This is a genomic window from Streptomyces sp. NBC_00353 (genome assembly GCF_036108815.1).
Lineage (GTDB): Bacteria > Actinomycetota > Actinomycetes > Streptomycetales > Streptomycetaceae > Streptomyces.
On record NZ_CP107985.1, the window covers coordinates 6197501 to 6255171 of the forward strand.

36 protein-coding genes and 2 rRNA genes (2 of these 38 running past the window's edge) are annotated in these 57671 nt (G+C 69.5%); 21 read left to right on the top strand and 17 right to left on the bottom strand.

The annotated features are described in order from the left end of the window. Positions 1–3120, top strand: a 23S ribosomal RNA gene (locus OHA88_RS28050) (it extends 3 nt beyond the left edge of the window). Between the two features lie 79 nt (positions 3121–3199). Then, positions 3200–3316 (top strand): 5S ribosomal RNA (rrf, locus tag OHA88_RS28055). 118 nt (positions 3317–3434) lie between these two features. Here the strand turns inward: rrf and OHA88_RS28060 are convergent. From OHA88_RS28060 to OHA88_RS28080, 5 genes are read right to left on the bottom strand one after another with little or no spacing between them, the layout of a single operon-like run. After that, positions 3435–4745, bottom strand: coding sequence for a DUF58 domain-containing protein (locus OHA88_RS28060; protein WP_328629815.1), 1311 nt, complete (start codon positions 4743–4745; stop codon positions 3435–3437). Between the two features lie 10 nt (positions 4746–4755). After that, entirely contained in the window at positions 4756–5757 is a 1002-nt protein-coding gene (locus OHA88_RS28065; RefSeq protein ID WP_328627534.1) for an AAA family ATPase, read from the bottom strand. Further along, complete coding sequence (locus OHA88_RS28070; RefSeq protein ID WP_328627535.1) at positions 5754–6977, bottom strand: DUF4350 domain-containing protein; 1224 nt, start codon at positions 6975–6977, stop codon at positions 5754–5756. The genes OHA88_RS28065 and OHA88_RS28070 overlap by 4 nt, the downstream gene beginning before the upstream one ends. Then, positions 6974–7663 carry a DUF4129 domain-containing protein gene (locus OHA88_RS28075; protein ID WP_328627536.1) on the bottom strand — a complete coding sequence of 230 codons (690 nt, stop codon included), beginning with the start codon at positions 7661–7663 and terminating at the stop codon, positions 6974–6976. Before OHA88_RS28075 ends, OHA88_RS28070 begins: the two co-directional genes overlap by 4 nt. Before the next feature lie 4 nt (positions 7664–7667). Further along, positions 7668–8867, bottom strand: a complete 1200-nt coding sequence (locus OHA88_RS28080; RefSeq protein WP_328627537.1) for a glycerophosphoryl diester phosphodiesterase membrane domain-containing protein — start codon at positions 8865–8867, stop codon at positions 7668–7670. A 140-nt stretch (positions 8868–9007) separates the two neighbouring features. On the opposite strand from OHA88_RS28080, the gene mtnA reads away from it, so the two are divergent. The 7 genes from mtnA (at position 9008) to OHA88_RS28115 (ending at position 17491) form a co-directional block, all read left to right on the top strand. After that, positions 9008–10153: an S-methyl-5-thioribose-1-phosphate isomerase gene (gene mtnA, locus OHA88_RS28085; protein WP_328627538.1), complete on the top strand. Its 1146-nt coding sequence runs from the start codon at positions 9008–9010 to the stop codon at positions 10151–10153. A 4-nt stretch (positions 10154–10157) separates the two neighbouring features. After that, positions 10158–10847 carry a two-component system response regulator MtrA gene (gene mtrA / locus OHA88_RS28090; protein ID WP_007448372.1) on the top strand — a complete coding sequence of 230 codons (690 nt, stop codon included), beginning with the start codon at positions 10158–10160 and terminating at the stop codon, positions 10845–10847. A 1-nt stretch (position 10848) separates the two neighbouring features. Next, complete coding sequence (gene mtrB / locus OHA88_RS28095; protein ID WP_328627539.1) at positions 10849–12873, top strand: MtrAB system histidine kinase MtrB; 2025 nt, start codon at positions 10849–10851, stop codon at positions 12871–12873. Then, positions 12863–14728, top strand: coding sequence for an LpqB family beta-propeller domain-containing protein (locus tag OHA88_RS28100; protein ID WP_328627540.1), 1866 nt, complete (start codon positions 12863–12865; stop codon positions 14726–14728). The genes mtrB and OHA88_RS28100 overlap by 11 nt, the downstream gene beginning before the upstream one ends. 96 nt (positions 14729–14824) lie before the next feature. Next, positions 14825–15532 carry a ComF family protein gene (locus OHA88_RS28105; protein ID WP_328627541.1) on the top strand — a complete coding sequence of 236 codons (708 nt, stop codon included), beginning with the start codon at positions 14825–14827 and terminating at the stop codon, positions 15530–15532. A 327-nt stretch (positions 15533–15859) separates the two neighbouring features. Next, positions 15860–16549 (top strand): ribosome hibernation-promoting factor, HPF/YfiA family, encoded by a 690-nt coding sequence (gene hpf / locus OHA88_RS28110; protein WP_267004867.1) that lies wholly within the window; start codon positions 15860–15862, stop codon positions 16547–16549. Positions 16550–16732: 183 nt separating this feature from the next. Beyond that, positions 16733–17491, top strand: coding sequence for a response regulator (locus OHA88_RS28115; protein ID WP_030980228.1), 759 nt, complete (start codon positions 16733–16735; stop codon positions 17489–17491). A 13-nt stretch (positions 17492–17504) separates the two neighbouring features. On the opposite strand, the gene OHA88_RS28120 is transcribed toward OHA88_RS28115, so the two are convergent. After that, positions 17505–18680, bottom strand: a complete 1176-nt coding sequence (locus OHA88_RS28120) for a winged helix-turn-helix domain-containing protein (protein WP_326604032.1) — start codon at positions 18678–18680, stop codon at positions 17505–17507. A gap of 34 nt (positions 18681–18714) precedes the next feature. After that, entirely contained in the window at positions 18715–19365 is a 651-nt protein-coding gene (locus OHA88_RS28125; protein ID WP_328627542.1) for a GNAT family N-acetyltransferase, read from the bottom strand. 240 nt (positions 19366–19605) lie between these two features. Here OHA88_RS28125 and secA point away from each other — a divergent pair, with 240 nt between their 5' ends. After that, entirely contained in the window at positions 19606–22431 is a 2826-nt protein-coding gene (gene secA, locus OHA88_RS28130; protein ID WP_328627543.1) for a preprotein translocase subunit SecA, read from the top strand. Positions 22432–22610: 179 nt separating this feature from the next. On the opposite strand, the gene OHA88_RS28135 is transcribed toward secA, so the two are convergent. After that, positions 22611–23030, bottom strand: coding sequence for an Rv3235 family protein (locus tag OHA88_RS28135; RefSeq protein ID WP_328627544.1), 420 nt, complete (start codon positions 23028–23030; stop codon positions 22611–22613). A gap of 287 nt (positions 23031–23317) precedes the next feature. Between OHA88_RS28135 and OHA88_RS28140 the strand changes: the two genes are divergently transcribed. Both OHA88_RS28140 and OHA88_RS28145 read left to right on the top strand, forming a co-directional pair. Further along, positions 23318–23824, top strand: a complete 507-nt coding sequence (locus tag OHA88_RS28140; protein WP_030980233.1) for a DUF6912 family protein — start codon at positions 23318–23320, stop codon at positions 23822–23824. Between the two features lie 68 nt (positions 23825–23892). Then, the gene (locus OHA88_RS28145) at positions 23893–24564 is read left to right on the top strand and encodes an HAD family hydrolase (RefSeq protein WP_328627545.1); all 672 of its coding nucleotides are present in this window, start codon (positions 23893–23895) and stop codon (positions 24562–24564) included. A 61-nt stretch (positions 24565–24625) separates the two neighbouring features. Here the strand turns inward: OHA88_RS28145 and OHA88_RS28150 are convergent, their stop codons facing one another. Further along, positions 24626–25192 carry a DJ-1/PfpI family protein gene (locus OHA88_RS28150; RefSeq protein ID WP_328627546.1) on the bottom strand — a complete coding sequence of 189 codons (567 nt, stop codon included), beginning with the start codon at positions 25190–25192 and terminating at the stop codon, positions 24626–24628. 381 nt (positions 25193–25573) lie between these two features. Here OHA88_RS28150 and OHA88_RS28155 point away from each other — a divergent pair, with 381 nt between their 5' ends. Beyond that, positions 25574–30604: an NAD-glutamate dehydrogenase gene (locus OHA88_RS28155; RefSeq protein WP_328627547.1), complete on the top strand. Its 5031-nt coding sequence runs from the start codon at positions 25574–25576 to the stop codon at positions 30602–30604. Positions 30605–30781: 177 nt separating this feature from the next. Here OHA88_RS28155 and OHA88_RS28160 read toward each other — a convergent pair whose 3' ends face one another. Together OHA88_RS28160 and OHA88_RS28165 are read right to left on the bottom strand one after the other, a co-directional pair. Continuing rightward, positions 30782–31558 carry an ABC transporter ATP-binding protein gene (locus OHA88_RS28160; protein WP_328629816.1) on the bottom strand — a complete coding sequence of 259 codons (777 nt, stop codon included), beginning with the start codon at positions 31556–31558 and terminating at the stop codon, positions 30782–30784. Positions 31559–31562: 4 nt separating this feature from the next. Then, complete coding sequence (locus OHA88_RS28165; RefSeq protein WP_328627548.1) at positions 31563–32513, bottom strand: ABC transporter permease; 951 nt, start codon at positions 32511–32513, stop codon at positions 31563–31565. A 130-nt stretch (positions 32514–32643) separates the two neighbouring features. Here OHA88_RS28165 and OHA88_RS28170 point away from each other — a divergent pair, with 130 nt between their 5' ends. From OHA88_RS28170 to OHA88_RS28190, 5 genes are all read left to right on the top strand, one after another. Further along, positions 32644–33252: a TetR/AcrR family transcriptional regulator gene (locus tag OHA88_RS28170; RefSeq protein ID WP_030922875.1), complete on the top strand. Its 609-nt coding sequence runs from the start codon at positions 32644–32646 to the stop codon at positions 33250–33252. 361 nt (positions 33253–33613) lie between these two features. Beyond that, the gene (locus OHA88_RS28175) at positions 33614–37180 is read left to right on the top strand and encodes a bifunctional glycosyltransferase/CDP-glycerol:glycerophosphate glycerophosphotransferase (protein ID WP_328627549.1); all 3567 of its coding nucleotides are present in this window, start codon (positions 33614–33616) and stop codon (positions 37178–37180) included. A 234-nt stretch (positions 37181–37414) separates the two neighbouring features. Next, positions 37415–38656, top strand: coding sequence for a glycosyltransferase family 39 protein (locus OHA88_RS28180; RefSeq protein ID WP_328627550.1), 1242 nt, complete (start codon positions 37415–37417; stop codon positions 38654–38656). A 30-nt stretch (positions 38657–38686) separates the two neighbouring features. Further along, positions 38687–40204 (top strand): bifunctional glycosyltransferase/class I SAM-dependent methyltransferase, encoded by a 1518-nt coding sequence (locus tag OHA88_RS28185; RefSeq protein WP_328627551.1) that lies wholly within the window; start codon positions 38687–38689, stop codon positions 40202–40204. A 70-nt stretch (positions 40205–40274) separates the two neighbouring features. Then, positions 40275–40649 carry an EamA family transporter gene (locus OHA88_RS28190; protein WP_326604022.1) on the top strand — a complete coding sequence of 125 codons (375 nt, stop codon included), beginning with the start codon at positions 40275–40277 and terminating at the stop codon, positions 40647–40649. A gap of 70 nt (positions 40650–40719) precedes the next feature. Here OHA88_RS28190 and OHA88_RS28195 read toward each other — a convergent pair whose 3' ends face one another. The 6 genes from OHA88_RS28195 to OHA88_RS28220 form a co-directional block, all read right to left on the bottom strand. Beyond that, a complete protein-coding gene (locus OHA88_RS28195; RefSeq protein WP_328627552.1) occupies positions 40720–42897 on the bottom strand; it encodes a bifunctional glycosyltransferase/CDP-glycerol:glycerophosphate glycerophosphotransferase in 2178 nt (725 codons plus the stop codon). A gap of 83 nt (positions 42898–42980) precedes the next feature. Beyond that, positions 42981–45278 carry a bifunctional glycosyltransferase/CDP-glycerol:glycerophosphate glycerophosphotransferase gene (locus OHA88_RS28200; RefSeq protein WP_328627553.1) on the bottom strand — a complete coding sequence of 766 codons (2298 nt, stop codon included), beginning with the start codon at positions 45276–45278 and terminating at the stop codon, positions 42981–42983. Between the two features lie 191 nt (positions 45279–45469). Continuing rightward, a complete protein-coding gene (locus OHA88_RS28205; RefSeq protein ID WP_328627554.1) occupies positions 45470–46393 on the bottom strand; it encodes a carbohydrate ABC transporter permease in 924 nt (307 codons plus the stop codon). A gap of 97 nt (positions 46394–46490) precedes the next feature. Continuing rightward, on the bottom strand, positions 46491–47876 hold the full coding sequence (locus OHA88_RS28210) for a carbohydrate ABC transporter permease (protein WP_328627555.1): 1386 nt from the start codon (positions 47874–47876) through the stop codon (positions 46491–46493). Between the two features lie 4 nt (positions 47877–47880). After that, the gene (locus OHA88_RS28215) at positions 47881–49239 is read right to left on the bottom strand and encodes an ABC transporter substrate-binding protein (protein ID WP_328627556.1); all 1359 of its coding nucleotides are present in this window, start codon (positions 49237–49239) and stop codon (positions 47881–47883) included. A gap of 268 nt (positions 49240–49507) precedes the next feature. Continuing rightward, a complete protein-coding gene (locus OHA88_RS28220; protein WP_328627557.1) occupies positions 49508–53545 on the bottom strand; it encodes an FHA domain-containing protein in 4038 nt (1345 codons plus the stop codon). A gap of 512 nt (positions 53546–54057) precedes the next feature. Here OHA88_RS28220 and OHA88_RS28225 point away from each other — a divergent pair. From OHA88_RS28225 to prfB, 3 genes are all read left to right on the top strand, one after another. Next, on the top strand, positions 54058–55719 hold the full coding sequence (locus tag OHA88_RS28225) for a serine/threonine-protein kinase (protein WP_328627558.1): 1662 nt from the start codon (positions 54058–54060) through the stop codon (positions 55717–55719). A gap of 168 nt (positions 55720–55887) precedes the next feature. Then, on the top strand, positions 55888–57126 hold the full coding sequence (locus OHA88_RS28230) for a serine/threonine-protein kinase (RefSeq protein ID WP_326604014.1): 1239 nt from the start codon (positions 55888–55890) through the stop codon (positions 57124–57126). A 151-nt stretch (positions 57127–57277) separates the two neighbouring features. Continuing rightward, positions 57278–57671 carry the 5' end (the start) of a peptide chain release factor 2 gene (gene prfB, locus OHA88_RS28235; RefSeq protein ID WP_328627559.1) on the top strand. 713 nt of this gene lie beyond the right edge of the window, so the window shows 394 of its 1107 coding nt (coding positions 1–394); the start codon lies at positions 57278–57280; its stop codon lies off the right edge, out of view.

A 57671-nucleotide genomic window follows, 5' to 3' on the forward strand; every position in this document is an offset into this window, starting at 1 on the left:
CAAGTTTTTAAGGGCGCACGGTGGATGCCTTGGCACCAGGAACCGATGAAGGACGTGGGAGGCCACGATAGGCCCCGGGGAGCTGTCAACCGAGCTTTGATCCGGGGGTGTCCGAATGGGGAAACCCGGCAGTCGTCATGGGCTGTCACCCGCTGCTGAACACATAGGCAGTGTGGAGGGAACGAGGGGAAGTGAAACATCTCAGTACCCTCAGGAAGAGAAAACAACCGTGATTCCGGGAGTAGTGGCGAGCGAAACTGGATGAGGCCAAACCGTATGCGTGTGATACCCGGCAGGGGTTGCGCATGCGGGGTTGTGGGATCTCTTTTTCACAGTCTGCCGGCTGTGAGGCGAGTCAGAAACCGTTGATGTAGGCGAAGGACATGCGAAAGGTCCGGCGTAGAGGGTAAGACCCCCGTAGCTGAAACATCAACGGCTCGTTTAAGAGACACCCAAGTAGCACGGGGCCCGAGAAATCCCGTGTGAATCTGGCGGGACCACCCGCTAAGCCTAAATATTCCCTGGTGACCGATAGCGGATAGTACCGTGAGGGAATGGTGAAAAGTACCGCGGGAGCGGAGTGAAATAGTACCTGAAACCGTGTGCCTACAAGCCGTGGGAGCGTCGCATGCAAGCTTGCTTGCATGTCGTGACTGCGTGCCTTTTGAAGAATGAGCCTGCGAGTTTGCGGTGTGTTGCGAGGTTAACCCGTGTGGGGAAGCCGTAGCGAAAGCGAGTCCGAATAGGGCGTTTTAGTAGCACGCTCAAGACCCGAAGCGGAGTGATCTAGCCATGGGCAGGTTGAAGCGGAGGTAAGACTTCGTGGAGGACCGAACCCACCAGGGTTGAAAACCTGGGGGATGACCTGTGGTTAGGGGTGAAAGGCCAATCAAACTCCGTGATAGCTGGTTCTCCCCGAAATGCATTTAGGTGCAGCGTCGTGTGTTTCTTGCCGGAGGTAGAGCACTGGATAGGCGATGGGCCCTACCGGGTTACTGACCTTAGCCAAACTCCGAATGCCGGTAAGTGAGAGCACGGCAGTGAGACTGTGGGGGATAAGCTCCATGGTCGAGAGGGAAACAGCCCAGAGCATCGACTAAGGCCCCTAAGCGTACGCTAAGTGGGAAAGGATGTGGAGTCGCAGAGACAACCAGGAGGTTGGCTTAGAAGCAGCCACCCTTGAAAGAGTGCGTAATAGCTCACTGGTCAAGTGATTCCGCGCCGACAATGTAGCGGGGCTCAAGCGTACCGCCGAAGTCGTGTCATTCCAGCATTAAGGGCCAACGCCTGCTGGGATGGGTAGGGGAGCGTCGTGTGCCGGGTGAAGCAGCCGCGGAAGCGAGTTGTGGACGGTTCACGAGTGAGAATGCAGGCATGAGTAGCGATACACACGTGAGAAACGTGTGCGCCGATTGACTAAGGGTTCCTGGGTCAAGCTGATCTGCCCAGGGTAAGTCGGGACCTAAGGCGAGGCCGACAGGCGTAGTCGATGGACAACCGGTTGATATTCCGGTACCCGCTTTGAAACGCCCAGTACTGAATCAGGCGATGCTAAGTCCGTGAAGCCGGCCCGATCTCTTCGGAGTTGAGGGTAGTGGTGGAGCCGACGAACCAGACTTGTAGTAGGTAAGCGATGGGGTGACGCAGGAAGGTAGTCCAGCCCGGGCGGTGGTAGTCCCGGGGTAAGGGTGTAGGGCGTGTGATAGGCAAATCCGTCACACATTAAGCCTGAGACCTGATGCCGAGCCGATTGTGGTGAAGTGGATGATCCTATGCTGTCGAGAAAAGCCTCTAGCGAGTTTCATGGCGGCCCGTACCCTAAACCGACTCAGGTGGTCAGGTAGAGAATACCGAGGCGTTCGGGTGAACTATGGTTAAGGAACTCGGCAAAATGCCCCCGTAACTTCGGGAGAAGGGGGCCATCACTGGTGATTGGATTTACTCCATGAGCTGGGGGTGGCCGCAGAGACCAGCGAGAAGCGACTGTTTACTAAAAACACAGGTCCGTGCGAAGCCGTAAGGCGATGTATACGGACTGACGCCTGCCCGGTGCTGGAACGTTAAGGGGACCGGTTAGCTGACTTTCGGGTCGGCGAAGCTGAGAACTTAAGCGCCAGTAAACGGCGGTGGTAACTATAACCATCCTAAGGTAGCGAAATTCCTTGTCGGGTAAGTTCCGACCTGCACGAATGGCGTAACGACTTCTCGACTGTCTCAACCATAGGCCCGGTGAAATTGCACTACGAGTAAAGATGCTCGTTTCGCGCAGCAGGACGGAAAGACCCCGGGACCTTTACTACAGTTTGATATTGGTGTTCGGTTCGGCTTGTGTAGGATAGGTGGGAGACTTTGAAGCAGCCACGCCAGTGGTTGTGGAGTCGCCGTTGAAATACCACTCTGGTCGTGCTGGATGTCTAACCTGGGTCCGTGATCCGGATCAGGGACAGTGTCTGATGGGTAGTTTAACTGGGGCGGTTGCCTCCTAAAGAGTAACGGAGGCGCCCAAAGGTTCCCTCAGCCTGGTTGGCAATCAGGTGTTGAGTGTAAGTGCACAAGGGAGCTTGACTGTGAGACCGACGGGTCGAGCAGGGACGAAAGTCGGGACTAGTGATCCGGCAGTGGCTTGTGGAAGCGCTGTCGCTCAACGGATAAAAGGTACCCCGGGGATAACAGGCTGATCTTCCCCAAGAGTCCATATCGACGGGATGGTTTGGCACCTCGATGTCGGCTCGTCGCATCCTGGGGCTGGAGTCGGTCCCAAGGGTTGGGCTGTTCGCCCATTAAAGCGGTACGCGAGCTGGGTTTAGAACGTCGTGAGACAGTTCGGTCCCTATCCGCTGCGCGCGTAGGAATATTGAGAAGGGCTGTCCCTAGTACGAGAGGACCGGGACGGACGAACCTCTGGTGTGCCAGTTGTCCTGCCAAGGGCATGGCTGGTTGGCTACGTTCGGAAAGGATAACCGCTGAAAGCATCTAAGCGGGAAGCCTGCTTCGAGATGAGTATTCCCACCCCCTTTGAGGGGTTAAGGCTCCCAGTAGACGACTGGGTTGATAGGCCAGATGTGGAAGCCCGGCAACGGGTGGAGCTGACTGGTACTAATAGGCCGAGGGCTTGTCCTCAGTTGCTCGCGTCCACTGTGTTAGTTCTGAAATAACGAACGGCCGTGTTGTTGCCCGGTGTTGGTTAATTTCATAGTGTTTCGGTGGTCATTGCGTTAGGGAAACGCCCGGTTACATTCCGAACCCGGAAGCTAAGCCTTTCAGCGCCGATGGTACTGCAGGGGGGACCCTGTGGGAGAGTAGGACGCCGCCGAACAATTATTCCGGGAAAGCCCCGCACCTCTGGTGCGGGGCTTTTCTGCGTTTACGGGCCGGCTGTTTCCCGCCGCGGCGACCATGACTCCTCGGTGTGAGTCCATGGTTGCCGCGTGGGATCAGAGGCGGCCTGCTGCCTTGAGGGCGAGATAGGTGTCGGCGAGAGCCGGGGCGAGATTGTCCGGAGTGGCATCGACGACCACCACACCATGGCGCTGGAGCTGTTCCGCAGTGCGGCGTCGCTGTGCTTGAGCTTGTGTCGCCGCTGCCGCTTCGTAGACCGCGTCCACTGTGCCTCGGGCGCCTGCCATCTCCTCGATGTGCGGGTCGGCCACCGCGGCCACCAGCACCGTGTGGCGCTGGGTCAGCCGGGGGAGGACGGGGAGCAGGCCCTCTTCGACAGGGGCCGCGTCCAGACTGGTGAGAAGCACGATCAGAGAGCGACGAGGGGCGCTTGCCAGGGCAGTGGCGCTGAGTCCTCGGGCGTCTGTTTCCACGAGCTCCGGTTCGAGCGTAGCCATCGCCGTGACCATGGCCGACAGAACTTCTCCTCCGGCGCGGCCCTGAACCTGGGCGCGGGTGCGGCGGTCATGGGCCAGCAGGTCGACGCGGTCGCCGGCGCGTGTCGCGAGAGCAGTGAGGAGCAGTGCCGCGTCCATTGCCGCGTCGAGCCGGGGCACATCACCGACCCGGCCAGCCGAGGTACGGCCCGTATCGAGAACGATGAGGATGTGGCGGTCCCGCTCAGGGCGCCACGTCCGGACAGCGACAGCGGACTGGCGTGCTGTTGCCCGCCAGTCGATGGAGCGGGTGTCATCGCCGGGGACGTAGGCGCGCAGACTGTCGAACTCCGTGCCTTCGCCACGGGTGAGGACACTGGTGCGGCCGTCGAGCTCGCGGAGTCTGGCAAGGCGGGACGGCAGATGCTTGCGACTGGTGAAGGGCGGAAGGACGCGCACCGTCCACGGGACGTGATGATTTCCCTGCCGGGCTGCCAGTCCCAGCGGCCCGTAGGAGCGGACGGTGACTCGCTCCGCCCGGCGGTCGCCGCGACGGGTGGGGCGCAGGAGCGTGGTGACGCGACGGCGTTCGCCGGCCGGGATGTCCAAGGTGTGACGGGACGCGGCCTGCTCCGTGCCGGTGATCCAGCTGCTGGGGGGCCAGGCGTCGCGGAGGTGCGCACGCAGCCGACGACGCGAGCGATTGGTTACGGTCAGTTGTACTTCTGCGCCGTCACCGAGTCGAACGGTTGTGTCGCCGGATCGAGTGAACTGGAGCGTTCGCACTGGCGCTGCCAGGGCATAGTCGCACAGAATTGCTAGCGAGAGAGGGGCGTTGACCGCGAGCATGCCTGTCCAGCTCGGGGCCAGGATGCCTACGGGGAGTGACCCCAGAGCGGCGAGCAGCGCGGTTCGTCCGGTGAGGGCCACGGTCACCGCCTCATCGGGGTACGGGTACGTGGGCGAGGACTGCGGTGATGACGGAGTCGGGGGTGACTCCTTCCATCTCTGCCTCGGGCCGCAGCTGGATGCGATGGCGGAGCGTGGGGAGTGCCAGGGCTTTCACGTCATCCGGGATGACGTAGTCACGGCCGGTGAGCCAGGCCCATGCGCGGGCCGTGGAGAGCAGGGCGGTTGCGCCTCGGGGGGATACACCGAGGGAGAGCGAGGGGGATTCACGCGTGGCACGGCAGATATCGACGACATAGCCGGCGATCTCGGGGGAGACCGTGGTCTTGGCGACCGCGTTGCGTGCTGCCTCCAGGTCGGCGGGGCCTGCGACGGGGCGTACGCCTGCTGACGTCAGATCGCGGGGATTGAAGCCATCGGCATGGCGGGTCAGGACGTTGATCTCCTCGTCGCGTGACGGCAGCGGCACCGTCAGTTTGAGGAGGAAGCGGTCCAGTTGGGCCTCGGGGAGCGGATACGTGCCCTCGTACTCGACGGGGTTCTGGGTGGCGGCGACCAGGAAGGGGTCCGGCAGAGGGCGAGGGGTTCCGTCGACGGTGACCTGGCGCTCCTCCATTGCCTCCAGGAGGGAGGACTGCGTTTTGGGAGGTGTGCGGTTGATCTCGTCGGCCAGGAGGAGGTTGGTGAAGACCGGGCCGGGCTGGAAGGAGAACTCGGCGGTGCGGGCGTCGTAGACGAGGGATCCGGTGACGTCGCTCGGCATCAGATCGGGGGTGAACTGGACGCGCTTGGTGTCGAGTTCGAGTGAGGCGGCGAGGGCGCGGACCAGGAGGGTCTTGGCTACGCCGGGGACGCCTTCGAGGAGGACGTGGCCTCGGCAGAGCAGTGCGACGACCAGTCCGGTGACGGCCGGGTCCTGGCCGACCACGGCTTTGGCGATCTCGGAGCGCAGAGCTTCCAGGGATGCGCGGGCTGCGTCGTCGTTCCCGACGGTCTCGGTTGTCCCGGCGGGCACTGGGGGCGGGGCGCTCATGAAGTGCGTACCTCTCTTTCGAGGGTGTCGAGTTGGTCTGCCAGACGGACAAGGGTGGCGTCGTCGGCCGGCTCCGGGCCGAAGAGCAGGGTGTCCAGGCCGCCTTCAGCGGTGCTGAGGCGCGCGGAGACGGCGGGGAGGAGCACGGAGGGGGAGTGGGCATCGCGTGGGGAGACGCCGATGAGGGGTGCGATACGGGTGCGGGTGGCGGAGCGCAGTGAGGAGGCGGCCCGGTCGCGGGCGTTCGCCTTGCGGTAGAGGCGAGCTCGGCCCTCTGTGGATTCGGAGGCGCGAATGGCCACGGGCAGCCGTTCGGTGACCAGGGGGCCCAGTCGGCGGGCGCGCCAGATGGCTGCGAGCACGGCGGCGACTGCGAGCTGCAGAGTGCCCCAGAGCCAGCCCGACGGGATGAGATCGACGAAGCTGCGGTCGTCGCCCGTGCCGTCGTCGACACCGTCGCGGTTCTGAGCGGCGGAGGGATCAGCGAGCGAGGGGAGGTACCAGACCAGATGCGGGCGGGAGCCGAGGAGTTGCAGGGCCAGGGAGGCGTTGCCGTGGCTGGCGAGCCGGTTGTTGTAGAGCAGATCGGGGGAGCCGAGGAGGACGGTGTCGCCGGCGCCCTTCTCCTGGACGAGGAGCAGGGTGGGGAGGTTGCCACTTGGGTAGCAGCCGATGGTGTCGAGGCCGTCCGCCGTGTAGCGGAAGCCTCCTGTGTCGGCGTCGCCCGCCGTGCGGGCTGCAAGCAGGGAGCACTGCGGTGCGCGGGCGACCACCGGGCCGGAGGAGTTCGCGCGGACGCCGGGAGCCAGTGCGTTGACGGACAGGGGGTCTGCCGCGAGGAGGACGGTGCGGCCGGCCGAGTCGGTGGTCGCGGCGCGGAGTTCGTTCTGCTGATGCAGCGTCAGCAGGTTCGGGGCGGTGACGAGCAGAGTGGTGTCGGGGCCGGTCGCCGCAGTGGTGTCGTCGAGCGTGGTGGTCACGCGGACGGAGACGCCGCGGTCCTTGAGGAGTTCGGCGACGGCCCGGCTGCCGTGCTGGTCGGCGGAGCGGGGGTCGAGTCGGCCGTGCTGGTCGCCGGAGCGTGCGGTGGCCAGCACGATTCCGGCCGCTACGAGAAGAAGGAGGGCGAACAGCAGACCGCGGGTACGGACCCAGAGCTGGCGGGGAGAGGAGGAGGCCGAGGTGGGGGACGCGGTGGTGGCGGTGGTGACTGCGGTCATTCGGCGGCTCCCCGGACCGCGGTGGTCAGCAGGGGCTTGGCGTTCTCGAGGTCGCGGTCGAGGGCCTGCACCGTCAGATACGTCTGCTGGTCGGCGGTCCGGCCGCCGTATGTGACGTCATCGAAGTTACGGGCGGCGGCGCGAAGCGGTATCTCGTGTCCGGGCAGTGAGCGGCCGGCCTCGGCGGCGGCCTCGTCGGCCGTGCGGCCGGGGCGTGGGTCGAGGAGGGCGCGTTCTTCGAGGGAGCGCACGATGGCGCGCATGCGTTCCTGGACGGCCTCGTTCCAGCGCTGGGCGGCAGCGTGGGCCTCGGCGGCCGTGCGGTGTTCGGCCGCGCTGCGGGGGCTGTCGTCGAAGAGTGCGTCCGTGGTGCGGGGGGTGCGCTGCGGGGTGCCCAGCCGCCACCAGAGAGCGACGGCCAGGCCAATGACCACCAGTACGAGGACGATCAGCCCGAGCGGTCCGCCCGGTGCGGCGTTCGAGGCCGTGGCGAAGAGATCGCCGAGCCACCCCCACAGGCGGTCGAGGCCGCGCTGGAGGAGGTTCGGGTCGTTCTCGTGGTACATCGGATGGGACAGCTCGTGCTTCGCCGCCTCACGGGCGGGGACACGCGGAGTCTCCACCGGTACGTCGTTGCTCGCGTGGATCAGTAGCCGTGCTGTTGTAGTGCCCCCCGCCCCCGACACGGCATCAGCTCCTGGTGTCGTAGCCGGACAGGCCCGCGGCCCTGGCGAGCTCGAGGTCGAGTGCTTCGCGGCGGATGCGCTGGTCCACGTAGAGCAGAGCCATCACACCGGCGGAGAGCGGGTAGGTGATCGTGGAGATGATGACCTCGCCGATGCCGGAGATGATCAGGAACGGCCAGCCGAATCCGGTGGACTCGCCGGTGAGGAAGGTGCTCAGTCCGTCGCCGTCCACGATCATCCCAATGATGCCGAACGGGATGGCGATGACCAGGGTCACGATGAGCGTCAGTAGCCAGGTGAGGAGCAGGATGCCGAACATCCGCCACCAGGCGCCCCGGACCAGCTTCGCGGACCGGCGCATCGAGACGGTGATCGACTGCCGCTCCAGCATCAGCGCCGGCGTGGCGAGGCAGAAGCGGACCATCAGCCAGATGACGACGACACAGGCGGCCATGAAGCCGATGAGGATGAGGCCCACGCCCGCGGTGGAGCCCATCAGCGCACCGGGCAGCACGCCCACTGCCATGATTCCGGCGGCCATCAAGGCCAGCAGGAGGGTCAGGCCCAGCAGCTGGAGCAGGCGGGGCCGGGCCTCGGCCCACGCTTCGGAGAGCGTCACGGAGCGGCCCAGTACCGAGCGGCTGATCACCACGGTGAGCATGGATGTGGTGAAGAGCGTCGCGATCAGGGTGATGAGCGTGGACGGGGCGCTGTAGACCAGGGTGGACTGGGCGGAGTCGGCGGCCTGGCGGAGCGCCTCCGCGCCGGTCGCGTTCGGGTCGACCGACGCGGGCTCCGGCAGCAGGTAGCGCTGCACGAGGATGATGGCGATCTGGGCGATCACGGAGACGGTGAGCGTGATTCCGAGGACCGTGCGCCAGTGCGCACGCATCGCGGACACCGCACCGTCGAGGATCTCGCCGACGCCGAGTGGGCGGAGCGGGATGACACCGGGCTTTGCCGCGGGTGGCTGACCCCAGCCGGATCCCTGCGGCCTGCTGCCCCAGCCGGGGACGGGCGGCGGTGCGCCGTGACCGCTGCCGGGGATGCTCGGTGGGGACCACTGCCCTGCGGGCGGCTGCGTGGGAGACCAGTTCCCGGCGTGGCCGTTGCCGTCCGTGGGCGCGGAAGGCTGGGGGACGCCCGCCTCCTGGCTGTCGGAGGGGGCAGATCCGGGCGAGGCCCAGCCCGGAGTGTCGTTCATTCTCGCTCCTTCACGGTCCTGTCCGCTCATCGGGGCGGCAGGTTGGCAGCCATCGTGCCACGCGTGGGTCCGGTACGGGCCGGGTGCTCGATCTCCTTCGCACCTTCATTTGTGGGCGGCTCACCGGGCAGACTGGGCGGATGGCTGATCAGGACGCGCAATCGCCGGTGGGCATCGAGCCTCCCGCGCTTCCCTCCATCCGCTGGGACGAGCCTCCGGAAGGCCCTGTGCTGGTGCTCCTCGACCAGACGCGGCTGCCCGCCGAGGAGGTCGGGCTGGTGTGTGCGGATGTGCCCGCGCTGGTGCGGGCGATCCAGACACTGGCTGTGCGCGGGGCGCCGTTGCTGGGCATCGCCGGGGCCTACGGGGTGGCACTGGCCGCTGTCCGGGGTTATGACGTCGCGGAGGCTGCGGGGCTGCTGGAGGGGGCGCGGCCCACCGCTGTGAACCTCGGATACGGGGTGCGGCGTGCGGCAGGGACGTACTGGGCGGCCCTGGACAAGGGTGCGGATCCGCAGCGGGCGGCCGCGGTGGCGCTGGAGGAGGCGAAGGCGCTGCACCGGGAGGACGCCGAGGCCAGTCGGCGCATGGCGCAGTACGGGCTCGCGCTGCTCGACGAGCTGCTGCCGGGCGGCGGGCATCAGCTGCTCACGCACTGCAATTCGGGGGCGCTCGTCTCGGGTGGTGAGGGCACGGCCTTCGCGGTGGCGCTCCGCGCGCACCGGGCGGGACGGCTGCGAAGGCTCTGGGTGGACGAGACGCGCCCGCTGTTGCAGGGGGCTCGGCTGACCGCGTACGAGGCGGCGCGCAACGGAATGGCGTACAGCCTGCTCACGGACAACGCGGCGGGATCGCTGTTCGCCGCGGGGGAGGTCGATGCCGTGCTCATCGGCGCCGACCGCATCGCGGCGGACGGGTCCGTGGCGAACAAAGTCGGGAGTTATCCGCTGGCGGTGCTTGCCAAATACCACCATGTGCCGTTCATTGTGGTGGCGCCGACCACGACCGTGGATCTGGAGACCGCGGACGGGGCGTCGATCATTGTGGAGCAGCGCCCCGGCCGAGAGGTGACGGAGCTCACATCTCCGCAGATCGGGCCGGACGGCGGGGAGGCGGGCGGACTGCTCGTGGCACCCCTGGGAACCCAGGCGTACAACCCCGCATTCGACATCACGCCGCCGGAACTGATCACGGCGATCGTCACGGAGGAGGGTGCAGTTTCCCCGGTCACGGGGGTCGGACTGGCAGAGCTGTGTGCCAGGTCATCGCAGATAACGATTAGCTAATGGGATGATGTCGATTATGAAGGGACGCGTCCTTGTCGTCGACGACGACACCGCACTGGCCGAGATGCTCGGGATTGTGCTGCGTGGTGAAGGGTTCGAGCCGTCGTTCGTAGCGGACGGCGACAAGGCACTTGCCGCATTTCGTGAGGCCAAGCCGGACCTGGTTCTGCTGGATCTCATGCTGCCCGGACGGGACGGCATCGAAGTCTGCAGGCTGATCAGGGCCGAGTCGGGTGTGCCGATCGTCATGCTCACGGCTAAGAGCGACACGGTCGATGTGGTGGTGGGCCTGGAGTCCGGGGCCGACGACTACATCGTCAAGCCGTTCAAACCTAAGGAGTTGGTTGCCCGGATCAGGGCACGTTTGCGTAGGTCCGAGGAGCCGGCACCGGAACAGCTGACCATCGGGGATCTGGTCATCGATGTGGCCGGTCACTCGGTGAAGCGGGAGGGGCAGTCCATCGCACTGACCCCGCTGGAGTTCGACCTGCTGGTCGCGCTCGCCCGCAAGCCGTGGCAGGTCTTCACCCGTGAAGTACTGCTCGAGCAGGTGTGGGGGTATCGCCATGCCGCCGACACCCGTCTGGTGAATGTGCATGTCCAGCGGCTGCGTTCCAAGGTCGAGAAGGACCCGGAGCGGCCGGAGATCGTGGTGACCGTCCGAGGTGTCGGTTACAAGGCCGGACCGAGCTGACATGTCCCTGGGTAGCGCTGCTCCGAAACCCGGGGGGCCGGGAGTCCGTACGGGGCGGGCTGCCGGTTCGGGACGTGGGCCTTCGCCGTTGGGGAGGCTTCTGCAGGGCGGCCGGTTGTTCCACGACCGGGCGCCCGGCGGTCCCGTGCCGCGACTGCTGATGCGCTGGGTGCGGCGTCCGCTGCTGCCCGCCGTGCGGTTGTGGCGGCGCAACCTCCAGTTGCGGGTCGTCGCGGGCACGCTGCTCATGTCGCTCGGTGTGGTGCTGCTGCTCGGCCTGGTCGTGATCGGACAGGTGCGCAACGGTCTGCTCGACGCGAAGGGCAAGGCTGCTCAGACACAGGCCGCCGGTGGTTTCGCGGCGGCCCAGGACAAGGCGAACGCTCCGCTCACCCCCGGTGGGCGCGGAGGCGATGCCGGTGACGGGGCGACCGCCAACAACTCATGGCGGACCGAGCTCGTCGATCAGCTCGCCAGTGGCGGCAAGAACGCCTTCAACGTGGTGGCGCTCAGCGCCGACGACGGCACCCGTGCGCCGCGCGGCTCGGGCAGCGTGGAAGCGGCCAGCGTCCCGCAGAGCCTGCGGGAGGCCGTGGACAAGGGGCCGGGTGCGTTCCAGACGTACTCGCTGATCAGGTATGCGAACGGGCAGGAGTCGCAGCCGGGTCTCGTCGTGGGCAAGCGCCTGTACGACATCGACCACAACCCGTACCAGCTCTACTACCTCTTCCCGCTGACGCAGGAGGAGAAGTCACTGACCCTGGTCAAGGGCACCCTGGCCACTGCGGGACTGTTCGTGGTCGTGCTGCTCGGGGCCATCGCCTGGTTCGTGGTGCGGCAGGTCGTCACACCCGTACGGATGGCGGCGGGAATCGCCGAGCGACTCTCCGCGGGCCGGCTGCAGGAGCGGATGAAGGTCACCGGCGAGGACGACATCGCCCGGCTCGGTGAGGCCTTCAACAAGATGGCGCAGAACCTTCAGCTGAAGATCCAGCAGCTGGAGGAGCTCTCCCGGATGCAGCGGCGCTTCGTATCGGACGTCTCGCACGAGCTGCGGACACCGCTGACGACCGTGCGCATGGCCGCCGATGTGATCCACGAGGCGCGGGTGGACTTCGACCCCGTGACGGCTCGCTCCGCCGAGCTCCTCGGGGACCAGCTCGACCGGTTCGAGTCGCTGCTCTCCGATCTGCTGGAGATCAGCCGGTTCGACGCAGGCGCCGCGGCGCTGGAGGCCGAGCCGATAGACCTGCGGCAGGTCGTACGACGGGTGATCGGCGGTGCCGAGCCGCTCGCCGAGCGCAAGGGCACCCGGATCCGGGTGGTCGGTGACGAGCAGCCGGTGATCGCGGAGGCCGACGCGCGACGGGTCGAGCGCGTGCTGCGCAACCTGGTCGTCAACGCCGTCGAGCACGGCGAGGGCAAGGATGTCGTGGTGCGGATGGGTGTGGCCGGAGGAGCGGTCGCCATCGCCGTCCGGGACTACGGCGTGGGTCTCAAGCCGGGAGAGGCGACCCGGGTCTTCAACCGCTTCTGGCGCGCCGACCCCGCGCGGGCCCGGACGACGGGCGGTACCGGTCTCGGGCTGTCGATCGCCGTCGAGGACGCCCGGCTGCACGGCGGCTGGCTGCAGGCGTGGGGCGAGCCGGGCGGCGGTTCGCAGTTCCGCCTGACCCTGCCGCGTACGGCGGACGAGCCGCTGCGCGGATCGCCGATACCGCTGGAGCCCGAGGACTCGCGCCGCAACCGGGAGAACCGGGAGCGGGCCACGGACGGCGTCACGACCGGCAGTGAGCACCGGCTGACCTCGGTGCCCGCCCAACAGAGCGGCTCGGACCGGTCGCCGCTGCCCGTGCCGACGCGTGCCTCCGTGGCTCCCCGCACGGCGCCCGCTTCGGTGCATCCGGCGGCTCTGCCGGGCAGCGGCGCCCGGGTGGTCGCCCGCCCGGCCGACGACCGGCCGGGCGGCGACGTCGAATCTGCTGCGCACCACCCGGAGCGGGAGGACACGACTCGTGGGCACTGACCGTCGTCAGGACGGCCGTGGACGTGCGGTGGGAGTGACCGCGTTGCTGGGGTGCGGCATCGTGCTGCTGTCCGCGTGCGGCTCGATGCCCGTCACCGGGGACGTCAAGGCCGTCGACGCCTCACAGCCGGGTGACTCCCAGGTCCAGGTGTACGCGGTGGCGCCGCGCGACAACGCCACTCCCATCGAGGTGGTCGACGGCTTCCTGGAGTCCATGACCAGCGACGACCCCGGCTTCCGGACCACCCGCAAGTACCTGACGAAGAAGGCGGCCGGCACCTGGCGGCCGAGCGCGTTCACCACGGTGCTCTCGAAGGCGCCGAACCGCAGCGACCGCCCCGTCCACGACGGCGACCGCAGCAGCACGGAGCTCAGCTACACGCTGACCGGCGAGAAGGTGGCGACGGTCGACGCACAGAGCGCCTACCAGCCGGTCGCGCCCACGCAGTTCAACCGCACCCTGCATCTGGTGCGGCAGAACGGGCCGGACGGCAAGGAGTGGCGCATCGACCTCGTGCCGGACGGTCTGCTGCTCGGCCAGTCCGACTTCAAGCGCCTCTACCGCTCCGTCAACAAGTACTACTTCGCCACCGGGCGGACTGCAGGACAGTCCACGCTGGTTGCCGACCCGGTCTACGTACGCAACCGGACGGATCCCGTCACCGGGATGGACACCGTGACGCAGACGGTCCGCAGCCTCATCGAGGGGCCGACCAACTGGCTGCGTCCGGTGGTCGACACCCGCTTCCCGACCAGTACGGCGCTGCGCAAGGGCGTCACCGCGCTGGCGCCCGACGACCGCAGCGTCCTGAAGATCCCGCTGAACAAGAGGGCGGACAACGTCGGGCAGCGCTCCTGCCGCATGATGGCCTCTCAGGTGCTCTACACCGTGCGGGACCTGACGTCCGCCCGGGTCGAGCAGGTGGAGCTGCAGCGGTCCGACAGCTCGCCGCTGTGTGTGCTGGGCGCCGATCAGGCGGAGGAGTTCGCTCCGGACGGTTCGTCGGGCGGCCCCGACAGCCAGTACTTCGTCGATGCCAAGGGGCATGTCCAGTGCATCCCGGGATCCACCAGGGGCAGCGGCGATCCGGAGCCGGTGACCGGCCCGTTCGGTGACGGGCCGGTGCGGATGAGCGCGGTCGGCGTGGCCCGTGACGAGCAGCTGGCGGCAGCGGTCTCGCAGAACAACGAGTCCCTGTACGTGTCCTCCATCGTCTCGGAGGGCGAACTGCCCGCGCCCGCGGTGACCAGCAGCGGCAAGAATCTGAACGACCGTCTGTCGGCGCCCAGCTGGGACGGCCGGGGCGATCTCTGGGTGGCCGACCGGGACCCGGAGAACTCTCGGCTGCTGCGGCTGGCCGGTGGTGCCGGCAAGCCGTCGGAGGTCACGGTGCCGAGCCTGGACGGCGCGCGGCTGGAGGCGTTGCGGCTGTCGGCGGACGGGGTGCGGATCGCGCTGCTGCTGACCAAGGACGGGCACACCACGCTGAAAATCGGCCGGATCGAGCGTCATGGGCCGGCCTCGAAGCAGGAGGTCTCCGTCGTGGAGCTGCGGCAGGCCGCGCCGCAGCTGGCGGATGTCACCGCGATGTCCTGGTCGGGCCGGAGCCGTCTCGTGGTGGTCGGCAAGGAGCAGGGCGGCGTGCAGCAGGTGCGCTATGTGCAGGCGGACGGTTCGGCACCGGCCTCGGGCGTGCTGCCCGGGGTGAACCAGGTGTCGGCGGTCGCGGCGGCGGACGACGAGCAGTTGCCGCTGATGGCGGACACCGAGGGTGACGGGATAGTGAAGCTGTCGCCGGGTGACAACTGGCAGACGGTGCTCAAGGAAGGTTCGTCGCTGGTCTACCCGGGCTGAGGCCTGTGCAGGCGGGCGGACGACGGGCCTTGGGCGAGGGGGCCTGCGTTTTCCACAGGGGTGGCCGGGTTCGTGGGCCGGGGGCACAGTGGAGATATGCGGGGGTGGTGGCGGGAGATCGCCGGGCTGGTGCTGCCGGTGGCCTGTGGTGGCTGCGGTGGGCCGCGGAGCGAGCTGTGCGAGGACTGCCGGGCGGCGCTGTACGGCGTGGCGCCGCAACGGGTGAGACCCGCGCCGGAGCCCGCCGGGCTGCCGGTGGTGCATGCCGCTGCCGCGTACGAGAACGCGGTACGGGCGGTGCTCCTGGCACACAAGGAGCGTGGCGCACTTCCTCTGTCGCGGGCGCTCGGCAGGGCGCTGGCGGGCGCCGTGCGGGCCGGGACGGGGCAGGTGAGCGGTCCGGGGCCGCTGCTGCTCGTACCCGTGCCGTCGGCGCGGCGGGCCGTTGCGGCGCGCGGGCATGATCCGGCACGCCGGATCGCGCTGGCCGCAGCGAAGGAGCTGAGGCTTGGCGGGATTCCGGCCAGAGTGGTTCCGGTGCTGCGGCAACGGCGCCCGGTGGCCGATCAGTCGGGGCTCGGCGCCCGGCAGCGGCAGGCGAATCTCGCGGGTGCGCTGGAGGTGGTGGCCGGTGGTGAGCGGCTGCTTGCGGCCGAACGGGTAGTACTCGTGGACGACCTTCTGACGACCGGGGCCTCGCTGGCGGAGGCTGCACGGGCGGTCGAAGCCGCGGGCGGGCGAACGGGGCAGGCGGCCGTTGTCGCAGCATCGCCGTCTGCCTTCGCAATAAACCGGAACTGCTAGTCGACTTGCATCGTTGCAGGTAGTGAGTGGGTAAAGGGCCCTGAACGGAGGTACGTGCGAGTAGCGGGTGCCGACATCCGGCCGATCAGGCTATGTTCGGTTGTGAGGAATGGTGAATGCCAGACCTCGACGAGTGCACCGCCAGGTTTCGGGCAGGCGACTCACCGGTAGGCCAGACGTTCAAAAAGATCGGTGGGGTGGAGACCTCCCCGACGGGGGAGGAGGAGGTGGAAGTCACCGAGTCCGCGGCTCCGGCGACCACCGGGGCCTGGTGCAAAAGGGAGATGCTCCGCCGCTGAGCGGGGCGATCCGGGAACGGAGTTCTGCGTGGACATCGTCGTCAAGGGCCGCAAGACCGAGGTGCCCGAGCGGTTCCGCAAGCACGTGGCCGAGAAGCTGAAGCTGGACAAGATCCAGAAGTTCGACGGCAAGGTGATCAGCCTCGACGTCGAGGTGTCCAAGGAGCCAAACCCCCGTCAGGCGGACCGCTCCGACCGGGTGGAGATCACGCTCCGCTCGCGTGGGCCGGTAATCCGCGCTGAAGCGGCCGCAGGCGACCCGTACGCAGCGCTGGACCTGGCCACCGGGAAGCTGGAGGCGCGGCTGCGCAAGCAGCATGACAAGCGCTACAGCCGCCGTGGCAACGGCCGGATTCCCGCTGCCGAAGTCGCCGAGACGGTGCCGGGTACGGCGTCCTTCAACAGTGAGGGCGACCTGGCCGGCGACGGCGCCGGCCCGTCTGTACCCATCACCAGGATCGGCTCGCTCGAGGTACAGGGCGAAGGACCGCTGGTGATGCGCGAGAAGACGCACGTCGCGGCACCGATGACGCTCGACCAGGCGCTCTACGAGATGGAGCTGGTCGGGCACGACTTCTATCTGTTCGTCGACTCCGAGACGAAGGAGCCCAGTGTCGTCTATCGGCGGCATGCTTACGACTACGGTGTCATTCATCTGAGGACCGACCCGCTGGCCGCTGACGAGGCGGGCGGCGCGGGCGGTGCGCTCGGCGGCTGACGCCCCGCATCGGTGGTGCCCCTGGGGCGTAATTCGCGCCAGGGGCACCCGCGTGCGACGACAGAACCACCGCTCTGACGTCCAGGCATGAAATCATGGCGCCCCAAGCCAATCGGTGCTCTGTGAACTGCCGTTGGCGGAGAGTTTTTGAACTTCAGGCCATGGCCTTCAGGGGGAGGAACGATGGCGGACACCTTCGGGCCCGTGCGCGATGCAAATGACGGAGGAGACGACGCTGCCGGTGCCGATACCGGCGCGGACACGGACAGCGGTTCCCGCAAGGAACCGATCCGCGTTCTGGTGGTGGACGACCATGCGCTCTTCCGCAGAGGCCTGGAGATCGTCCTCGCCCAGGAGGAGGACATCCAGGTCGTCGGCGAGGCGGGTGACGGGGCGGAGGCGGTCGACAAGGCGGCCGATCTGCTGCCCGACATCGTGCTGATGGATGTCCGCATGCCCAAGCGGGGCGGCATCGAGGCCTGCACGTCCATCAAGGAGGTGGCCCCCAGCGCGAAGATCATCATGCTGACGATCAGCGACGAGGAGGCCGACCTCTACGACGCGATCAAGGCGGGAGCCACCGGCTATCTCCTCAAGGAGATCTCCACGGACGAGGTGGCCACGGCGATCCGCGCGGTCGCCGACGGGCAGTCCCAGATCAGCCCGTCCATGGCGTCCAAATTGCTCACCGAGTTCAAGTCGATGATCCAGCGGACCGACGAGCGCCGACTGGTGCCGGCGCCGCGGCTGACCGACCGGGAGCTCGAAGTCCTCAAACTGGTTGCCACGGGCATGAATAATCGCGATATCGCGAAGGAGCTGTTCATTTCCGAGAACACCGTGAAGAACCACGTCCGCAACATTCTGGAGAAGCTGCAGCTGCACTCCAGGATGGAAGCAGTGGTCTATGCCATGCGGGAGAAGATCCTCGAGATCAGGTAAAGCAACGGCATGGTCAATTGAGGGCGCGGGCGATTTCCTGGGCGAGCGGCTCGCGCAGCTCCGGTGCGTCGACCCGCTCCAGTCGTACGTCCGTACAGCCGACCCAGGACGCAGCTTCCACCAAGGCCTCGGCCATCGGCGCCACGGCCTTCCTGCCCGCCAGCGACACCTGCCGGGCGACCAGCGTGGTGCCCTCGCGCGCCGGATCGACCCGGCCCTGCAGCTTGCCGCCGGCCAGCAGCGGCATCGCGAAATAGCCGTGGATCCGCTTGGGCTTGGGGACGTACGCCTCCAGGCGGTGGGTGAAGCCGAATATCCGCTCCGTCCGGGCCCGCTCCCAGATCAGTGAATCGAACGGCGACAGCAGCGTCGTGCGGTGTCGTCCGCGGGGCTCCGAGGCCAGCGCCGCCGGGTCGGCCCAGGCGGGCTTCGCCCAGCCCTCCACCGTCACCGGTACCAGACCGGAGTCCGCCACCACCGCGTCGAACTGCTCGCCCTTGAGCCGGTGGTAGTCCGCGATGTCGGCGCGGGTGCCGACCCCCAGGGACTGGCCTGCGAGCGCGACCAGCCGCCGCAGGCACTCCCTGTCGTCCAGATCGTCGTGGAGTACGGCATCGGGCAGGGCGCGCTCCGCGAGGTCGTACACCCGCTTCCAGCTGCGCCGCTCGGTGCACACCACCTCGCCGTACATCAGGGCCCGCTCGACGGCGACCTTCGAGGCGGACCAGTCCCACCACTCCCCGCCGTTCTTCGCGCCGCCCAGCTCCGTCGCCGTCAGCGGGCCCTCGGCGCGCAGCTGCTTGATCACCGCGTCGTAGGCCCCGTCCGGCAGGTCGTGGTGCCAGTGCGGGCGCGAGCGGTAGGCGCGGCGACGGAACGCGAAGTGCGGCCACTCCTCGACCGGCAGGATGCACGCCGCATGCGACCAGTACTCGAAGCTGCGGCCGGCCGACCAGTACGCGTCCTCGACCGTGCGCCGGCCCACTGCGCCGAGGCGTGCGTACGGGATCAGTTCGTGCGAGCGGGCCAGCACCGAGATCGTGTCGAGCTGTACGGCACCGAGGTGCCGCAGCACGCCCGGCACCCCGGCCCGGCGGTCCGGCGCGCCGAGGAAGCCCTGGGCGCGCAGGGCGATTCTGCGGGCCTGGTCGGCGGAGAGTTCGGCGGCGGGAAGCGGCACTGGCGTCATGTCTCGCACCCTAGAGGGCGGCACTGACATCCGTTCACGGTGCGGTGGACAGGCCTGTGGGGAGCCCGGGGACCGGACCGGAGGAGAGGTCGGCCGAGGGGGCGGCGGCGGGGGCCGTGGCCGGGAGATACGGGTGGGCGCCCGGCAGGCCGAGGTCGGAAGGGAGCAGTGCGCCGACCCAGATGTCCCGCCGCACCCCCTTGTTCAGCAGGCCGGACCGCTGGTCGCCCTCCATGCGGAAGCCCGCTCGCCGCGCCACGGCCCGCGAGGGTTCGTTGCCCACCTCGGCCCGCCACTCCAGCCGGTCCCCGCCGAGCGAGGTGAAGGTCCAGTGGGCCGCGGCCGCTACCGCCTCGGTCATGTAGCCGAGACCGCGGTGCTCCTTCGCGGTCCAGAACCCCACCTCGTACGTGTCGTGCAGGTTGCGGCGGTTGATGCCGAGGGCACCTGTCATGGCCCCGCCGTCGCGCAGGACCACCGCGAAGTTGTACATCGAGTCGTCCTGCCAGCCGCCGGGGGACAGCTTCCGGGTGAAGAGTTCCGCGTCGGCGTGGGTGTACGGCGAAGGGACGACTGTCCAGCGCTGGATGGCCGGGTCCTGACAGGCGGCGTGCACCTGGTCCGCGTCGCCCCCGTGGAAGGGGCGCAGCAGCAGACGCTCGGTCGTGAGAGTGATCGGCTCCATGTACGGATTCTGGTGAGGCGCCGACGGTGATGCGAACACTTTTCGGGGTTCCCGGCACCTTCGGGGCCCTCTGTCCGTTGACTCGAAGGGGCCCAGTGGGGGCAACGCGGCGGCAGCCCTCCCGGCGCGGCGGGGTCCTCGCTTACGATGGCCGTTGCGGTGGGGCCCACCTGCCGTGCCCGCGCCAGCGTCCATAACACGACCCAGTGCCAGGCCCGACCGGCAAGGAGACCAGCCTCAGTGTCCGTCTTCAACAAGCTCATGCGTGCAGGCGAAGGCAAGATCCTGCGCAAACTGCACCGCATCGCGGACCAGGTCAGCTCCATCGAAGAGGACTTCGTCAACCTCTCCGACGCCGAGCTGCGGGCGCTCACCGACGAGTACAAGGAACGGTACGCGGACGGCGAGAGCCTGGACGACCTGCTTCCCGAGGCATTCGCAACGGTCCGAGAGGCCGCGAAGCGTGTCCTCGGACAGCGCCATTACGACGTCCAGATGATGGGCGGCGCGGCCCTGCACCTCGGCTACGTGGCCGAGATGAAGACCGGTGAGGGCAAGACCCTCGTCGGCACCCTGCCCGCGTATCTCAACGCGCTCTCCGGCAAGGGCGTGCACCTGATCACGGTCAATGACTATCTGGCCGAGCGAGACTCCGAAATGATGGGCCGGGTCCACAAGTTCCTGGGCCTGACCGTCGGCTGCATCCTGGCCAACATGACGCCGGCCCAGCGTCGCGAGCAGTACGCCTGCGACATCACGTACGGCACGAACAACGAGTTCGGCTTCGACTACCTCCGCGACAACATGGCGTGGTCCGCGGACGAGCTAGTCCAGCGCGGCCACAACTTCGCCGTGGTCGACGAGGTCGACTCGATCCTCGTCGACGAGGCCCGTACGCCGCTGATCATCTCCGGCCCGGCCGACCAGGCCACCAAGTGGTACGGCGACTTCGCCAAGCTGGTCACGCGTCTGACCAAGGGCGAGGCCGGCAACCCGCTCAAGGGCATCGAGGAGACCGGCGACTACGAGGTCGACGAGAAGAAGCGGACCGTCGCCATCCATGAGCCCGGTGTCGCGAAGGTCGAGGACTGGCTCGGCATCGAGAACCTCTACGAGTCGGTGAACACCCCCCTCGTCGGGTACCTCAACAACGCCATCAAGGCCAAGGAGCTCTTCAAGAAGGACAAGGACTACGTCGTCATCGACGGCGAAGTCATGATCGTCGACGAGCACACCGGCCGTATCCTCGCCGGCCGCCGCTACAACGAGGGCATGCACCAGGCGATCGAGGCGAAGGAAGGGGTGGACATCAAGGACGAGAACCAGACTCTCGCCACGATCACCCTGCAGAACTTCTTCCGCCTCTACGGCAAGCTCTCCGGCATGACCGGTACGGCGATGACCGAGGCCGCCGAGTTCCACCAGATCTACAAGCTGGGCGTCGTGCCGATCCCGACGAACCGCCCGATGGTCCGCCAGGACCAGTCCGACCTGATCTACCGCACCGAGGTCGCGAAGTTCGCCGCGGTCGTCGACGACATCGCCGAGAAGCACGAGAAGGGCCAGCCGATCCTGGTCGGCACCACCTCGGTCGAGAAGTCCGAGTACCTCTCGCAGCAGCTCTCCAAGCGCGGTGTGCAGCACGAGGTCCTCAACGCCAAGCAGCACGACCGTGAGGCGACGATCGTCGCCCAGGCCGGCCGCAAGGGCGCGGTCACGGTCGCGACGAACATGGCCGGCCGCGGCACGGACATCAAGCTCGGCGGCAACCCCGACGACCTCGCCGAGGCGGAGCTGCGCCAGCGCGGTCTCGACCCCGTCGAGCACGTCGAGGAGTGGGCGGCCGCGTTGCCCGCAGCCCTGGCGAGGGCCGAGCAGGCCGTGAAGGCGGAATTCGAAGAGGTCAAGGAGCTCGGCGGGCTGTACGTGCTCGGTACCGAGCGGCACGAGTCGCGGCGTATCGACAACCAGCTGCGCGGTCGTTCCGGCCGTCAGGGCGACCCGGGCGAGTCCCGCTTCTACCTGTCGCTGGGTGACGACCTGATGCGGCTGTTCAAGGCTCAGATGGTCGAGCGCGTCATGTCGATGGCGAATGTGCCGGACGACGTGCCGATCGAGAACAAGATGGTGACGCGGGCCATCGCGTCCGCGCAGTCGCAGGTCGAGCAGCAGAACTTCGAGACGCGTAAGAACGTCCTGAAGTACGACGAGGTGCTCAACCGGCAGCGTGAGGTCATCTACGGCGAGCGCCGTCGCGTCCTGGAGGGCGAGGACCTGCAGGAGCAGATCCGCCACTTCATGGACGACACCATCGACGACTACATCCGGCAGGAGACTGCCGAGGGCTTCGCCGAGGAGTGGGACCTCGACCGGCTGTGGGGTGCGTTCAAGCAGCTCTACCCGCTGAAGGTCACCGTCGACGAGCTGGAGGACGCGGCCGGGGACCGGGCCGGGATCACCGCCGAGTTCATCGGCGAGTCCATCAAGGACGACATCCACGAGCAGTACGACGAGCGTGAGAAGCAGCTCGGCTCGGACATCATGCGTGAGCTGGAGCGGCGTGTGGTGCTGTCCGTCCTGGACCGCAAGTGGCGTGAGCACCTCTACGAGATGGACTACCTCCAGGAGGGCATCGGCCTGCGGGCCATGGCGCAGAAGGACCCGCTGGTCGAGTACCAGCGCGAGGGCTTCGACATGTTCAACGCCATGATGGAGGGCATCAAGGAGGAGTCCGTCGGCTACCTGTTCAACCTGGAGGTCCAGGTCGAGCAGCAGGTCGAGGAGGTTCCGGTGCAGGATGCGGCCGAGCGGCCGTCGCTGTCCAAGGAGGACGCCGCGGTTCCGGCCGGGGCGCGTCCGGAGATCCGTGCCAAGGGGCTGGACGCTCCGCAGCGTCCCGACCGGCTGCACTTCTCCGCTCCCACGGTGGACGGGGAGGGAGGCATCGTCGAGGGCGACTTCTCCAACGGTGACGGTGGAGCGGTGTCGGAGTCGGACGGGCTGACCCGGGCGGAGCGGCGCAGGGCGCAGAAGAGCGGTGGTGGCGGGCGGCGCCGCAAGAAGTAGTTTGCGGTTGCTGTGGAGCCTGCGGCTCTTCGGCGTGCGCTTGTGTTGCAGGGCGGCTGGGGCCGGGCACCGAGGGGTGTCCGGCCCCAGCCGTGTGTGGGGCGGGACGGGGGGCGCCGGGACACCCGGTGGACGCTTCGTCCTCGATCGCCGGGTGGGCCCGGGGCGGCGGACGGGTTTCATCTGGTGGGTGGGGTGGGGGTGCCGAGTTCCACTGCGGCGCAGCGCCAGCGGAGGTCCGGGCCCTGTTCCAGGCGGAAGGCCATTGCTCGTACCTGTTCGCCCGCCGCGATGCTCGCGCAGGCCTCCACCACGCCCGGGGCGGGCTGCGCACCGTGGCACTGGCGCACCACCGGGCGGGCGCCGCGGGCCCTCAGCGGGGTGGTCGGGGCCAGTTCGGCGAGCTGGTCGTACGCCTCGCCGATCGTGTGACCCAGCATCCAGTGCACCGGGCGCTGGCCGCTGAGGACCGCCAGGAGACGCTCCGCGAACCAGTGGTGCGGGCGCAGCATCCGCTGAGGTGTCCGGCGCTGCGGCGGTACCGTCTCGGGCCTGCGCCGGTCGTGGCGTCCGGCGGGCCGGGTCCTGTTCACGCTCATCGTTGATCGCCCCCGTGATCCGAGCCCGGCTCATACCGGGCGGTAACTTCTGCTGTGGATCTTCTACGGGGGCGGCGGACACGACCGCAAGCGCCGAGGGGCTGCGTGGTGCGGTGCGTGAAGTTCACCTATCCGGGTGGCGGACCCGGTGCCGCAAGGCTCTGGGAGGGCGTGGAGAGGGTGACAGGCGGTTGCCGGGTGGACGGGTCGGGGCCCGTACTCGTAACCCCGAAGGGGGGGACGCGCACGTATCCTGAGGGCGTCTCCGACTACGAAAGCGGCCAGCCATGCGCGTGTACGTCCCCCTGACCCTCTCCGGTCTCGCAGCGGCGCACCGGGCGGGCGAAATCGGCCCCGGTCCGCTGACCGCGTACGCGGTGACTCCCGCGCTGCGTGAGTGGTACGTCTCCGACGACATCGAGGAGCTGGAGTACGCGGCACTGAACCGGGCCGCGGCCGCCTCGCTGCGCCTGATCGCCGGGGACCCCGGTGCGGTGCGCAGGAGGGTGGTCGTCGCCGTCGACGTGCCGGACGGGCAGGCCGTCGCCGACCCCGACCACAGCCTGGACCCCTCCTCGCTCGGCGAGGTGCGCATCGCTTCCGCGGTGGCGCTGGCGAAGGCGGCCGCGGTGCATGTCGACGCGGACGACGCGGAGAAGGACGTGGCGGCGGCCGCGTCGGTGCTCGGCGCCGCGGACCTCGGCGACGACGACGCGCAGTTCGTCGTGGACGGCGCGGAGGACCATGAGCTGCTCTGGTTCGGGGTGCAGGAGATTCCCAACCTGATCGGCTGACGGGCGCAGGCCGAGCGCGCGGACGAGGGCGCGGACTCGTTGTCGTACCCGGCGGGTATTTTCATTCCATGGGGACGAACGGGAAGCACCGCATGCATCTGGTCTGGGACTGGAACGGCACACTGCTCGACGACAACGCAGCGGTCATCGGTGCGACGAACGCCGCTTTCGCCGAGGTCGGCCTGGAGCCGATCACGCTTGAGCAGTACCGCGAGATGTACTGCATCCCCATCCCGCGCTTCTACGAGCGGCTGATGGGACGGCTGCCCACCGAGGCGGAGTGGGAGCGGATGGACGGGATCTTCCACCGGTACTACATGGAGCAGCGGGTCGTCTGCGGTCTCACCGCGGGTGCCGAGGAGCTGCTCGCCCAGTGGCAGCTGGCCGGCCGTAGTCAGTCGCTGCTGAGCATGTACGTCCACGAGCAGCTGGTTCCGGTGGTGCGGGGGTACGGAATCGAGCGGCACTTCACCCGGGTCGACGGCCGCACCGGGCCGTCCGGCGGCAGCAAGGCGCAGCACATGGAGCGGCACCTCGCCGCGTTGGGCGGGGTGTCTCCCGATTGCACGGTGGTGATCGGTGACGCGGTGGACGACGCGGTGGCCGCGGCGCATGTCGGCGCACGCGCGGTGCTCTACACCGGGGGGTCGCACAGCCGGAGCAGCCTGGAGGAGGCCGGGGTGCCGGTGGTGGACAGCCTGGGCGAGGCTGTGGCGCTCGCCGAGCAGATGGCCGGCTGAGGGGGCGGGACCGCCGGGCCGGAGATGACCCGAAAAGGCCCGGAATGATCCGAGAGAGGGCTTAGAACGCCGGGGCCGTGGTGCGCAGGACCTTCAGGAATTCGCGCATCCAGGCCGAGTGGTCCGGCCAGGCGCGGGACGAGATCAGGGTGCCGTCGACGACCGCTTCGTGGTCCTCGAAGCTGGCGCCCGCCGCCTGCATGTCGAGTTCCAGCGCGGGGTAGGCCGTGACGCGGCGGCCGCCCAGCTCGCCGATCGCCGCCGTCAGCAGGGGGCCGTGGCAGATCTGGGCCACCGGCTTGTCCGTGTCGAAGAAGGCCTTGAGGATCTTGCGGAGCTCGGCGTCGTTGCGCAGGTACTCGGGGGCGCGTCCGCCGGGGATGACCACGGCGACGTAGTCACCGGCGTCCACCTCGGAGAACGCCAGGTCGGCCGGCCAGGTGTAGCCGGGCTTCTCGGTGTACGTGTCGAAGCCGGGCTCGAAGTCGTGGATCACGAAGCGGAGCGTCTTGCGGGCGGGGGCCGCGATATGGACGTCGTACCCCTCCTCGCGCAGCCGCTGGTAGGGGTAGAGGACCTCCAGGGACTCGGCGGCGTCGCCGGTGACGATCAGGACCTTCGGTGCCATGGTGCGGCTCCCCTCGCGCGGACGTCTCCCATAAGCGTGCATCTGTCCGTCGCGCGCTGTCCAGAGTGTCAAAGTTCGGGACCATCTTTTGTACACATACGGCTCATGACGGTTCCGGGTACGGGCGAGATAGCCTGGACCCCGTGATCAGCGCGATACGCCTCGGGGGCAGCGAAGCCCCCGGCCTGCGCCCGGAGTGCCAACGTGCCCGGGCGATGACTGATCCCTTCAGCCCGGACCCACTGCCAAAAATGGCCAATAAGGTCCCGGGCATCTCTCATAGCGGCATAGCGTCGTCTCAGACCGGAAACCCCGTGTCGTGGCGGTACGTCGCCTTTTTCACCTACGTCACGCAACGGCGCGCGACAGGAGCCAGAGGACATGCAGACCAAGCTGGACGAAGCCAAGGCCGAGCTGCTCGCACGGGCCGCCAAGGTAGCTGACAACGGCCCGGGCGGTGGTGTCGGCGGCCCGGGCGGTACCACCCGGGTGCAGGTTGCAGGCACCGGGGCCGGGGGCACCGGGGCCGGGCAGGGCGAGCGTCCCGGCGAGGATGTGCTGCTCTCCTACCTCCAGCGCTACTACCTGCACACTGCTCCGGAGGACATCGCGGGCCGCGACCCGGTCGATGTCTTCGGTGCGGCTTCCTCCCACTACCGGCTGGCGGAGAACCGCCCGCAGGGCACCGCGAACGTCCGGGTGCACACCCCGACCGTCGAGGAGAACGGCTGGATGTCCAGCCACTCCGTCGTCGAGGTCGTCACGGACGACATGCCCTTCCTGGTCGACTCCGTCACCAACGAGCTGTCCCGGCAGGGCCGCGGCATCCATGTCGTGATCCACCCGCAGATCGTCGTCCGCCGTGATGTCGCCGGCAAGCTCATCGAGGTCCTCGCCGAGGGCAACGGCCTCTCGGCGGCCCCGCAGGTCCGCAAGAACGCCGACGGGACCAAGGACACCAGGACCGCGCTGCCGCACGACGCGGTCGTGGAGTCCTGGATCCACGTCGAGATCGACCGCGAGACCGACCGCTCCGACCTCAAGCAGATCTCCGAGAACCTGCTCCGGGTGCTGTCCGACGTACGGGAGACCGTCGAGGACTGGGACAAGATGCGTGACGCCGCGCTGCGCATCGCCGACGAACTGCCCGGCGAGCCGCTCGACGCCCTCGCCGACGAAGAGGTGAACGAGGCGCGGGAGCTCCTGCGCTGGCTCGCCGCCGACCACTTCACCTTCCTGGGCTACCGCGAGTACGAGCTGAGGGAGACCGACGCACTGGCTGCCGTTCCCGGCACCGGCCTCGGCATCCTGCGCTCCGACCCGCACCACAGCGAGGACGAGGCGCACCCGGTCAGCCCGTCCTTCGACCGGCTGCCCGCCGACGCCCGCGCCAAGGCCCGTGAGCGCAAGCTGCTCATCCTGACCAAGGCGAACAGCCGGTCGACCGTGCACCGCCCCAGCTACCTCGACTACGTCGGGGTGAAGAAGTTCGACGCCGACGGCAACGTCATCGGTGAGCGCCGCTTCCTCGGACTGTTCTCGTCCGCCGCCTACACCGAGTCCGTGCGCCGGGTGCCCGTCATCCGCCGCAAGGTCGCCGAGGTGCTGGAGGGCGCGGGCTTCTCGCCCAACAGCCACGACGGCCGCGACCTGCTGCAGATCCTGGAGACGTACCCGCGCGACGAGCTCTTCCAGACGCCCGTCGACCAGCTGCGCTCCATCGTCACCTCCGTGCTCTACCTCCAGGAGCGGCGCCGGCTGCGGCTGTACCTGCGCCAGGACGAGTACGGGCGCTACTACTCCGCGATCGTCTACCTGCCGCGCGACCGCTACACCACCGGTGTGCGGCTCCGGCTGATCGACATCCTGAAGGAGGAGCTCGGCGGCACCAGCGTCGACTTCACCGCCTGGAACACCGAGTCGATCCTGTCCCGGCTGCACTTCGTCGTCCGTGTCGCACCCGGCACCGAGCTGCCCGACCTCACCGACATCGAGGCCGACCGCATCGAGGCCCGTCTCGTCGAGGCCGCCCGCTCCTGGGCGGACGGCTTCCAGGAGGCGCTGAACGCCGAGTGCGGCGAGGAGCGTGCCGCCGAGCTGCTGCGGCAGTACGGTCACTCGTTCCCCGAGGGCTACAAGGCCGACCACTCGCCGCGCTCCGCCGTCGCCGACCTGGTCCACCTCGAAGCGCTCAAGCACGACGGGAAGGACTTCGCGCTGAGCCTGTACGAGCCGGTCGGCGCCGCCCCGGGCGAGCGCCGCTTCAAGATCTACCGGACCGGCGAGCAGGTCTCCCTCTCCGCCGTCCTCCCGGCGCTCCAGCGGCTCGGTGTCGAGGTCGTCGACGAGCGTCCGTACGAGCTGCGCTGCGCCGACCGCAAGAACGCCTGGATCTACGACTTCGGTCTGCGGATGCCGCAGGTCAACGGCAGTGGCAACTACCTCGCCGACGACGCCCGCGACCGCTTCCAGGACGCGTTCGCCGCGGTGTGGACCGGTGAGGCCGAGAACGACGGCTTCAACTCCCTGGTGCTCGGCGCCGGTCTGAACTGGCGGCAGGCGATGGTGCTGCGCGCCTACGCGAAGTACATGCGGCAGGCCGGATCGACCTTCAGCCAGGACTACATGGAGGACACCCTCCGTAACAACGTCCACACCACCCGTCTGCTGGTCTCCCTCTTCGAGGCCCGGATGTCGCCCGGCCGTCAGAGCGCCGGCACCGAGCTGACCGACGGTCTCCTCGAAGAGCTCGACGGGGCGCTCGACCAGGTCGCCTCGCTCGACGAGGACCGGATCCTGCGGTCCTTCCTCACCGTCATCAAGGCCACCCTGCGCACCAACTTCTTCCAGCAGGCGAAGAGCGGCAAGCCGCACTCCTACGTCTCGATGAAGTTCGACCCGCAGGCCATCCCGGACCTGCCGGCGCCCCGCCCGGCGTTCGAGATCTGGGTGTACTCGCCGCGCGTGGAGGGCGTCCACCTGCGCTTCGGCAAGGTCGCCCGGGGCGGGCTGCGCTGGTCGGACCGGCGGGAGGACTTCCGTACGGAGATCCTCGGCCTGGTCAAGGCACAGATGGTGAAGAACACGGTCATCGTGCCGGTCGGCGCCAAGGGCGGATTCGTCGCCAAGCAGCTGCCGGATCCGGCAGCCGACCGCGACGCCTGGCTGGCCGAGGGCATCGCCGCGTACCGGACGTTCATCTCGGCGCTGCTCGACATCACCGACAACCTGGTGGCCGGCGAGGTCGTGCCGCCCGTCGGTGTCGTCCGACACGACGAGGACGACACCTATCTCGTCGTCGCCGCGGACAAGGGCACCGCGAGCTTCTCCGACATCGCCAACGAGGTCGCCGTCTCCTACGGCTTCTGGCTCGGCGACGCGTTCGCCTCCGGTGGCTCCGCCGGATACGACCACAAGGGCATGGGCATCACCGCCCGCGGCGCCTGGGAGTCCGTCAAGCGGCACTTCCGCGAGCTCGGCCACGACACCCAGACCGAGGACTTCACGGTCGTCGGCGTCGGCGACATGTCCGGTGACGTGTTCGGCAACGGCATGCTGCTCTCCGAGCACATCCGGCTCGTCGCAGCCTTCGATCACCGGCACATCTTCCTCGACCCGACCCCGGACGCCGCCACCTCGTACGCCGAGCGGCGCCGTCTCTTCGACCTGCCGCGCAGCTCCTGGGCCGACTACAACAAGGAGCTGCTCTCCGCGGGCGGCGGCATCCACCCCCGTACCGCGAAGTCGATCCCGGTCAACGCGCACGTCCGCGAGGCGCTCGGCATCGAGTCGGGTGTCACCAAGATGACGCCTGCCGACCTGATGAAGACCATCCTCAAGGCCCGTGTCGACCTGGTGTGGAACGGCGGCATCGGCACGTACATCAAGTCGTCCACCGAGTCGAACGCGGACGTCGGCGACAAGGCCAACGACGCGATCCGCGTCAACGGCGAGGACCTGCGGGCCAAGGTCGTCGGCGAGGGCGGCAACCTCGGCGCCACCCAGCTCGGCCGGATCGAATTCGCCCGGGGCGGCGGCCGGATCAACACCGACGCGATCGACAACAGCGCCGGTGTGGACACCTCCGACCACGAGGTGAACATCAAGATCCTGCTCAACGGCCTGGTGCGGGACGGCGACATGACCGTCAAGCAGCGCAACAAGCTGCTTGCCGAGATGACCGACGAGATCGGGCGTCTGGTGCTGCGCAACAACTACGCCCAGAACACCGCGCTCGCCAATTCCGTCGCCCAGTCCGCCTCCCTGCTCCACGCCCAGCAGCGCTTCATGCGCCGTCTCGGCCGCGACGGACACCTCGACCGGGCGCTGGAGTTCCTGCCCACCGACCGGCAGATCCGCGAGCTGCTGAACGGCGGCAAGGGGCTCACCCAGCCCGAGCTCGCCGTGCTGATCGCCTACACGAAGATCACCACGTCCGACGAGCTGATCAAGACCAGCCTGCCGGACGACCCGTACCTGCAGAAGCTGCTGTACGCCTACTTCCCCGCGCAGCTGCGCGCGCAGTTCCCCGAGGCGGTCGACGGGCACGCGCTGCGCCGCGAGATCATCACCACGGTGCTGGTCAACGACACGGTGAACACCGGTGGTTCGACCTTCCTGCACCGGCTGCGGGAAGAGACCGGCGCGTCGATCGAGGAGATCGTGCGGGCCCAGACCGCGGCCCGCGAGATCTTCGGCCTCGGCCAGGTGTGGGACGCCGTCGAGGCGCTCGACAACAAGGTCGCCGCCGATGTGCAGACCCGGATCCGGCTGCACTCGCGCCGGCTCGTCGAGCGCGGATCGCGCTGGCTGCTCGGCAACCGGCCGCAGCCGCTGGAGATCGCCGAGACGATCGGCTTCTTCAAGGACGGTGTCGACCAGGTCTGGGCCGAACTGCCCAAGATGCTGAAGGGCGCCGACCAGGAGTGGTACCAGTCGATCCTGGACGAGCTGACCGAGGCGGGCGTCCCGGACGAGCTGGCGCAGCGTGTCGCAGGATTCTCGTCCGCCTTCCCGGCGCTCGACATCGTGGCGATCGCCGAGCGCATCGGCAAGGACCCCCTTGCCGTTGCCGAGGTCTACTACGACCTCGCCGACCGGCTGGGCGTCACCCAGCTGATGGACCGGATCATCGAACTGCCGCGGAACGACCGCTGGCAGTCCATGGCCCGCGCCTCCATCCGCGAGGACCTGTACGCCGCGCATGCCGCGCTCACCGGGGATGTGCTGAGTGTGGGCAACGGGACGTCGACGCCGGAGGAACGGTTCGCGGCCTGGGAGGACAAGAACGCGGCGATCCTGACGCGTTCGCGCACCACGCTGGAGGAGATCCGGGGGTCGGACTCGTTCGATCTGGCGAACCTGTCGGTGGCCATGCGGACCATGCGGACGTTGCTGCGTACGCACGGGTAGTGGTCTGAGAGGGGAGCGGCTGCCGGTGCGTCCGGCGGCCGCTCCGTCCTCGATCGCCGGACGGGGTTGATTACCGGGGCGGCGCGCGGCGAACCGGGGGAGCGGGCCGCTGCGGCTGTGGGGGAGTACGCCCGCGAGGTGACCGCGCAGCCCTCCCTTGGTTCGCGGCGGCGGACTTCACTTCTTGGTGGTGAACTTCTCGTACGCGGCGACGACTTCCTTCGCCGGACCGTCCATCCGCAGCGTCCCCGCCTCCAGCCACAGCGCCCGGTCGCAGGTTTCGGTGATCGACTTGTTGCTGTGGCTGACCAGGAACACCGTGCCCGCCTCCTTGCGCAGCTCGATGATCCGCTCCTTGCTGCGCCGCTGGAACTTGGCGTCGCCCGTGGACAGTGCCTCGTCGATCAGCAGAACGTCATGGCTCTTGGCGGCGGCGATGGAGAACCGGAGCCTGGCCCCCATGCCCGACGAGTACGTACGCATCGGCAGTGTGATGAAGTCGCCCTTCTCGTTGATGCCGGAGAAGTCGACGATCCCCTGGTAGCGCTCGCGGATCTCGTCGCGCGTCATGCCCATCGCCAGCCCGCCGAGGATGACGTTCCGCTCGCCGGTCAGATCGCTCATCAGCGCCGCGTTCACGCCGAGCAGCGACGGCTGTCCCTGGGTGTGCACCCGGCCCTTCGACGGCGGGAGCAGACCGGCGATCGCCTTCAGCAGCGTCGACTTCCCCGATCCGTTGGAACCGATCAGGCCGATCGCCTCGCCCTTGTACGCGGCGAAGCTGACGCCTTTCACGGCATGCACCTCGCGCACGCCGGGGGTCTGCCGCCGGGAAGCGATCCGGCTGAGGGCCGAGGTGGCGCTGCCCTTTCCGGTGCGCGCGCCGTTGACCTTGTAGGTGATGTGGACGTCGTCCACGACGACGGTCGGTACCCGCTCGTTGTCGCCAGTCATGTTCTCAGCCACGTCCGTACAGCTCCTCGGCCTTCCAGAAGTACACGAAGCCGCCCACCCCGCACACGAGCGCCCAGCCCGCGGCGACGGCCCACACATGCGGGGGCAGCTGCGCCCCGCTGAAGCTGTCGATGAGTGCGAACCGCATCAGGTCGATGAAGACGGCGGCCGGATTGCATTCCAGCGCCACCTTCACGAAGTGCGGAACTGTGTCCCCCTTCAGCTTTTCGTCGAGGCTGAACATGACGCCCGACGCGTACATCCAGGTGCGCAGGACGAACGGCGTCAGCTGCGCGATGTCCGGGGTCCGGGCGGCCAGCCGCGCCACGACCATCGAGACGCCGGTGTTGAAGACGGTCTGCAGGAGCAGCGCCGGGATCGCCAGCAGCCACGACGGCCGGGGGAACTGCCCGAACCCGATCAGGATCAGGACCAGTGCACCCAGGGAGAACAGCAGCTGCTGGAGCTGCTGCAGCGCCAGTGCGACGGGCAGTGAGGCGCGCGGGAAGTGCAGCGCCCGGACGAGGCCGAGGTTCCCGCTGATCGCGCGGGTGCCCGCGGTGATCGAGCTGGCGGTGAAGGTCCAGATGAACACGCCCGTGATGAGGAACGGAACGAAGTCCTCGACGTTCTTCTTCGTGTTCAACAGGATGCCGAAGATGAAGTAGTAGACCGTCGCGTTGAGCAGCGGGGTCATGATCTGCCAGATCTGGCCGAGCTTCGCCTGGCTGTACTGGGCGGTGAGTTTGGCGGTGGCGAACGCCGTGATGAAGTGCCGGCGGCCCCACAGCTGCCGGACGTACGCGCCGAGTGTCGGCCGGGCCCCGCTCACGGTCAGCTCGTGCCGGGCCGCGAGCGCGGCGAGCTCACCCGGCTCGTAGACCGGGAGGAGGGGTGTGGGGGCTGCGTCGGTCACCGCCGGGGTGGTCGGCGGGGCTGTTGTCTGGCTCACCACGATCGCTTTCGACGGGAGGACAGGAACCATCGCGAACGCCGGAACGGAACCGTATCGTCGCAACGCCGAGAGTAGGACGTGATCACGTCGCAACGCAACCGTTTCGTCGTTACGGACTATCATTCGGGTCATGACCACCGACCCGGGAACCCGCCGCCGCGTCCCCGCCGGAGCCGCTGTGCTGCGCGAGGACGTCACCGATGCCATCCGCAGCGCCGTCTTCGAGGAGCTGGCGGCGGTCGGCTTCGCCCGGATGTCGATCGAGGGCATCGCCCGGCGCGCGGGCGTCGGAAAGACCGCCGTCTACCGCCGCTGGAAGTCCAAGCTGGCCCTCGTTCTCGACCTGGTCTCCGCCGTCGCGGTCCAGGGCATGCCGGCGCCGGCGACCGGTTCGCTGTACGGGGACGTCCGCGCCGTGCTCCAGCTGGCCGCCTATGCGCTGCGCCACCCCGTCGCCTCGCAGGTCATCCCGGATCTGCTGGTCGAGGCGGCGCGCAACCCGGAGATCTCCGACACGATCAAGTCGGCCTTGCTGGACCCGCAGCAGGGCATCGCCGCCGTGGTGGTCCGGGACGCCGTCGCCCGCGGTGAGCTGCCCGAGGACAGTGACCCGGACCGCGCCCTGGACCTGATCGTCGGCCCGCTCTACTGGCGGCTCGCCGTGGTCCGCGGCGATCTGCCCAAGGGCTATCTGGACGATCTGGCCGAGTCGGCCGTCGCCGCCCTCAAGAAGAACTGACCGCCCGACCATCGGCTGCGCCCCGGCCCGGTCCGCCTGCCGGGTCTCGCGCGGCGCGCACGTCGGCCCGGTGCCCGGCCGCCCCGGCGACACCCCCGGAGCTGTCGCCGCCGCCGAGGGCGGGCTGCCGGGGGTCTTCGGACCGAGGAGTGGAGGTCACAGCGGGCGGCCGGGCTCCGGGGCATGTTCCGGGAGCGGCTCCGTCCGTACCATGGCGGCCACGCCGCCGACCGCGTGGTGCCATGGTGTTCCTGAACGGCTTGTGATGTCACTCGTTCGAGGCCGTAACCGGTGACCCCCGGCCGTTCACGCGGTTGAGCCATACGGACAACCAGGCCCCCGATGAACGGACGTGCTCAACATGCCGCCACGGCTCAGTGTCGTCGTCCCCGTCTACAACGTGGAGCTCTATCTGACGGACTGCCTGAAGTCCCTCGCGGAGCAGACCATGGACGACCTGGAGGTGGTGATGGTCGACGACGGGTCCACCGACGACAGCGCCGCCTTGGCCACTGCCTTCGCCGAACAGGACAGCCGGTTCCGGCTGGTGAGCCAGAAGAACGGCGGCCTCGGGCACGCCCGCAACACCGGTGTCCGCAACTGCGACCCGGGCAGCGGCTATGTCGCCTTCGTGGACAGCGACGACATCGTGCCGCCCCGGGCGTACGAACTCCTCGTCGGCGCACTCGACGAGACGGGATCGGACATCGCATCCGGCAATGTGCTCCGGCTGCGGGCCTCCGGCAAGCTCCAGCAGTCGCCCAACTTCCGCAAGCCCATGGCGACCACCCGGCTGCGCACCCACATCTCCCGCGACTGGGACCTCGCCGCCGACCGGATCGCCTGCAACAAGGTCTTCCGCCGGTCCTTCTGGGACGAACACGCCTTCGCCTTCCCGGTCGGCACCCTCTACGAGGACATCCCCGTCGTCCTCCCCGCCCACTTCCTGGCCCGCTCCGTCGACGTCGTCAAGGACGCCGTCTACCACTGGCGCGACCGGGCCGGCTCGATCACCACCCGCCGCGCCGTCGTCCGCGGTATCCGGGACCGGGCCTCGCACGTACTGGGCGTCTCCACCTTCCTCGAACAGCACCGCGGCGCCGCCGACAAACGCCACTACGAGGCGCATGTCCTCGCCAACGACCTCTGGTACTTCATGGAGGCGCTGCCCGACGGGGACGACGAGTACCGCCGCGCCTTCCTCACGTACGCCAACGAGTTCACCGACCAGGTCGACCCGGCCGTCCTCGACAGGCTGCCGCTGCGGCTGCGACTGATGTGGCATCTCGTACGCGAACGGCGCACGGACGAACTGCTGGAGCTGCTCGCCCACGACAAGGCCGAACCCGGTGCCTTCGCCGTACGGGGCGTGCGGCACCGCAGCGCCTCGTACCCGGCCCTCACCGGGCCGGTACCGCGCTCGGTGCTGCGGGTCGCCGACCGGGACCTGCCGCTCACCGCCCGGCTGCGCGAGGCGCACTGGCAGGGCGGCAAGCTGCACCTCAAGGGGTACGCGTACATCCGCAACCTGCCCGCCGACTCGTGGCACAGCGAATTCCGGGCCGGCTGGCTGCGGGCCGGGCGCCGGCATGTGGTGCCGCTACGGCTGCGTACGGTCGATGAGCCGGAGGCCACCGTCCGTTCCCGGCAGAGCCTGCACGACTACGGCCGGTCCGGCTTCGAGACGGTCATCGACCCGGCCCGGCTCCGGATCTCCGCCGACGGCGACACCGAACGGCTCACCTGGCGCCTCGAACTCGGCATCGCCGGACACGGGATGCTGCGCCGCTCCGACGTCTCCACCGACGTGGCCGCGGCGCCGCCGCCCGTGCACCGGCCGGACGGCGACCACCGCATCGTGCCCGCCTTGGAGGGCGGCAAGCTGGTGGTGCACGCGGAGCGGATCGACGCCCGGTTCGAGACGCACCGGGCGGGCGACGCGGGCGACGGGACCGCCACCGTGGTGATCAGTGGCATGATCCGGGACCGTCTCGGCAAGGGGCCGCTCCGGATCGGTCTCACCCATCGTCCCTCCAGCACCTCCCTCGACTTCCCGGCGACCGTCCACGAGGGCGCCGTGCCGTCGGCGTCGGGCTGGCGGCGCTTCACCGCTGCGATCCCGCTCGCAGCGGTCACCGACGCGCGGCCGACGACAGAGACGGCCACCGTCGCGTACAGCCTGCACCTGGTCGGACCGGACGGCCGCAGGACACCGATCGACGTGCCGGGGCCCGTTCCGCAGGGCCGCTACCCGATCGGTTCGCCCGCACCGGAAGGGGGCGGCGACGAGCCGCGTGAGCTCGCGCTCACCGCCAGTTCCCGGGGCAACCTGCTGATCAGCGACCGGCCCGTGCAGCCCGTCTGCGAGCTGGCGAGCTGGACGGAGGACGGGCTGCTGCTCCTGGAGGGCACCTTCCCCGGCGACCCCGGCCGCCCCGTCGAGCTGGTGGCCCGGCACAGCGGTCACCACGAGGAGGCCGTCTTCCCGGTGGTGTTCTCCGGGCCTGCGCAGGCCCGGCGGTTCCGGGCCGAGCTGCGGCCCGACGCCGTCGAAGCGCCCGGTGGGCCGCTGCCCCTGGGGGAGGGCCACTGGTACTTCTTCCTCCGCCCGAAGGGCGCCGCCGACGACACGGGCGACATGCCGCTGCGCATCCCGGCCGCCGCCCACCGCACCCTTCCCGCCGCCCGTACGCTCGCGGGCCGCACCTACGTCATCGAGCGGCGCTACCACGACCAGCTGCTCGTCAACGCCGCGTCCGTGCTCACCGCGGCGGAGCGCGGTGCCCGCGCCAAGCGGCTGCTGCGCGAGGCGTACGCCGGACAGCGCACCGCCCCTCTGCGCGACACCGTCCTGCACAGCAGCTTCGACGGGCGCCAGTACTCCGACTCGCCGCGCGCGATCTACGAGGAACTGGCCGCCCGCACCACCGCGTTCGAGCATCTGTGGGTCGTACGCGATCAGCAGGCCCGGATCCCCGCGGGCGCCACCGCCGTCGTCCACGGCTCCGCCGCCTGGCACGAGGCGCTGGCCCGCAGCCGCCACATCGTGACCAACACCCAGCTGCCCGAATGGTTCGAACGGCGCGACGGCCAGACTGTCGTCCAGACCTGGCACGGCACCCCGCTCAAGCGCATCGGCCTCGACCTCGCGGGCACCGCCCAGGCCAATGCCGCCTACATCGCCACCATCGAACAGCGCGCGAGCCAGTGGAGCGTCCTGGTCTCCCCGAACAGCTTCTCCACCCCCGTCCTGCGGCGATCCTTCGGGTACCGGGGGGAGATGCTGGAGTGCGGCTATCCCCGCAACGACCTCTTCCACGCCTCGGACCGCACCAAGGTCGCCGCCGCGGTACGGGAGCGGCTGGGGATCCCCGCGGGCAAGCGGGTCGTGCTGTACGCGCCGACATGGCGTGAGGACCGGCCGCAGGGCGGCGGCAGATACGCCCTCGACCTTCAGCTCGACCTGGCCGCCGCCGAACGCGAACTCGCCTCCGACACCGTGCTGCTGGTGCGCCGTCACTATCTGGTCGCCGACCGGCTCCCGGACACCGGCAGCGGCTTCGTGCGGGACGTCTCGCGCTACGGGGACGTCGGCGAGCTGATGCTGATCAGCGATGCGCTGGTCACCGACTACTCCTCGCTGATGTTCGACTTCGCCCAGACCGGCCGCCCGATGCTGTTCCACACGTACGACCTCGCTCACTACCGCGACACCCTGCGTGGCTTCTGTTTCGACTTCGAGAACCGCGCCCCCGGCCCCCTGATCCCCGACTCCGCCGATCTCGTCGAGGCGCTGCGGGACCCGGTCCGGGCCACCGCGGGACACGCGCAGGCGTACGAGGCATTTCGGCGGGACTTCTGCGACCTCGACGACGGGCATGCGGCGCAGCGGGTGGTCGACCGGATGCTGCAGCCCGAGCCCCGTTAGTCCATCCGGGAGTCCGGTTCCGGTCCCTGCGCCCGTGCGGGACCGGAACCGGACTCCCGGGTGGAGCGGCGGTGAACGCGTAAGAAGCGCCTGTGAAATAGGGGATACGTGAACCGTTCGAGTGATTCGCGCCGTCCGGTGTACGTGCAGATGGACGGGGAGCGATTCACTCGTTCGCTTAAGTATGTTGATCGGTACGCTGGATAGCGGCTGCGGGTTGCTACGTTCGTTTTCATGGGTATCCGAACGTGGTGCGACGCCTGGAACGTGCGACGGGCAAGAGCTGTCGTGCTCGTCGTCGCGACCATAGGGCTGCTCGTCAGAATGCTGATCGCGGCGAACACGCCGGGCCCTGCCGACGTGCGTATTTTCCGAGGTTTCGCCAAGGCCGTCTCCGTTTACGGCCCCGTTCGCATTTACGAGCAGCCGCTGCCGGGCCTGCCCGTCTACAATCATCCGCCGCTGGCCGGCTGGATGCTCCTCGGGCTGAATGAACTCGCCGAAATCGGAATTCCGTTCGGGACGCTGATCCGGTCACCTGCTTCGATCGCCGACTTCTTCTGCACACTCATCGTGTTCGAAATTGTCCGGCGGCGTCGCAGTCTGCGTACCGCGGTCGCCTGCGGGATCGGCGTGGCCCTCAGTCCCTTGCTGATCGCCACCTCGGGCTACCACGGCAACACCGACGCGGTTGCCGTCGCTTTCGCCCTCGCCGCCGCGTATCTGCTGGCCGACCGGAGGTCGCCGCTGGCGGCCGGGGTGGCCGCCGCGCTGTCGATCAGTGTCAAGTTCATCCCGGTCGTGGTTATCCCGGCGCTGTTCGTCGTCGCGCTGCGGGCCGGCCGGCCGGTGTTCGTCCGTTTCACCGCGGGGTTCACCGCGCTGGTCGCGCTCGTCTGGGGACCCGTGCTGGTGACCGTGCCGGAGAACCTCAACGAGAACGTCCTGGAGTACACGGGGGGCTCCTACCGCCTCTGGGGCCTCGTTCGGTTCGCCGATGTGCTCGGCCTGCCGGAGTCCTTCATCGCCTTCATCCGCGGCGAGGGCCACTTCCTCTTCGTGCTGATCTGTGTCGCCGTCGGTGTCTGGCTGGCCTGGGTGCGGCCCGCGCAGCTGCCCGGTGCCGTCGCCGTGACTATGGGCCTTCTGCTGCTGCTCTCCACCGCGTCCGGCCTGCAGTACCTGACCTGGGCAGCCGCCGCGATGTTCGTCATCGGGTTCTGGGAAGGGGTCGCGTACAACTGCCTGCTCGGCTGGACGGCCATCCTCGGCTACCAGGGACGCTCCGCCGTGCGCTGGAGCGAAACGGTGCTGCAACTGGGCACCGCCGGCTGGTTCGTGCTCGCGATCTGTCTGGTCAGCGGGGTCCGCCGGATCCTCGCCGCCCCGCCGGACGGCCCCCTGTCGTCCCCCGCCGAACCGGCATCGGTCACTGCGCCCCGCACCTCGCATCCGTTCGGTTCCGCCGTCAACTGACCACACCCGAGCACGACTGGAGAATCTCCCGTGAAGGAAAGCACGAGCCCCAGGATCGGCATCCTGGTGGTCGCGTACAACGCCGAGACCACGCTGGAGAAGACCCTCGACCGGATTCCGGAGGATTTCCGGTCCCGGGTCTCCGAGATCCTCATTCTCGACGACGCGAGCCATGATGCGACCTTCACCGCAGGATGCCGCTGGTCGCTGGCGGAGGGAATGCCGCGGACCGTCGTGATGCGGCACACCAAGAATCTCGGATACGGCGGAAACCAGAAGGCCGGATACGCACTGGCCGCCGAACACGGACTGGACATCATCGTGCTGCTGCACGGCGACGGACAGTACGCCCCCGAACTGCTGCCCGATATGGTCGCGCCGATCGAGCGCGGCGAATGCGAAGCCGTGTTCGGTTCGCGGATGATGAAGTCCGGCAGCGCCCTCAAGGGCGGCATGCCGATGTACAAGTGGCTCGGCAACCGCATTCTCACCCGCCTGGAGAACAGGCTCCTCGGCTCGAAGCTCACCGAATTCCACTCCGGTTACCGCGCCTACAGCGTCGCGGCGCTCAAGAAACTGCCCATCGCCCGGAACACCGACGCGTTCGACTTCGACACCCAGATCATCGTCCAGCTGCTCAACGAAGGGATGCGGATCAAGGAGATCCCCGTCCCGACGTACTACGGCGACGAGATCTGTTACGTCAACGGCCTGAAGTACGCGAAGGACGTCGTCAAGGACGTCCTCGAATACCGCCTCGCCGTCAAGGGGTTCGGCACCTGCGCCTGGATCCCCAAGCCCGTCGAGTACGCCTTCAAGGAGGGCGACGGCTCCTCGCACGCCGTCATCCTGGAGAAGATGCGAGAACTGCCGCCCGGCCGCGTCCTCGATCTCGGCTGCTCCGGCGGCCTGTTCGCGCAACGCCTGGAGGCGCTCGGCCACGAAGTGACCGGCGTCGACTACATCGAGGTCCCGGGCGTCCGCGAGAAGTGCACGCACTTCCACCTCGCCGACCTGGAGGAGGGGCTGCCCGACGAGATCGGCACCGACTTCGACTATGTGGTGGCCGGCGATGTCATCGAGCACCTCTCCCGCCCCGAACGCGTCCTCTCCGAGGCCGCGACCGTGCTCCGGCCGGGCGGCCATGTGCTGCTGTCCGTACCGAACTTCAGCCACTGGTACTCACGGCTGCGGGTGGCGCTCGGAGTCTTCGACTACGACCGGCGCGGCATCCTCGACGAGACACATCTGCGCTTCTTCACCCGGGCCAGCCTGCGCCGCACCGTCCGGAACGCCGGCTACGACGTCCTCGACATCGCCTCCACCGGGGCGCCGTTCTGGTCGCTGCTCGGCGGTCGCGGACCGCTCGCCACGATCCTCGGCGGCCTGTCGAAGCTGCTGACCAGGATCCGGCCGACGCTGTTCGGCTATCAGCACGTCGCACTGCTGACCCCGCATGCGGCCGAGACGATCATCGCTGGAGAGCACGTCGATGTACAGGACATCCTCAACCGACAGTACGTCCCTGCCGGCCAGGTCGGAGTCTGAGTCGGCCACCGCCGCCTCCGTGCCCCACGCCCCCGAGCCGGTGCCGGCCGCCCCCGTCAGGAGCAAGAACTTGACCCTGCCCAGTCTGACGCTGCTGCTGTTCGCCGTGTTCGCGTCGGCGGGCGGCCAGATCATGCTCAAGCACGGGATGAAGGGCGCCGCGGAGGCCGCCGGGCGTGACGGCGGATCCCTGGCGATGCGCGCGGCGACCAGCCCGTGGGTCGTCCTCGGGCTCCTCGTCTTCGCGGTGTCCGCGCTCGCCTGGATGGCGACGCTGGCCAAGGTGCCGCTGAGCATCGCGTACCCGTTCAACGCGCTCGGCTATCTGCTGATCGTGCTGGCCGGATCGACGGTGCTGCACGAGCGGACCTCGATGTGGACCTGGGGCGGCTCGCTGCTCGTGGTCGTCGGCCTCGTCACGGTCATGGCGGGCCAGCAACGCTGAGGCGCATCCCGGGAGCGGGTGCGCGATCAATCGCCGGGCGGCAGGAACCAGCCCGTCCGGCGATCGAGGACTAACGCCCGCCGGGTGCCCCCTCTTCCCCCAGCAGCACCGCCCGAACCACCCGCTCCGCCGCCCGCCCGTCGTCGTGCGGACAGAACCTCGCCCGGAACGCGGCCCGCAGGGCCTCGTTCTCCGGGCTGTTCCAGCTGCCGTCGAGGAAGATCCGGGCCAGCTCCTCCGTGCTCTTGGAGACGGCCCCCGGGGTGTCTCCCGGCTCCCCGGACAGCAGGTCGAAGCAGACCCCGCGCACCGTGCGGTACGTCTCCCAGTCCGGGGCGTGCACCACGATGGGCCGGTCCAGCGCCGCATAGTCGAACATCACCGACGAGTAGTCCGTCACCAGCGCGTCGGCCGCCAGGCACAGCTCCTCGATCCGCGGATGGTCGCAGACATCGAGGATCGACGGACGGTCCGGCAGCCCCGCCTCGTCGTAGAAGTAGTGCGCCCGGACCATGATCACGGTGTCGGGGCCGAGCGCTTCGGCGAGCCGCTCCAGATCGATCCTGCTGGTGAACGACGCCTCGTAGTCGCGGTGGGTCGGCGCGTACAGCACGCTCCGCTGACCGGGGCGGATGCCCAGCCCGGCCCGGATCTCGGCGATCTGCCCGGCCGTCGCCGTGGTGAAGACGTCATTGCGCGGGTAGCCCGTTTCGAGCGAGCGTGCGGCACTCGGGTAGGCGCGGGCCCACACCTCCGTGGAGTGCGGGTTGGCGGAGATGCTCCAGTCCCACCGGTCGACGCGCTGCAGCAGCCGGTCGAAGTTCAGCCCCTGCGCCGCCGCCGGATACTCCTGCTGGTCCAGGCCCATGATCTTCAGTGGGGTGCCGTGGTGGGTCATCACATGGACCTGACCGGGGCGTTTGACCAGGTGGTCGGGGAAGTTGACGTTGTTGATGAAGTACGTGGCACGGGCCAGCATCGCCCAGTAGCGGCGGGTCCCCGGTACCACGTGGTCGATGCCGGACGGCACCGTGTCCACCTGGTTCTTCGAGACCACCCACACCCCGCGCACCTGCGGGGCCAGCTCCTGGGCCTTGCGGAAGATCGCCTCCGGGTTGCAGCTGACTCCGCGGTTCCAGTACGCGGCGTAGACGGCGAGCCCGGGGTCCAGCGGACGCCTGCGCTGCCACCAGTAGTAGCGCGCGGACAGCGTGCGCTTCGCATGCGCCCGGAGTGCGGTGGGCACGGAGCGCATCCTCCGGCGCAGGGTGAGGAGGGTGTCGAGGGCGCCGAGTGCGGCGAACCGGCCGCCGCCGATCAGCCGTGGCCGCAGCCCCCGGGCGCCGCCCGGGAACCGGTGCCCCTTGGGCCGGTGCGTACGGTGGAACGCCGCCACGGACCGCACGTACCGCCTGCGCCGCCGCTCCACCGACGGGTATCCGGCCAGGAGTTCCTGGGCGGCCCGCTCGAAGAGCAGCGCCCGCAGCGGATGCAGGGCCGGCCGGTCCCGGAGGAACGTCATCAGCCCCGCGTACGCCTCGACGAGCTGGAGCGGTGTCGTGCCGTCGGTCGGCTCCGACTCGTCGGCGAGGTCCGGCAGATAGCGCTGCTGGCGGTGCTCGACGCAGGGGACCGGCAGGACGGTGACGGATTCGGCGGCGGCCAGCGTCTGGAGCGCGTACATCCGCTCGCCGTGCTGTCCGGGGCCGAAGGCCAGCTTCTCGGACTCGTGGAGGGTGCGGCGTACGGCCCGGTTCCAGGAGACCTGTGCGATGTCGAGGAGTTCGGGGTGGTCGGCGAGGGTGAGGGGACCCACGGGCAGTTCGTGCAGCAGCTCCAGCGACCGGGTCGGCCGCGGCCTGCCGCGGAACGATCGCTTGTGATGGCCGAACAGCAGCAGTTCCGGGTCGCCCGCACCGTCCAGCGCGTCGGCGACGGCCCGCAGCGCACCCGGCAGCAGGACGAAGTTCCCCTCCAGGAAGAGCAGATGGTTCCCGACGGCCCGCTCGGCCCCGGCGTTGCGCCGCCCTGCGGGACCCACGCCCTCGCCCGCCGGGAGGTGGATGGCCTGCACCCGATCGTCCCGGGCGGCGAACTCGTCCAGCAGCAGGCCCGAACCGTCCGGCGCCCCGTCGTCGACGCCGATCACTTCGATATCCGTGAACGACTGCGAGAGCACCGACTCCAGGCACTCGCGCAGATGTCCTCGGGCGCGACGGACGGGGATGATGACACTCAGCCGGGGCATACACGCTCTTTCTGGGTCACTGGCACCCGTGGGCGCAGACAGCGGGGGAGACGGGGGACAACAGGAAGTCGGAAGGCCGGTAGTCAGGCGGTCGGGCCGTCAGGTCCGGTTGACGGACTGCGTCCCGGCGAGGTCCCGCTCAGCAGAGCCGGTACGGGGACGGACGCCGGGACCGGCGCGGGCCCCGGCTGCCGCTCCGCCAGGGACACCGCGGACGCCGCGGGCACCTGCACGGTCGTGTCGCCCAGGAAGACCCGGCGCACCACCCGCTCCGCCGCGCGCCCGTCGTCGTACGGGCAGAACCGCGCCCGGAACGCCGCCCGCAGCTGCGCGGAGCGGGAGCCGCGCCAATGGCCCGTGGCGAAGATGTCCAGCAGCTCGTCCTCGCTGTGGGCGATCGCACCCGGTGGGCAGGAGCGCAGATCGAAGTAGGTGCCGCGGGCCGCCTCGTACGCCTCCCGGTCACTGTTGTGGATGACGATGGGCCGGTCCAGATTGGCGTAGTCGAACATCAGCGACGAGTAGTCGGTGACCAGTGCGTCGGAGGCGAGCGCGACCGCCTCGACCGAGGGATGGTCGCTGACGTCGATGATCCGCGGGTGCGTGCCGCGGACCAGCGGAGCCTCGTACGAGTAGTGCGCGCGGGTCAGGATCACGAAGTCGGGGCCGAGCGCCCGGACCACCCGCTCCAGGTCGAGGCCGAGGTGCTGGGTGTGCCGGTAGTCGCGGTGGGTGGGGGCGTACAGCAGGGCGGTGGCACCCTCGGGGATGCCGATCGACTCGCGAAACCGCGCCACATCAGCGGCGGTGGCCCGCCGCAGGAGGTCGTTGCGCGGACAGCCGTACTCCAGTGTCTCCGAGCCGGCGGACCCCGACGGGTAGGCCTTCTCCCACACGAGGGTGGAGTGCCGGTTCGCGGAGAGCGAGAAGTCCCACTTGTCGACGTTGGCGAGCAGCTGCTCGAAGTCCATCGTGCCGGCCGCCGCGGGACGGTCCTGAAGGTCCAGGCCCATCGTCTTCAACGGGGTGCCGTGATGGGTCTGGAGCAGCACCTGGCCGCGCCGCTTGACCAGCCGCCGGTCGAAGTTGACGTTGTTCACGAGGTATTTGGAGCGGGCCAGTGCCTGCCAGTAGCGGTACGTTCCCGGTGTGAGCCGGCGGATTCCGGTGGGGACGGTGTGCTCGTCCTCGGCGCGGCAGATCCATGACGTGTGCAGCCCGGGCACCAGTTCGCGGGCCTTCTCCTCGATCGCCGCCGGGCTGCAGGCGTAGCCGCGGTGCCAGTACGCAGCGAACACCGCCCGGTCCGCACGCACGGGCAGCCGGAGCTGCACGCGGTAGTACGCCTGGAGCGCGCCGGCCCGCACCACCCGTCGTGCGGCCCCGGCGATCCGGCGCAGCCGCCCCCGCAACAGCCGCGCGGTCCACAGGGCGCGGTACGTGCGGTGCGCGCCCAGCCGGATCAGTCCGTGGCGCAGCCGGGCGCGGCGTTGCGCGGGGGCGCCGGGGACGCGGTAGCGGCCGCAGTGGGCGCGGGCGCGGCGGAAGAACTCGCCACGGCTGCCGCGCGGCAGCCTGCCGGGGGTGGTGAAGATCGTCGAGAAGTGGTCGAGCATCCGGCGGTAGATCACCGGCCGCCAGTTCGCGAGCCGGGGGTGGGCGTCGATGAACGCGAAGACCCGGTCGTACTGGTCGAAGATGTCGAAGTGCTTGCGGCTGGTGGTGGACAGGATGTTGCCCTGGCGCCGCTGCCGGTAGTGGACGCACACCTCGTCGAGGACGGCGATCGAACCGGCGGCCATCAGTACCGGATAGGTCCACGGGGTGTCCTCGTAGTAGCCGGGCGGGAAGGTGAACCCCTCGGCCTCGACGAACTCGCGGCGGTACGCCTTGTTCCAGACGACCATGAGGACTTTCAGCAGACCGGGCCGGTCGGCGAGGGTGAAGGTGGCGGCACCCGTCTCGGCGAGATGCCCGGCGAAGGCGTTGCGCACGCTCTCGCCCGTCCAGTACGTACGGGCGTAGTCGTAGACCAGGACGTCCGGCTCCCCGGTCCGCGCGATCCGGTCGGCGATGGTCCGCAGGGCGCCGGGGGCGAGGGTGTCGTCACTGTCCAGGAAGATCAGGTAGTCGCCGGTGGCCTGTGCGATCCCGGCGTTACGGGCGAGGCCGAGGCCCACGTTCTCCGGCAGGTGCAGGGCCCGCACCCGGCTGTCGCGGGCGGCGAACCCGTCGATGATGGTGCCGCAGGAATCGGGGGAGCAGTCATCCACCGCGATGATCTCGAAGTCCGCGTAGGACTGGCTCAGCACCGAGTCCAGGCTCTCGTGCAGATACGCCTGAACCCGGTACGCGGGCACGATGACACTGAACCTGGGCACAACACATCCATGGGTCGTTCGCTGGTGCGGGCGGGTGGTCCGCAAACGGCCGATGGGGCGAGATGGTTACGCCGAAACGTGGCATTCGCGCGAAGTGCCAGGTGGGGCGTGCCCGTTCGGAGTAACGGGACACGCCCCATGTTGACGTACATCCGGTCGACGTACAGTTGATGGATTTCTGTGTGGCGCTGCTACTTGACCGCGCCCGCCATCACGCCGGAGACGAACTGGCGCTGGAAGGCGAAGAACACCGCAAGTGGAATCACCATCGACACGAAGGCACCGGGCGCCAGCACGTCGATGTTGTTGCCGAACTGCCGTACCTGCTGCTGCAGGGCCACGGTGATCGGGGGCGAGTCGGAGTCCGCGAAGATCAGCGCGACCAGCATGTCGTTCCACACCCAGAGGAACTGGAAGATCCCGAGCGAGGCGATCGCCGGACCGCCCAGCGGCATCACGACCCGGGTGAAGAGCCGGATCTCTCCCGCCCCGTCGAGCCGGGCCGCCTCCAGGAGTTCGCGTGGGATCTCCGCGAAGAAGTTCCTCAGCAGGAAGATCGCGAAGGGCAGGCCGAACGCCGTGTGGAAGAGGATCACACCGAAGGTGGTCTCGAAGATCCCGATCTCGCCGAAGAGCTTGGACACCGGGATGAGAGCGACCTGCACCGGGACCACCAGCAACCCGACGACCAGCAGGAACCACCAGTCGCGGCCGGGGAAGTCCATCCAGGCGAAGGCGTACCCGGCGAGCGAGCCGAACACCACGACCAGGACAGTCGCCGGGACGGTGATCATCACCGTACTCAGGAGGGAGTGGGTGATGGTCGAATTGTCCAGCAGCCGGGAGTAGTTGTCGAAGGTGAGCTGGGACGGGGCGGTGAAGACCTTCCACCAGCCGGTCGCCGCGATCTCCTCGCCGCTGCGCAGTGAGGAGAGCAGTAGTCCGATGGTCGGCATCAGCCAGAACAGGCCCACCAGGATGAGGAAGACCCGCATCACGCCGCCGCCGGCGCGGGCCGCGATCCGTGAACCGAGGGACTGCTTCGCCCGCGCCGCGTCGCTGCCGGAGGCCGGGGTCGTGCGGGTGGCCGCGGCCGTCGTCGACGGGGTTGTCATCGGCGCCCCTCCTTCCGTATCCGGCGGATATTGCCGTGCTCCTCCGGGGGACAACCCCCGGACCTCCGGCCGGAGGTGGCCGTGATCGACGGAGTGGTCATCGGCGCCTCTCCCTCCGCATCCGGCGGATATTGAAGATCATCACCGGGATCACCAGCAACAGCAGGAGTACGGCGATGGCGCTGCCGATCCCGAGGTCCGCATCCGTTCCGAACGAGGACCGGTACAGCTGGAGGGCCAGGACGTTCGCGTCGTCCTGGGAGGAGCCGGGGGCGATGATGAAGACCAGGTCGAAGATCTTCAGGACGTTGATCATCAGCGTGACCAGTACGACCGCGAGCACGGGCGCGAGCATCGGCACGGTGATCCGGCGGAACACCTGCCACTCGTTGGCGCCGTCCACCCGGGCCGCTTCGAGGAGTTCACGCGGCAGGCCCGCGAGTCCGGCCGCGATCAGCACCATCGCGAAGCCGGCCCACATCCAGACGTAACTGCCGATGATCCCGGGCGTCACCAGGGTGGGGCCGAGCCAGTCGACCCCGTTGTACGGCTCCTTGAAGTTCGATGCGGGGAGCCGGAGCAGGGCTCCGTCGGCCGCGGCGGGCAGGGTGAACGTACCGTCCGCGGCGGCCTTCGCCGAGGCGACCACCTTGCCGTTCTTGACCGCCTCGACCTCGAGCCCCTTGAGACCGAGCTCCTTGGTGTCGATGACATTGGGTTTGCCGCCACCGCCCTTGGTGAAGTCCAGCCATGCGGTACCGGCGACCTTCCCGGACGGCGCGGTGGCCGCCTTCGCCGGCTTCGCATCGGTCGGCATCTTCGCGGGCGCCACACCGACCAGTGGCAACTGGACCGGTTCGCCGGCCCGTACCGGCACCTTCGTGACGAACGATCCGCCGCCGCCCGCCTTGAGCGGATGGACGGGCAGCGGGTGCGCCTTCGGATAGCCGGCCGACTCGGCGAACGTGTCGTGCACACCCACCCATACGGCGTTGGCGACCCCACGCTCCGGGGCCTGGTCGTACACCAGCCGGAAGATGATGCCCGCGGCCAGCATCGAGATCGCCATCGGCATGAAGACGATCAGCTTGAACGCCGTACCCCAGCGGATCCGCTCGGTCAGCACCGCGAAGATCAGCCCGAGCGCGGTGGAGATCGTCGGCGCGAAGACGACCCAGATCGCGTTGTTCTTGACCGCTGTACGGATGGTGTCGTCCGTGAACAGCGCCTTGTAGTTGTCGACACCGGCGAAGCCCGTACCCGACTGGTCGAAGAACGACCGGTAGACGGAGTAGCCGATCGGATAGAGCACGAGCGCGCCGAGCAGCACCAGCGCGGGCAGCAGGAACGCCGTCGCGACGATCCTGCGGGTGCCGGTCACGCTCCTGCGGGGGCGCGGCTGTCCAGGGCGCCCGGAGCGCTCAGGGGGACGCTTGTCGGCGGGGGGCACCGCGTCGGCGCCCCCCGCTGTCGCTGTCGTCATCCCGTCAGCTCTTGTACGCCTTGGCCGCGTCGGACTCCAGTTTCGCCTGGGTCCCCGCGATGTCCTTCGGGTTCTTCAGGAAGTCCTGGAGGGTCTTCCACTCACCCTTCCCGGGCGTCCCGCCGAACGACTGCGGGGCCTGGTCGGACATGTCGAACCGGACGGCGTCACCGGCGGCGATCAGCGCCTTCGCCATGGTGCGCTGCACCTCGTTCGGATACGCGGCGGTGTCCAGGGCCTTGTTCGGCGAGATGAACCCGCCCTGCTCGGCCCAGATCTTCGCCGCGTCCGTCGAGGCCAGCCAGGTCAGCAGGGCCTGGGCGCCCTTGCTGTCCTTCAGGGCAACCGCCGCGTCGCCGCCCGTCACCACGGGGGACTCGGCGCCGACCGCCGGGAACGGGAACACCTTGGCGTCCGTACCGATCTTCGCCTTGGTCTGCGCGATGTTGATACCCACGAAGTCGCCCTCGAAGACCATGGCGGCCTTGGGCTGGTCACCGCCGGTGAACGTCTGGGTGACCGAGGCCGGGAACTCCGTCTGCAGCGCACCGTCCGCGCCGCCCGCGATCAGGGACGGCTTGCCGAAGAGCTCGGCGAGCGTGGTCAGTGCGTCCTTGACGGACGGGTCGGTCCACTTGATCTTGTGCTGGGCCAGCTGGTCGTACTTCTCCGGGCCCGCCTGGGAGAGGTAGATGTTCTCGAACCAGTCGGTGAGGGTCCAGCCGTCCGCCCCGCCGACCGAGACCGGGGTGACACCCGAGGCGGAGACCGTCTCGGCCGTCGCCATGAAGTCCTTCCAGGTCTTCGGCTCGCTCGCCCCCGCGTTCTCGAACGCCTTGCTGTTGTACCAGATCAGGGACTTGTTGGCGGCCTTGAAGTAGACGCCGTACTGGGTGCCGTCCACCGCGCCGAGGTCCTGCCAGACCTTCGAGTAGTTCTTGTCCAGCTGGGCCTTGGCGTCGGCGCCCACCGGCTTGGCCCACTTCTTCTCCGCGGCCTGCTTGATCGCGCCGACCTGCGGGATCATCGCGACGTCCGGCGGCTGACCGCCCGCGATCTTCGTACCGAGGAAGTTGACGATCGGGTCCTGCGCAGGGACGAAGGTGACCGTGGCGCCCGTGCGCTTCTCGAACTCCTTGAGAACCTTGACGAAGTTGGCCTGCTCGGGGCCGGTCCAGACCGCCGCGACCGAGATCTTCTCGCCGTCCAGCTTGGGCAGTGAGACACCCGAAGGCGTCTTCTCGGAGCTGCTGGAACCTCCGCCCGCCTTTCCCTTTCCGTCGTCACCGCAGCCGGTGAGGGCCAGTGCGCCGATGGCTGTGAACACCATGGCGGCCCTGCGAATCCGAAGCGTTGTGCGCATCCGTGCCCCGTCTCTCCTGAGCGCCTGCCTGTACGTGTGAGTGTCTGCTCGTGTGCGCACAGTCCTACGCCGGGTGCACGGGCGCCGCAATACCGCTCCCGGTGTCAACTTGTCGATCGTGATGGGCTCGTGACGTGAGGTCAGTCGTGTTCGCTCACCGGACGGGCCCGATGTCCCAGCCCGTCCGGTGATCGAGGACGAAATGACGAAATAGCGAAATACGCAAGGGCGGCCGGGGCGAGGATGCCCCGGCCGGGGTGAGGGGACCTCAGGGGTGGTGGGCCACGAGCGGAGCTATTCGCTCGGCGTTCACCGAACGGGCCGCCCGCTCCAGCGCACTGGCCAGCAGCGCCAGGTCCGTCGGCCCGTTGCCCAGCTCGCGGACCGGGCGCCGGGTGGGCGGATCGCCCATCCGCTCCCACTCCAGCGGGACGACGGTGGGCCGCAGGGTCGCGGTACGCGGAATGCGGCCCGTCACCCGGCCACCCTGGAACGGCGTCACCCGCCCGTCCGGATGCCCCAGCCTCCCCCGGCCGGGCAGCGGGTCCTCCGGCGAGGGCGGCACGACGGGCGCGTCGAGCACCACCCGCAGCCGCGCCCCGTGGGCCAGTTCCGTGTCCTCGGTACGGTCGGCGCGGGCGGACGTCGCGACCAGATGGACGCCCAGTCGGCCGCCGTCCCTCGCGACGGCCTCCAGGGCCCGGACGACCGACCCGGCGGCGGGCCGGCCCGGGCTGCCGAGGGCGGGTGCGACCAGCGCGTCGAAGTCGTCGACCAGGACGACGAGCCGGGGCAGCGGGGACGGGCCGGGATCCACCGACCGCGCGGCGGCGGGCCGCAACCGGAGCGTGCCGCTCGTCGCCGGGTCCAGATCGCCGCGCTGCTCGGCGGTGCTCGGTGCTCGCTGGCCGACCATCCGCTGCGCCACCTCGTGCCGGACGTGCCACTCGTCGAAGTCGAGCCGCCCGAGCAGCTCGGCCCGCCGCTTCAGTTCGCCGCCCAGTGCCTGGGCGAACTCACGCATCCTCAGCGGATCGGAGGCCGTCAAGTTCATGAACGCATGCGGGAGTTCGGTGCAGGGACGCAGACTCTCGCCGCGCTCGCCACCGGCGCCGTCGACGAGCAGGATGCCGAGCCGGTCGGGCCGCGCCGCGGCGGCGAGCGAGGCGGCGACGGCGCGCAGCAACTCGGTACGTCCACTGCCGGCTGGGCCCTCGATGAGGAGATGGGGCCCTTCGTCCGCAAGATCGATACTGACCGCACCCCGGGGCCCGGCGCCGAGAACGACGATGGGCCGGGCGGCGACTGCGGTCGCGTCGGGGGCCGGGGCAGTGCAGGCTGCAGCAGCCCTGACCGGGCTCGCACCCTCGGCCACCCGAGCAGCAACCTGCGGAGCATCGCCGCCACGGGGCCCGCTCACCCGGCTTGCGGCACGCTCGGCGGGCTCGGTGCCAGGACCGGTCCGAGAACTGGAGGAGTCGCCAACCGCACGGTCGTGACGCTGCGCGCCGATCCGGGGGGTGGCGGGGTACGGGGTACGCCCGGAGTCCGATGCGTCGGCGCGGGGGTACGGGGTGCGGCCCGAGCCGGAGGTCTCGCCGGCCGGGTACGGGGTCCGCCCGGAGCTGGAGGCATCCGCCCTCGGGTACGGCGTGCGTCCTGAGCCCGAGGTGTCCGTGCCGGGGTACAAGGTGCGGCCTGAGCCGCGGTTGTCCGTGCCCGGGTACGGGGTGCGCCCGGAGTCCGACGTGTCGGCGCGGGGGTACGGGGTGCGGCCCGAACCTGAGGCATCCGCCCCCGGGTACGGCGTGCGCCCCGAGTCCGGGGTGCCCGCGCCCGAGTACAGGGTGCGTCCTGACCCGGTGCCCGACAGGCTGCCGTCGCCGCGAACCGACGCATGCCGTGGTGTGCCCGCATGGGTGTCGTTGCTCGTGCCGGGGTACGGGGTGCGGCCGGAGCCGGACGTGTCGGTGCCCGGGTACGGGGTGCGTCCCGACTCCGACGACTCGCCACCGGGGTACGGCGTACGCCCCGACCCGGATCCGTACACGTCATCCGCCGCCCGGGCACCGGTGGCACCCGCACCGGCCGGGCGCGAGGACTGCGACGGGACGCCCGGCCCGCCGTCGGCGGTGCGCTGCGCGCCCACACGTGGCCCCGCGCTGCCCGGGTACTCGGTGCGGTCCGAACCGTGGGTGCCGACGGGCGGCACCTCCATGCTGCCGAGCCCGTGCACCGTCGCCCCCGGCTGGTCGTCCGACGTCGACGCCCAGCGGGCCATCAGCGAGGCCGGGGTGGCCCTGGCCAGGCCCAGCTCGTCCAGCAGGCGGGCGGACGGCGGGAGGGCCGCAGCCGTCCGGCGGCCCGGTGCCGTCGCCGAACCCTGCGCACGCAACGGGGCCAGCGCCCGCCCGAACCGCTCCGCCCAGGCCGCCGACACCGCGTCCACCGCGGCCACCGTGCCGTGGCCCGCGGCCTGCCCGCCCGCCGTACGCAGCAGCCGCAGTGCCGTCGCCACATCGCCGCTCAGTATCGCCACCGCCCCGCACTCGCGGAACGCGATCGACGCATGGCAGGCCGCCTCGTACGTCGCCGCGACCGGCGAGGTGGGCGACGCGGCCGGCGTCTCGGCCAGGCAGATCAGATGGATCCCGGCGGCCGCACCCGCGGCGGCCAGCCGGGCCGTGGTCTCGCGCAGCACCGCGGAACCGGGGTCGCCGTCGACGATCACCACGGTGTGCGGCCCCACGTACCGCCGGGCGGCCTCGGCGACCGTGCCCCGGTCGACGCTGGCCCAGCCGGTGCCGAGCGGCCCGTCGTCCAGCCGGCGCACCAGCTCCGTCGTACGGGCGGTGGCCTGCTCCCGGTCGTACGCGAGCAGCAGCCGGCAGTCCTGGCCGTGCATCGGCCGCAGATGGGGGAGCCAGCCGAGCCACGCCCACTGACGCCTGCGCTCGTCCGCGTTGCGGGCGCGGTCGGTACTGATGAGCACGATCTCCAGGTCGGCCGGGGAGTGCAGCGCGGCGAGCTGCGCGACCGCAGAGCGGGCGAGCCCGGCCAGCCGCTCCCGCGGTCCGGCGAGCCCGAGCGAACCGGCCTCCCGCAGTCCCACGGTCACCGGTACTACGGGCAGCTCGGCCCGGTCGGTGGTGCCGAGCCGGACCACCAGCGCCTCCGGGTGCTCGGCGTCGCGCTCCCACAAACGGGGGCCCGGTCCGAGGGCGGTCAGCAGCACGGTCGCCGGATCGGGCCATGTCTCCCCGACCGACGAGCCCGACGGGCGCGAAGCCGTGACGGAGGACGGGGCGGACGGGCCCGGTCGGCCCACCGGCCGCGACTCGTCGGGCGCGGCCTCGTGCACCGGCTCGCCCTTGTTGCCCGCAAGCCTGCGGGCCCAGGCTCCTATCCCGCCGCGCCGGGGTGCCTCGTCGTCCGTGAACCGGCCGGCCGGCCCCCGCCCGCCCCGGTCACCGGCTTCGGCCGGTGCGCCGCTTCCGTACGCGAACGCGACGCCCCCGCCGGACCCGAGGCCGGGCGAGACACCCGCGCTGTACGCATGACCGGAGCCGTACTCGCCCGACCCCGACCTCGACCCCGACCTCGACTTCTCCGACTCCGAACCCTCCGGGAAGTTCCCGTCCTCGCCGACGCCGCCCGCTGCCCGCGCCACGCGCAGATGACCCTCGCCGTCCGGCGTCGTGGCCAGCGTCGGCGTACGCGCCCCAGAGGCCAGCCGCAGCGTCGATTCGCCGAGCCGCAGCAGCGCACCCGGCTTCAGCCGGACCGGACGGTCGTGGACCTCCATACCGTCCAGCGAGGTGCCGTTCGTGGAGCCCAGGTCGGTGACCGAGACCTGGCCGTCCTCGGAGACCGCCACCGCGCAGTGCAGCCGGGACACATCGGGGTCGTCGAGCGGGACGTCCGCGTCGGCGGAGCGGCCGATCCGGATCTGCCCACCGTGCAGCAGATGGACGCCGCCGGCGTCGGGGCCCGCCACCACATGGAGCTGAGCCGGTACGGCGTCGTCCGCCGCCTCGTCCTCGCCCGGGACCTGGAGCGACAGCACCGCCCCGTCGACCAGGGGCGGCTCACCCAGCGCGCACCGCTGCGCGTCGAGCCGCTCGCGCCCGGCGAACAGCACCACCGCACCGCTGCCGAGCGAGCCGTCCGGCCCGGTGACGGCCGCAGCGAGGTTGGAGGCCACAGTGGCGAGCGCCGTCCCCGCAGGGGCGGTGACGAGCACGTCACAGGCGCGAGCCGGGGTCTGGCCGCTGGGCGGCGCGAGGACGGTCAGCCGGATCTGCATCGCCGTCAGCGGTCCCTTCTGCGCGGGGTGCCCGGCAGGGGAAAAGCCCTGTGATTCCCCCCACCCGGCACGGACGCGTCGTCCGGTACAGGTCGTCACGTACCGCGAGGCTCCCGCCCCCACAGTTCCGTGCTGGAGGCATCCTCGCACCTGCCACCGACAACACGCCCGGGGGCCACCTGGAATTGATCTTGGAGTGTCGGCTGTGGTCCCAAAAGTGCCTGCTTGGGGCGTTCCGGGGAGCTGCGCACGGGAACCGGACAGCCGCCCGAGGCCGGCCATGGGCACGTTTGTGCGGCAACTCCGCGGCAACCATCCGTCCGGCGTGCGCGTCTTCCTGCGGACACGACGAATCGCACGTTCCGGACACGACGGCTCACTCGCCGTTCACGACCGGAGAACGACCGACCGGTGTCCCGTTCGAAGGCCACGAAGCGGCACTAGAGTGGGCCGGAACTCCCGGGCGGCCCCCGGGGGACCGCAAGCACCACGATCAGCAGGGAGCGCATGACGTGCGGCCGGTAGGCAGCAAGTACCTGCTCGAGGAGCCGCTGGGACGCGGCGCCACGGGCACCGTCTGGCGTGCCCGCCAGCGGGAGACCGCAGGGTCCGAGGCGGCAGTCGCGGGTCAGCCCGGCGAGACCGTGGCGATCAAGGTCCTCAAGGAGGAGCTCGCCAACGACGCGGACGTCGTGATGCGGTTCCTGCGCGAGCGCTCCGTGCTGCTGCGGCTCACCCACGAGAACATCGTGCGCACCCGTGACCTGGTCGTGGAGGGCGATCTCCTCGCCCTCGTGATGGACCTGGTCGACGGCCCCGACCTGCACCGCTACCTCCGCGAGAACGGCCCGCTCACCCCGGTCGCGGCCTCGCTCCTCACCGCCCAGATCGCGGACGCGCTCGCCGCCAGCCATGCCGACGGCGTCGTCCACCGCGACCTGAAGCCGGCCAACGTCCTGCTCTCCGAGCGCGACGGCCAGATGCACCCGATGCTCACCGACTTCGGCATCGCGCGGCTCGCCGACTCCCCGGGGCTGACCCGGACCCATGAGTTCGTCGGCACGCCCGCCTATGTGGCGCCGGAGTCCGCCGAGGGCCGGCCGCAGACGTCCGCGGTCGACATCTACGGTGCGGGCATCCTGCTGTACGAGCTGGTCACCGGGCGGCCGCCGTTCTCCGGCGGCACCGCCCTCGAAGTGCTGCAGCGGCACCTCAGCGAGGAGCCCCGCCGCCCCACCACCGTCCCGGCACCGCTGTGGACAGTCATAGAGCGCTGCCTGAGCAAGGACCCGGACCGGCGGCCCAGCGCCGAGAACCTGGCCCGTGGGCTGCGTACCGTCGCGGCCGGCATCGGCGTGCACGCCAACTCGGCCCAGATCGCCGCCGCCGACGGGGTGGGCGCCCTGCTCGCCCCCGACCCGGCGCCCCCTGCGGTCCCGGGGACCCAGGGTGCGGCCGACCCGACACAGGTGCTGCCGAGCAATGCGGGTGCGTACGACCCGAACGCGGCGACCAGTGTCATGCAGCACGCCCCCGGCCAGGGATACGGGCAGGGCCAGGGCGGGTACGCCGACCCGACCGCGGTCATGCCGCCCGTGCCGACGCGCCCGGAAGGCCCGCCGCAGCCCGATGGCCCGCACCCGTGGCAGTCCCAGCTGCAGGCGGCCCGCGACCGCAACGAGCAGACGCAGGTCCAGTACCTCGACCCGAGCCAGGACCCGCTGCGCCGCCGCCCCCAGCGCCAGCAGCCGCGGCCCCAACAGGCCCAACAGCCCCAGCAGCAGCGGCCGCAGCACCAGCAGTACGGACAACAGCCCCAGCAACAGCAGCAGTACCCCCAGCGCCGTCAGCAGCAGCAGTACCCGCAGCAGCAGCAGCCGCAGCGCCAGCAGTACGCGCCCCCGCAGCAGCCGCCGCCCCAGCAGCCGGCCCCGCGCCAGCCCCGCGAGCCGAGGCAGCGCAGCGCCAACCCGACGAAGATCCCGGGCCTCGGCTGCCTCAAGGGATGTCTGTTCACCGTGGTGTTGCTGTTCGTCGCGGGCTGGCTGATCTGGGAACTGACGCCCCTGCAGGACTGGGTGGCCCAGGGCAAGAGCTACTGGCAGGCGATCGGTGACGGGATCTCGGCCGCCACCGACTGGCTCTCCAAACTGGGCGACAGCGGCGCCAACTGAGACGCACGCACCACCGACTTCGTGGCTTTGTCGACTTCTGCGGGGCAATTTCGCCCGCAGAAGTGAAGGTTGGCGCCATGCAGGGCACGCAGCACCCCGATCGACGCGTAACTTTGTCGACCGGGGGTTAGTGAGCGAGGTCCATCGCCAGCCGCTGAGGGAGCAGTCTTGGCACGGAATATCGGCAGCCGGTACACCGCCCACCAGATCCTGGGGCGCGGCAGCGCCGGCACGGTGTGGCTCGGCGAGGGTCCTGAGGGCCCCGTAGCCATAAAGCTCCTCCGTGAGGACCTCGCGTCCGACCAGGAGCTGGTCGGACGCTTCGTCCAGGAGCGAGCCGCCCTGCTCAAGCTCGACCACCCGCACATCGTCGGCGTCCGCGACCTCGTCGTTGACGGCAACGACCTGGCGCTGGTCATGAACCTGGTACGCGGCACGGATCTGCGCACCCGCCTCGACCGCGAGCGCCGCCTCGCCCCCGAGGCAGCGGTCGCGATCATCGCGGACGTGGCCGACGGCCTCGCCGCCGCGCACGCCGCCGGAGTGGTGCACCGCGACGTCAAGCCGGAGAACATCCTGCTCGACATGGAGGGCCCGCTCGGCCCCGGCGGTTCGCACCCGGCACTGCTCACGGACTTCGGGGTCGCGAAGCTCATCGACACCCCGCGCCGCACCAAGGCCACGAAGATCATCGGTACGCCGGACTATCTGGCCCCCGAGATCGTAGAGGGTCTCCCGCCGCGCGCCGCCGTGGACATCTACGCTCTCGCGACGGTGCTGTACGAGCTCCTCGCGGGCTTCACACCGTTCGGCGGTGGCCACCCCGGCGCAGTGCTGCGCCGCCACGTCACGGAGACAGTGGTCCCGCTCCCCGGCATCCCCGAGGAACTCTGGCAGCTCCTGGTCCAGTGCCTGGCCAAGGCCCCGGCCTCCCGGCTGCGCGCCTCCGAGCTCGCGGCCCGCCTGCGCGAACAGCTCCCGCACCTGGCCGGCATCCCGCCCCTCGACGTCGACGAGCCGGACACCGAACCGGAACCGCAGCCGTACGACGAGCAGCAGTACACCCCCAACCCCGACGAACCCCGCCGCCGCGGCGCGGTCCCGCTGGTCCCCGGCGCGTCCCCCGACTCCAACCGTGACACCCACACGAGCATGCGCGTCCCCGCCCCGGACGAACTCTCCGGTGGCCCCCGGGGCACCGCCCGGGCCCCGCGCGCCCCGGGCCAGCCGCGCCCCGGCTCGGCCCGGAACAAATCGGCCGCCATCCGCAAACGCCGCATCACGCTCGGCGCAGTGGCGATAGTGCTGTGCGCGGCACTGGGCGTCGGCGGCTGGCTGGCCCTGAGCGGCAACGACGCGGACGCGACACCACAGGACTCGGGGAGCTCGGCACCGGCGGTGCCGTAGGCCTCCGGAAGATCGAACGGGTCCGGTCACTGTGGTCCCGGACACCCTGAGTCCGTCCGCCGGGCGGCCCGGCGGCCCCGTACACAGGGATTCCGGCCCGCGATCAAGCAGTCCGGGGCAGGTCCGCGCCGACAGCCGTTACGCTGGACCCGTGGCAGTCGTCGATATTTCCGAAGAGCTGAAGTCCCTCTCCTCGACCATGGGGTCGATCGAGGCCGTCCTGGACCTGGATGCGCTGAGGGCGGACATCGCCGCGCTCGAGGAGCAGGCGGCGGCGCCGTCCCTCTGGGACGACCCGGACGCGGCACAGAAGATCACCAGCAAGCTTTCGCACCTCCAGGCCGAGGTCCGCAAGACCGAGGCCCTGCGCGGTCGCATAGACGATCTTGCGGTCCTCTTCGAGCTCGCGCAGGACGAGGCCGACGCCGACACCCTCGCCGAGGCCGAGACGGAGCTGGAGTCCGTCAGGAAGGCGCTCGACGAGATGGAGGTCCGTACCCTCCTCTCCGGCGAGTACGACTCCCGTGAGGCGCTGGTCAACATCC

Coding starts and splice junctions, on each gene's coding strand:
- OHA88_RS28120 (WP_326604032.1), bottom strand. CDS start 18,680: ATGACGCCAGTGCCGCTTCCCGCCGCCGAACTCTCCGCCGACCAGGCC.
- OHA88_RS28065 (WP_328627534.1), bottom strand. CDS start 5,757: ATGAGCGCCCCGCCCCCAGTGCCCGCCGGGACAACCGAGACCGTCGGG.
- OHA88_RS28145 (WP_328627545.1), top strand. CDS start 23,893: ATGGGGACGAACGGGAAGCACCGCATGCATCTGGTCTGGGACTGGAAC.
- OHA88_RS28170 (WP_030922875.1), top strand. CDS start 32,644: ATGACCACCGACCCGGGAACCCGCCGCCGCGTCCCCGCCGGAGCCGCT.
- OHA88_RS28135 (WP_328627544.1), bottom strand. CDS start 23,030: ATGAGCGTGAACAGGACCCGGCCCGCCGGACGCCACGACCGGCGCAGG.
- OHA88_RS28155 (WP_328627547.1), top strand. CDS start 25,574: ATGCAGACCAAGCTGGACGAAGCCAAGGCCGAGCTGCTCGCACGGGCC.
- mtrA (WP_007448372.1), top strand. CDS start 10,158: ATGATGTCGATTATGAAGGGACGCGTCCTTGTCGTCGACGACGACACC.
- OHA88_RS28150 (WP_328627546.1), bottom strand. CDS start 25,192: ATGGCACCGAAGGTCCTGATCGTCACCGGCGACGCCGCCGAGTCCCTG.
- OHA88_RS28105 (WP_328627541.1), top strand. CDS start 14,825: ATGCGGGGGTGGTGGCGGGAGATCGCCGGGCTGGTGCTGCCGGTGGCC.
- mtrB (WP_328627539.1), top strand. CDS start 10,849: ATGTCCCTGGGTAGCGCTGCTCCGAAACCCGGGGGGCCGGGAGTCCGT.
- OHA88_RS28205 (WP_328627554.1), bottom strand. CDS start 46,393: ATGACAACCCCGTCGACGACGGCCGCGGCCACCCGCACGACCCCGGCC.
- OHA88_RS28210 (WP_328627555.1), bottom strand. CDS start 47,876: ATGACGACAGCGACAGCGGGGGGCGCCGACGCGGTGCCCCCCGCCGAC.
- OHA88_RS28180 (WP_328627550.1), top strand. CDS start 37,415: ATGGGTATCCGAACGTGGTGCGACGCCTGGAACGTGCGACGGGCAAGA.
- OHA88_RS28175 (WP_328627549.1), top strand. CDS start 33,614: ATGCCGCCACGGCTCAGTGTCGTCGTCCCCGTCTACAACGTGGAGCTC.
- OHA88_RS28140 (WP_030980233.1), top strand. CDS start 23,318: ATGCGCGTGTACGTCCCCCTGACCCTCTCCGGTCTCGCAGCGGCGCAC.
- OHA88_RS28220 (WP_328627557.1), bottom strand. CDS start 53,545: ATGCAGATCCGGCTGACCGTCCTCGCGCCGCCCAGCGGCCAGACCCCG.
- OHA88_RS28070 (WP_328627535.1), bottom strand. CDS start 6,977: ATGACCGCAGTCACCACCGCCACCACCGCGTCCCCCACCTCGGCCTCC.
- OHA88_RS28195 (WP_328627552.1), bottom strand. CDS start 42,897: ATGCCCCGGCTGAGTGTCATCATCCCCGTCCGTCGCGCCCGAGGACAT.
- mtnA (WP_328627538.1), top strand. CDS start 9,008: ATGGCTGATCAGGACGCGCAATCGCCGGTGGGCATCGAGCCTCCCGCG.
- OHA88_RS28215 (WP_328627556.1), bottom strand. CDS start 49,239: ATGCGCACAACGCTTCGGATTCGCAGGGCCGCCATGGTGTTCACAGCC.
- OHA88_RS28125 (WP_328627542.1), bottom strand. CDS start 19,365: ATGGAGCCGATCACTCTCACGACCGAGCGTCTGCTGCTGCGCCCCTTC.
- OHA88_RS28115 (WP_030980228.1), top strand. CDS start 16,733: ATGGCGGACACCTTCGGGCCCGTGCGCGATGCAAATGACGGAGGAGAC.
- OHA88_RS28080 (WP_328627537.1), bottom strand. CDS start 8,867: ATGAACGACACTCCGGGCTGGGCCTCGCCCGGATCTGCCCCCTCCGAC.
- OHA88_RS28160 (WP_328629816.1), bottom strand. CDS start 31,558: ATGACTGGCGACAACGAGCGGGTACCGACCGTCGTCGTGGACGACGTC.